Source organism: Luteimonas rhizosphaericola (assembly GCF_029888045.1).
Lineage (GTDB): Bacteria > Pseudomonadota > Gammaproteobacteria > Xanthomonadales > Xanthomonadaceae > Luteimonas > Luteimonas rhizosphaericola.
In genome coordinates this window covers 380748-438418 of sequence record NZ_JARXRN010000025.1, presented here as the reverse complement: position 1 = coordinate 438418, position 57671 = coordinate 380748, and the positions used below count along the sequence as shown (strand labels likewise).

The 57671-nt window shown below is 70.7% G+C and carries 42 protein-coding genes and 1 riboswitch (2 of these 43 cut by a window edge); of the genes, 18 read left to right on the top strand and 24 right to left on the bottom strand.

Going from position 1 to position 57671, the window contains the following annotated elements; genetic code table 11:
- Both QFW80_RS11235 and QFW80_RS11230 read right to left on the bottom strand, forming a co-directional pair.
- Nucleotides 1-916 carry the beginning of a multidrug efflux RND transporter permease subunit gene (locus QFW80_RS11235; protein WP_280602050.1) on the bottom strand. It extends 2270 nt beyond the left edge of the window, so only the first 916 of its 3186 coding nucleotides appear in the window; its start codon is at nucleotides 914-916; the stop codon falls past the left edge of the window.
- A gap of 6 nt (nucleotides 917-922) precedes the next feature.
- Nucleotides 923-2176: an efflux RND transporter periplasmic adaptor subunit gene (locus tag QFW80_RS11230; protein ID WP_280602049.1), complete on the bottom strand. Its 1254-nt coding sequence runs from the start codon at nucleotides 2174-2176 to the stop codon at nucleotides 923-925.
- Between the two features lie 220 nt (nucleotides 2177-2396).
- Here QFW80_RS11230 and QFW80_RS11225 point away from each other — a divergent pair, with 220 nt between their 5' ends.
- The 3 genes from QFW80_RS11225 to QFW80_RS11215 all read left to right on the top strand — a co-directional run bounded on the left by QFW80_RS11225 (nucleotide 2397) and on the right by QFW80_RS11215 (nucleotide 7671).
- Nucleotides 2397-3137: a TetR/AcrR family transcriptional regulator gene (locus tag QFW80_RS11225; protein ID WP_280602048.1), complete on the top strand. Its 741-nt coding sequence runs from the start codon at nucleotides 2397-2399 to the stop codon at nucleotides 3135-3137.
- Nucleotides 3138-3164: 27 nt separating this feature from the next.
- On the top strand, nucleotides 3165-4355 hold the full coding sequence (locus tag QFW80_RS11220; RefSeq protein WP_280602047.1) for an efflux RND transporter periplasmic adaptor subunit: 1191 nt from the start codon (nucleotides 3165-3167) through the stop codon (nucleotides 4353-4355).
- A 127-nt stretch (nucleotides 4356-4482) separates the two neighbouring features.
- Nucleotides 4483-7671, top strand: coding sequence for an efflux RND transporter permease subunit (locus QFW80_RS11215; protein WP_280602046.1), 3189 nt, complete (start codon nucleotides 4483-4485; stop codon nucleotides 7669-7671).
- A gap of 79 nt (nucleotides 7672-7750) precedes the next feature.
- Here QFW80_RS11215 and bioD read toward each other — a convergent pair whose 3' ends face one another.
- Nucleotides 7751-8443 carry a dethiobiotin synthase gene (gene bioD / locus QFW80_RS11210; RefSeq protein ID WP_280602045.1) on the bottom strand — a complete coding sequence of 231 codons (693 nt, stop codon included), beginning with the start codon at nucleotides 8441-8443 and terminating at the stop codon, nucleotides 7751-7753.
- Between the two features lie 248 nt (nucleotides 8444-8691).
- Here bioD and QFW80_RS11205 point away from each other — a divergent pair, with 248 nt between their 5' ends.
- The 3 genes from QFW80_RS11205 to QFW80_RS11195 all read left to right on the top strand — a co-directional run bounded on the left by QFW80_RS11205 (nucleotide 8692) and on the right by QFW80_RS11195 (nucleotide 12024).
- On the top strand, nucleotides 8692-9174 hold the full coding sequence (locus tag QFW80_RS11205; RefSeq protein WP_280602044.1) for a GAF domain-containing protein: 483 nt from the start codon (nucleotides 8692-8694) through the stop codon (nucleotides 9172-9174).
- The gene (locus QFW80_RS11200; RefSeq protein WP_280602043.1) at nucleotides 9171-9551 is read left to right on the top strand and encodes a TfoX/Sxy family protein; all 381 of its coding nucleotides are present in this window, start codon (nucleotides 9171-9173) and stop codon (nucleotides 9549-9551) included. The genes QFW80_RS11205 and QFW80_RS11200 overlap by 4 nt, the downstream gene beginning before the upstream one ends.
- 242 nt (nucleotides 9552-9793) lie before the next feature.
- Nucleotides 9794-10027, top strand: a riboswitch (cobalamin riboswitch).
- 125 nt (nucleotides 10028-10152) lie between these two features.
- Nucleotides 10153-12024 (top strand): TonB-dependent receptor domain-containing protein, encoded by a 1872-nt coding sequence (locus QFW80_RS11195; protein ID WP_280602042.1) that lies wholly within the window; start codon nucleotides 10153-10155, stop codon nucleotides 12022-12024.
- Between the two features lie 165 nt (nucleotides 12025-12189).
- Here QFW80_RS11195 and QFW80_RS11190 read toward each other — a convergent pair whose 3' ends face one another.
- The 4 genes from QFW80_RS11190 to polA all read right to left on the bottom strand — a co-directional run bounded on the left by QFW80_RS11190 (nucleotide 12190) and on the right by polA (nucleotide 18009).
- Complete coding sequence (locus QFW80_RS11190; RefSeq protein WP_280602041.1) at nucleotides 12190-12666, bottom strand: hypothetical protein; 477 nt, start codon at nucleotides 12664-12666, stop codon at nucleotides 12190-12192.
- 108 nt (nucleotides 12667-12774) lie between these two features.
- A complete protein-coding gene (gph, locus tag QFW80_RS11185; protein ID WP_280602040.1) occupies nucleotides 12775-13482 on the bottom strand; it encodes a phosphoglycolate phosphatase in 708 nt (235 codons plus the stop codon).
- 198 nt (nucleotides 13483-13680) lie between these two features.
- Nucleotides 13681-14763, bottom strand: a complete 1083-nt coding sequence (gene dinB / locus QFW80_RS11180; protein ID WP_280602039.1) for a DNA polymerase IV — start codon at nucleotides 14761-14763, stop codon at nucleotides 13681-13683.
- A gap of 468 nt (nucleotides 14764-15231) precedes the next feature.
- On the bottom strand, nucleotides 15232-18009 hold the full coding sequence (gene polA, locus QFW80_RS11175) for a DNA polymerase I (RefSeq protein WP_280602038.1): 2778 nt from the start codon (nucleotides 18007-18009) through the stop codon (nucleotides 15232-15234).
- 164 nt (nucleotides 18010-18173) lie between these two features.
- On the opposite strand from polA, the gene QFW80_RS11170 reads away from it, so the two are divergent.
- Together QFW80_RS11170 and QFW80_RS11165 are read left to right on the top strand one after the other, a co-directional pair.
- Nucleotides 18174-18467 carry a DUF2782 domain-containing protein gene (locus QFW80_RS11170; RefSeq protein WP_280602036.1) on the top strand — a complete coding sequence of 98 codons (294 nt, stop codon included), beginning with the start codon at nucleotides 18174-18176 and terminating at the stop codon, nucleotides 18465-18467.
- 37 nt (nucleotides 18468-18504) lie between these two features.
- The gene (locus tag QFW80_RS11165) at nucleotides 18505-19557 is read left to right on the top strand and encodes an oxidoreductase (protein WP_280602035.1); all 1053 of its coding nucleotides are present in this window, start codon (nucleotides 18505-18507) and stop codon (nucleotides 19555-19557) included.
- Between the two features lie 29 nt (nucleotides 19558-19586).
- Here the strand turns inward: QFW80_RS11165 and QFW80_RS11160 are convergent, their stop codons facing one another.
- Both QFW80_RS11160 and gnd read right to left on the bottom strand, forming a co-directional pair.
- Entirely contained in the window at nucleotides 19587-20036 is a 450-nt protein-coding gene (locus QFW80_RS11160) for a universal stress protein (protein ID WP_280602033.1), read from the bottom strand.
- A gap of 84 nt (nucleotides 20037-20120) precedes the next feature.
- Complete coding sequence (gnd, locus tag QFW80_RS11155; RefSeq protein ID WP_280602031.1) at nucleotides 20121-21038, bottom strand: phosphogluconate dehydrogenase (NAD(+)-dependent, decarboxylating); 918 nt, start codon at nucleotides 21036-21038, stop codon at nucleotides 20121-20123.
- 216 nt (nucleotides 21039-21254) lie between these two features.
- Between gnd and QFW80_RS11150 the strand changes: the two genes are divergently transcribed.
- Nucleotides 21255-21524 (top strand): hypothetical protein, encoded by a 270-nt coding sequence (locus QFW80_RS11150; protein ID WP_280602029.1) that lies wholly within the window; start codon nucleotides 21255-21257, stop codon nucleotides 21522-21524.
- Between the two features lie 213 nt (nucleotides 21525-21737).
- Here the strand turns inward: QFW80_RS11150 and uvrD are convergent, their stop codons facing one another.
- From uvrD to QFW80_RS11110, 8 genes are all read right to left on the bottom strand, one after another.
- Nucleotides 21738-23918 (bottom strand): DNA helicase II, encoded by a 2181-nt coding sequence (gene uvrD / locus QFW80_RS11145; protein WP_280602027.1) that lies wholly within the window; start codon nucleotides 23916-23918, stop codon nucleotides 21738-21740.
- Nucleotides 23919-23975: 57 nt separating this feature from the next.
- The gene (locus QFW80_RS11140) at nucleotides 23976-24674 is read right to left on the bottom strand and encodes a DUF6445 family protein (protein WP_280602025.1); all 699 of its coding nucleotides are present in this window, start codon (nucleotides 24672-24674) and stop codon (nucleotides 23976-23978) included.
- A 7-nt stretch (nucleotides 24675-24681) separates the two neighbouring features.
- Complete coding sequence (locus tag QFW80_RS11135; protein ID WP_280602224.1) at nucleotides 24682-26313, bottom strand: tryptophan halogenase family protein; 1632 nt, start codon at nucleotides 26311-26313, stop codon at nucleotides 24682-24684.
- Between the two features lie 60 nt (nucleotides 26314-26373).
- Nucleotides 26374-27960: a tryptophan halogenase family protein gene (locus tag QFW80_RS11130; protein WP_280602023.1), complete on the bottom strand. Its 1587-nt coding sequence runs from the start codon at nucleotides 27958-27960 to the stop codon at nucleotides 26374-26376.
- Between the two features lie 21 nt (nucleotides 27961-27981).
- Complete coding sequence (locus QFW80_RS11125; RefSeq protein WP_280602022.1) at nucleotides 27982-29004, bottom strand: cupin-like domain-containing protein; 1023 nt, start codon at nucleotides 29002-29004, stop codon at nucleotides 27982-27984.
- 4 nt (nucleotides 29005-29008) lie between these two features.
- Entirely contained in the window at nucleotides 29009-29761 is a 753-nt protein-coding gene (locus tag QFW80_RS11120) for a SapC family protein (RefSeq protein ID WP_280602020.1), read from the bottom strand.
- Between the two features lie 199 nt (nucleotides 29762-29960).
- On the bottom strand, nucleotides 29961-33143 hold the full coding sequence (locus QFW80_RS11115) for a TonB-dependent receptor (protein ID WP_280602019.1): 3183 nt from the start codon (nucleotides 33141-33143) through the stop codon (nucleotides 29961-29963).
- A gap of 752 nt (nucleotides 33144-33895) precedes the next feature.
- A complete protein-coding gene (locus QFW80_RS11110; protein ID WP_280602018.1) occupies nucleotides 33896-34549 on the bottom strand; it encodes a TIGR00645 family protein in 654 nt (217 codons plus the stop codon).
- Nucleotides 34550-34821: 272 nt separating this feature from the next.
- Between QFW80_RS11110 and QFW80_RS11105 the strand changes: the two genes are divergently transcribed.
- Nucleotides 34822-36369, top strand: coding sequence for an MFS transporter (locus QFW80_RS11105; RefSeq protein ID WP_280602016.1), 1548 nt, complete (start codon nucleotides 34822-34824; stop codon nucleotides 36367-36369).
- An 85-nt stretch (nucleotides 36370-36454) separates the two neighbouring features.
- Nucleotides 36455-37693: a cation:proton antiporter gene (locus QFW80_RS11100; RefSeq protein ID WP_280602014.1), complete on the top strand. Its 1239-nt coding sequence runs from the start codon at nucleotides 36455-36457 to the stop codon at nucleotides 37691-37693.
- Between the two features lie 30 nt (nucleotides 37694-37723).
- Here QFW80_RS11100 and QFW80_RS11095 read toward each other — a convergent pair whose 3' ends face one another.
- From QFW80_RS11095 to QFW80_RS11075, 5 genes are all read right to left on the bottom strand, one after another.
- The gene (locus tag QFW80_RS11095; protein ID WP_425603556.1) at nucleotides 37724-39244 is read right to left on the bottom strand and encodes a tryptophan halogenase family protein; all 1521 of its coding nucleotides are present in this window, start codon (nucleotides 39242-39244) and stop codon (nucleotides 37724-37726) included.
- On the bottom strand, nucleotides 39241-40251 hold the full coding sequence (locus QFW80_RS11090; RefSeq protein ID WP_425603567.1) for a cupin-like domain-containing protein: 1011 nt from the start codon (nucleotides 40249-40251) through the stop codon (nucleotides 39241-39243). The genes QFW80_RS11095 and QFW80_RS11090 overlap by 4 nt, the downstream gene beginning before the upstream one ends.
- A complete protein-coding gene (locus tag QFW80_RS11085; RefSeq protein ID WP_280602010.1) occupies nucleotides 40238-40951 on the bottom strand; it encodes a SapC family protein in 714 nt (237 codons plus the stop codon). The genes QFW80_RS11090 and QFW80_RS11085 overlap by 14 nt, the downstream gene beginning before the upstream one ends.
- Nucleotides 40952-41082: 131 nt before the next feature.
- Nucleotides 41083-44097 carry a TonB-dependent receptor gene (locus QFW80_RS11080; RefSeq protein ID WP_280602009.1) on the bottom strand — a complete coding sequence of 1005 codons (3015 nt, stop codon included), beginning with the start codon at nucleotides 44095-44097 and terminating at the stop codon, nucleotides 41083-41085.
- 464 nt (nucleotides 44098-44561) lie between these two features.
- Nucleotides 44562-45572: a LacI family DNA-binding transcriptional regulator gene (locus tag QFW80_RS11075; RefSeq protein ID WP_280602008.1), complete on the bottom strand. Its 1011-nt coding sequence runs from the start codon at nucleotides 45570-45572 to the stop codon at nucleotides 44562-44564.
- Nucleotides 45573-45850: 278 nt separating this feature from the next.
- Here QFW80_RS11075 and QFW80_RS11070 point away from each other — a divergent pair, with 278 nt between their 5' ends.
- The 3 genes from QFW80_RS11070 to QFW80_RS11060 all read left to right on the top strand — a co-directional run bounded on the left by QFW80_RS11070 (nucleotide 45851) and on the right by QFW80_RS11060 (nucleotide 51894).
- Nucleotides 45851-48442 (top strand): glycoside hydrolase family 3 protein, encoded by a 2592-nt coding sequence (locus tag QFW80_RS11070; RefSeq protein WP_280602006.1) that lies wholly within the window; start codon nucleotides 45851-45853, stop codon nucleotides 48440-48442.
- Between the two features lie 247 nt (nucleotides 48443-48689).
- Entirely contained in the window at nucleotides 48690-49403 is a 714-nt protein-coding gene (locus tag QFW80_RS11065) for a glutathione binding-like protein (protein ID WP_280602004.1), read from the top strand.
- A 187-nt stretch (nucleotides 49404-49590) separates the two neighbouring features.
- Nucleotides 49591-51894 carry a S9 family peptidase gene (locus QFW80_RS11060; RefSeq protein WP_280602003.1) on the top strand — a complete coding sequence of 768 codons (2304 nt, stop codon included), beginning with the start codon at nucleotides 49591-49593 and terminating at the stop codon, nucleotides 51892-51894.
- A gap of 93 nt (nucleotides 51895-51987) precedes the next feature.
- On the opposite strand, the gene QFW80_RS11055 is transcribed toward QFW80_RS11060, so the two are convergent.
- Nucleotides 51988-52731 (bottom strand): YdcF family protein, encoded by a 744-nt coding sequence (locus tag QFW80_RS11055; protein ID WP_280602002.1) that lies wholly within the window; start codon nucleotides 52729-52731, stop codon nucleotides 51988-51990.
- Between the two features lie 49 nt (nucleotides 52732-52780).
- Between QFW80_RS11055 and QFW80_RS11050 the strand changes: the two genes are divergently transcribed.
- The 4 genes from QFW80_RS11050 (at nucleotide 52781) to QFW80_RS11035 (ending at nucleotide 57233) form a co-directional block, all read left to right on the top strand.
- Nucleotides 52781-53986: a beta-ketoacyl-[acyl-carrier-protein] synthase family protein gene (locus QFW80_RS11050; protein WP_280602223.1), complete on the top strand. Its 1206-nt coding sequence runs from the start codon at nucleotides 52781-52783 to the stop codon at nucleotides 53984-53986.
- Complete coding sequence (locus QFW80_RS11045; RefSeq protein WP_280602001.1) at nucleotides 53983-54762, top strand: beta-ketoacyl synthase chain length factor; 780 nt, start codon at nucleotides 53983-53985, stop codon at nucleotides 54760-54762. Before QFW80_RS11050 ends, QFW80_RS11045 begins: the two co-directional genes overlap by 4 nt.
- On the top strand, nucleotides 54755-55537 hold the full coding sequence (locus QFW80_RS11040) for a glycosyltransferase family 2 protein (protein WP_280602000.1): 783 nt from the start codon (nucleotides 54755-54757) through the stop codon (nucleotides 55535-55537). The genes QFW80_RS11045 and QFW80_RS11040 overlap by 8 nt, the downstream gene beginning before the upstream one ends.
- 61 nt (nucleotides 55538-55598) lie before the next feature.
- Nucleotides 55599-57233, top strand: a complete 1635-nt coding sequence (locus tag QFW80_RS11035) for an NAD(P)/FAD-dependent oxidoreductase (RefSeq protein WP_280601999.1) — start codon at nucleotides 55599-55601, stop codon at nucleotides 57231-57233.
- Nucleotides 57234-57415: 182 nt separating this feature from the next.
- Here the strand turns inward: QFW80_RS11035 and QFW80_RS11030 are convergent, their stop codons facing one another.
- Nucleotides 57416-57671: the 3' portion of a hypothetical protein gene (locus QFW80_RS11030; RefSeq protein ID WP_280601998.1), read on the bottom strand. The gene runs 212 nt beyond the window's last position; the window shows 256 of its 468 coding nt (coding positions 213-468); its start codon lies off the right edge, out of view — the gene reads right to left on this strand; the stop codon is at nucleotides 57416-57418.

The following is a 57671-nucleotide window of genomic DNA, read 5'->3' as shown; positions in this document are numbered from 1 at the left end:
TCGCCTCGGCCACCGCCAGCGCGTTCGCGCCCGGCTGCAGCATCACCGCGACCGCGCCGGTGGGCTGGCCGTTGAACTTGGCGTCGAAACCGTAGCCCTGGGCGCCGACCTCCACCCGGGCCACGTCGCCCAGGCGCACCACCGCGCCGTCGCTGTCGGCGCGCAGGATGATGTTGCGGAATTCGTCGGGCGTGCTGAAGCGGCCCTCGGCCGCCACCGTGGCGGTGAAGCCCTGGCCCTGCGGCGCCGGATCGGCGCCGATCGAGCCGGCGGCGAACTGCGCGTTCTGCCCGCGCACCGCGGTGAGCACCTGGCTGGCCGACATGCCGTAGCCCTGCAGCTTGACCGGGTCGAGCCAGATGTTCATGGCGTACTCGGAGCCGAAGTGCTGGGTGTTGCCCACGCCCGGCACGCGCGCCAGCGGCTCGAGGATGCGTGAGGCGATCAGGTCGTTGAGCGCGTTGCGGTCCATCGCCGGGTCGCTCGAGCGCAGGCCCACGACCATCAGGAAGCCGCTGTTGGCCTTGGCCACCACCACGCCCTGCTGCACCACCTCGGTCGGCAGCCGCGGCGTGGCGAGCGACACCTTGTTCTGCACCTGCACCTGGGCGATGTCCGCGTCGGTGCCGGTCTCGAAGGTGAGGGTGATCGACACCCGGCCGGACGAGCTCGAGGTCGAGCTGAAGTACAGCAGGTTGTCGATGCCGGTGAGCTGCTGCTCGATCACCTGGGTGACGGCCTGCTCGGCGGTGCGCGCATCGGCGCCCGGGTAGCTCGCGCCCACGGTGACCTGAGGTGGCGCGACGTTGGGATAGGACTCCACGCCCATGTTGAGCAGCGCGATCACGCCGCTGAGCGAGATCAGGATCGCGATGACCCAGGCGAAGACCGGGTGGTGGATGAAGAACCGTGACATGGCCGGTCAGCCCCCGGTGGCGGGATCGGCGCCGGCGTCGTTCTCCGCCGGCGGCGCATCGGGTGCGTCGCCCGCGGGCGCGGTTCCGGGCGCGGGCGTCTCGCCGGCGCCGGTCGCGGGCGCCTGCGCGCTGCCGGATGCGGGCGCGGAGCCAGGCGCCGGCGCGGGCGTCCACGGCACCGCCTTCGCCGGCGCATCGGCCTTGACCTTCTGCAGGCCGGAGACGATGACCTGCTCGCCGCCCGCCAGGCCGCCGCTCACGATCCAGCGGCCGGCTTCGGCGCGCTCGAGCGTGACATCGCGGCGCGCGACGTTGCCGTCTTCGCCCACCACCATCAGGTACGCACTCTTGGCATCGCGCTGCACCGCGGCCTGCGGGATCGCGAACACGTCCTGCAGTTCGCCCAGCTGCGCGCGCAGGCTGACGTAGGTGCCGGGCAGCAGCTGGCCGTCGGGATTGGGGATGCGCGCGCGCATCGAGATCGCGCCGGTGGCGGGATCGACGATGTCGCCGGAGAAGTCCAGCGTGCCGGCGTGCGCGTACACGCTGCCGTCCGGCAGCACGACCTCCACGCTCGACTCCGCGCCCGGCGCCGACTGCGCCTCGCGGATGCGCGCCAGTTCGCCCACGCCGAGCGAGAAATTCGCGTACAGCGGGTCGATCTGGTCGACGGTGGTGAGCAGGGTTGCCTCGCCCTGCCCGACCAGCGCGCCCTCGGTCACGCGCTGGCGGCCGGCGCGGCCGCTGATCGGCGCACGTACGGTGGCGTAGCCGAGGTTGATGCGCGCCGAATCCACGGCCGCGCGACCGGCCTGCACCGCGGCCGCGGCGCTGCGTTCGGCCGCCAGCGCATTGTCGAGGTCGGCGGCGGAGACGTAGTTCTGCGGCGCCAGCTTGCGCGCGCGGTCGGCGTTGGCGCGGGCGTTGGCGTGGTTGGCCTGGGCCTGGGCGAGCGAGGCCTGCGCGGTGCCGAGCGCGGCCTGCAGCGGCGCGGGGTCGATCAGGAACAGCACCTCGCCCTCGCGCACGTCGCTGCCCTCGGTGTAGACGCGCTCCTGCAGCACGCCGGGCACGCGGGCACGCACGTCAGCGGTCCGGAACGCCGCCAGCCGGCCGCCCACGTCCAGGGTCAGCGGCAGATCCGCGCTCGCGGCCTCGATCACGCCGACTTCGGGCGGCGGCGGCGCCTGCGGAGTGTCGTCGCCGCCGCAGGCGGACAGCAGGAGTAGGGCGGAGAGGGCGATGGGCAAGCGACGCATTCGGGCAGTCCCTGTCGGGCCGGCGGGGGCCGGCAACGGCTGAATTTCTGTACCGGACAGTATAGAGTGTCGTCCGGCGGACGGCCCCCTGCCGTTAGTCAGGGGCGGCCAACACCCGTGGCCACGCCGTCGGGACGCGGCATGTACGCTGGATCATGGAATGAATCTGGTTCACAATGCGCACCCCGCCCGCCCCTCCCCCGGCCGTCGTGCCGTTCCCATGTCCACTGTCGATCGCAGACAACGCGAGTTCGCGCACCGCGAGGACCGCTTCCTCGACTGCGCGCAGGCGCTGATCCAGCGTGACGGCCTGCTCAATCTGCAGATGTCGAAGATCGCGGACGAGTGCGAGTACGCGATCGGCACCCTGTACAAGCACTTCGCCAGCAAGGAAGACCTGCTGGTGGCGCTGTCGACCCGCAACTGCCTGGGCCGGGTGGAACTGTTCGAGCGCGCCGCGCGCTGGCCCGGGCCGACCCGGGAACGCATCCTCGCCATCGCCCTGGCCGACCTGATCGTGCTGCACGAACAGCCCGAGCACTTCCGCCTGGCGCAGTTCGTGTGGACCGACGTGGTCTGGGGCGCGGCCTCGGAAGACAGCCGCCGGCGCGCGCTCGAGGCCTGCGAACCGCTGGCGCGCCTGGTCGACGGGATCGCCGCCCAGGCCCGGCGCGACGGCGACCTGCCGTACGACTTCGCCCTGCCGGACGAGCGCCTGACGATCGGCCCATGGATCCTGTGCCTGGGCATGCATACTCTCGCCCAGCAGCAGGGCCTGCTGGATCCGTCCGGCATCGGGGATCCCTACCGCCTGCTGTTCAAGCACCTGCACTACCTGCTCAACGGCTACGGCTGGCGCCCCCTGTTCGATCCCGGCGACGACGCCGCGCTCGACCGCATGACCGAGCGCCTGTGCCGCGACGTGTTCGACGCGCCCTGCCCGTATCCCGTCCGCCCCTGATCGTCGACTCCCCCGAAGGCTCCTCCCATGTCCACCGCCCCCAAGCCGCGCAAGCCCCGCTTCACGCTGCGCCTGATCCTGATGCTGGTCGCCGCCCTGCTGATCTTCGGCGGCGTGTTCGCCGTCAAGGCGATCATCGGCGCGCAGACCAACAAGTTCTTCGACAACATGCCGCAGCCGGCCTCGGCCGTGAGCGCGGCCGAGGCGCGCACCGAGCGCTGGTCCGACGATGCGCAGGCGGTGGGCACGCTGGTGGCGGTGAACGGCACCGACGTGACGACCGAGGCCGGCGGCGTGGTGCGCAGCATCGAGTTCGAAGCCGGGCAGCCGGTGCGCGCCGGCGAAGTGCTGGTGCGGCTGAACACCGACAACGAGGCGGCCACGCTGCAATCGCTCGAGACCTCGGCCCGGCTGGCCAAGGTACAGGCCGACCGCTGGCAGAAGCTCGGCCAGGACCAGCTGGTGTCGCTGGACGAGATGCAGCAGCGCGTCGCGGCCTCGGCCAGCGCACAGGCGCAGGCCGACGCCCAGCGCGCGCTGATCGCGCAGAAGACCATCCGCGCGCCGTTTTCCGGCGAGCTGGGCATCCGCAAGGTGAACCTCGGCCAGTTCGTCTCACCGGGAACGCCGATCGTCAGCCTGCAGCAGCTCGATCCGATCTACCTCGACTTCACCCTGCCCGAGCAGCAGATGGACGACCTCGAACCGGGCACGCCGGTCCGAGCGACGCTGGAGGGGCTGCCGGGGCAGGTGTTCGAAGGCACGGTCACGGCGATCGAGCCGGGGGTCGACCCGAACACGCGCAACTTCACCGCGCAGGCGACGCTGGACAATCCCGACGGCCTGCTGCGCCCGGGCGCGTTCGCGCGCGTGGACTTCGACCTCGGCGGCGAGCGCGAGGTGGTGGTGATCCCGCAGACCGCGGTCAGCTTCAACCCATACGGCAACGCGGTGTTCGTGATCACCAAGACCCCGCGCGCCGAGGGCGAGACCGACATGCAGGGCAAGCCGCTGACCGGCGACAAGCTGGTGGTGAACCAGCGTTTCGTCACCACCGGCGCCACCCGCGGCGACCTGATCGCGGTGACCGACGGGCTCAAGCCCGGCGAACAGGTCGCCACCAGCGGCCTGCTCAAGCTGCGCAACGGCGCCGAGGTGACGATCAACAACGAGGTGCAGCCGAGCGCGGATGCGCGGCCCGAGGCGGAGAACCGCTGAGACACGAGCGACCTCCCCACCCATCCGGTCCGGCGCAGCACGCCGGCCGTTCGGGACACCCGCACGGCAGTGCCGTGCAAGCGGGTGTCCCTCACCCCCTCCCGCGGGGGAGGACACGAGAAGCGCGATGAAATTCACCGACATCTTCATCAACAAGCCCGTGCTGGCGATGGTCGTCAGCCTGTTCATCCTGATCTTCGGCCTGCGCGCGTTCTCCGAACTCAACGTGCGCCAGTACCCGGAGCTGCGCAACGCGGTGATCAACGTCACCACGGTGTACTACGGCGCCGACGCGGACCTGATCCAGGGCTTCATCACCACGCCGCTGGAGCGCGAGATCGCCAGCGCCGAGGGCATCGACTACCTGTCCTCGACCAGCTCGGCGGGCGTGAGCACCATCCAGGCCTACATCCGCCTGGACCAGGACCCGAACGAGGCGCTCACCCAGATCGCGGCCAAGGTCAACAAGATGCGCGGGCAGCTGCCGCCGGAGTCCGAGGACCCGGTGATCGACCTGCAGCAGGGCCAGCAGATCGCGGCGATGTACGTGTCCTTCGCCAGCGAGACGCTCAACAACAACCAGATCACCGACTACCTCACGCGGGTGGTGCAGCCGAAGATCGTCACCGTGCCCGGCGTGCAGCGCGCGGACATCCTCGGCGCGGGCACCTTCGCGATGCGCGTGTGGCTCAAGCCCGAGCGCATGGCCGCGCTGCAGGTCACCGCCAGCGACGTCTCCAACGCGCTGTCGTCGAACAACGTGCTGGCGGCGGTGGGCTCGACCAAGGGTCAGATGGTCGCGATCGACATGACCGCGCGCACCGACCTGCGCAACGCCGACGAGTTCCGCGAGCTGGTGGTGCGCGAGGAAGGCGGCGCGATCGTGCGCCTGGGCGACGTCGCGGACGTGGCGCTGGGCTCGGAGAACTACGGCACCTCGGTGCGCATCAACGGCGAGGCGGCCACGTTCATGGGCATCTTCGTCGCGCCCGACGCCAACTCGCTGGACGTGATCCGCGACGTGCGCGAGCTGTGGGACGACGAGATCGTGCCGCAGCTGCCCGAGGGCATCATCGCCACCATCCCCTACGACAGCACCGAGGCGATCCAGGACGCGATCAACGAGGTGGTGACCACCATCATCGAGGCAGTGATCATCGTGATCGTGGTGATCTTCCTGTTCCTGGGCAGCCTGCGCAGCGTGCTGATCCCCGCGGTGACCGTGCCGCTGTCGCTGGTCGGCGTGCTGTTCCTGATGCTGCTGATGGGCTTCACCATCAACCTGCTCACGCTGCTGGCGATGGTGCTGGCGATCGGCATCGTGGTGGACGACGCGATCATCGTGCTGGAGAACATCCACCGCCACATCGAGGAGGGCATGTCGCCCTACGACGCGGCGATCAAGGGCGCGCGCGAGCTGGCGTGGCCGGTGGTGGCGATGACCACCACGCTGGTGGCGGTGTACCTGCCGATCGGCTTCCAGGGCGGTCTGACCGGCGTGCTGTTCACCGAGTTCGCCTTCACCCTGGCCGGCGCGGTGCTGCTGTCGGGCGTGATCGCGCTGACGCTCTCGCCGATGATGAGCGCCAAGATCCTCAAGCCGCACGCGGAGGGCAGCAAGGGCCGGCTCGAAGCCTGGCTCGACGCGCGCTTCGACAAGCTGCGCCACGGCTACCAGCGTCGCCTGCACGGGGCACTGGAGACCAAGTCGATCATCGCGCTGTTCGGCGCGATCGTGCTGGTCTCGTGCGTGTTCCTGTACATGACCGCGCCCAAGGAGCAGGCGCCGCTGGAGGACGAGGGCTTCATCTTCTCCATCGCCCAGGCCGACCCGACCGCGACCCTGGACTACGTTGAACGCTATACCGAGCAGGTGACCCAGATCGCCAAGGGCGTGCCCGAGGTGCAGGACTACTTCCTGTTCAACGGCGGCTTCGGCGGCAGCGGCGGCGGCGCCAGCCCGATGGCGATGGCAGGCTTCGTGCTCAAGCCCTGGAGCGAGCGCGACCGCTCGACCAAGCAGGTGCTCGACCAGGAACTGCAGCCGCAGATCAGCCAGGTCAGCGGCCTGAACACCTTCGCCCTGGTGCCGCCGTCGCTGCCCAGCGCGGGCGGCGACGGCGGCGGCGAGTTCATTATCGGCGGCGTGGGCGAACTCTCCCAGCTCAACGAGCTGGCCGACGGCATCCTGCAGCGGGCGATGGACAGCAAGCGCTTCATCTTCCTCGACAAGGACCTGAAGATCGACAAGCCTCGGATCGAGGTCGAGATCGACCGCGACAAGGCGGCCACGCTCGGCATCGACATGCGCACCCTGGCCGCCGACATGGCGTCGATGCTCTCGGGCGGCTACACCAACCGCTTCGCGATGCAGAACCGCTCGTACCTGGTGATCCCGCAGGTGCAGCGCAGCGACCGGCTCAACGCCAGCGACCTGGAGAACTACTACACCCGCACCCGCGACGGCGAGCTGATCCCGCTGTCGACCCTGGTCACGCTGAAGGAAAGCGCGCAGCCGCAGTCGCTCAAGCGCTTCCAGCAGCTCAACGCGGTGTCGATCACGTTCATGCCGCGCCCCGGGGTGAGCAAGGGCGAGGCGCTGGAGATCCTCGACCAGGCCGCGGCGGAAGTGCTGCCGCAGGGCTACAGCGTCGACTACGCAGGCGAGTCGCGCCAATTCAAGCAGGAGGGCTCGGCGATGCTGCTGACCCTGGCGCTGGCGCTGGTGATCATCTTCCTGGTGCTGTCGGCGCAGTTCGAGAGTTTCCGCGATGCGACGATCATGCTGCTTACGGTGCCGATGGCGATCTGCGGCGCGCTGCTGACGCTCAACGTGCTCGCGATCGTCAGCGGCATCCTGGGCTTCTCGGGGATCGAGGCGTTCCCCGGCATGAGCATCAACATCTACACCCAGGTCGGGCTGGTGACGCTGGTGGGCGTGATCTCCAAGCACGGCATCCTGATCGTGGAGTTCGCCAACAAGCTGCAGATCGAGCAGGGCCTGTCCAAGCGCGAGGCGATCGAGGAGGCCACCGCCATCCGCCTGCGCCCGGTGCTGATGACCACCGCGGCGCTGGTGTTCGCGATGATCCCGCTGCTGATCGCCAGCGGCCCGGGCGCGGCCTCGCGCTTCTCGATGGGCATGGTGATCGCGTCGGGCATGACCATCGGCACGATGTTCACCCTGTTCGTGCTGCCGGCGTTCTACCTGTACCTGGCGCGCGACCACGCGCACGATGCCGACCACGCGCGCGGTCCGTCATCCGCCCACGGCGACGACGCCCCGCTGCCGCCACCGGCTCCGCAGCACGGCTGACGCCACGGAGCGGGTCCGCCGGCACGGGTCAGCGCGCTATCCGACGCGTCGCAGTTAGTCCGTGGGCGACATCGCCCGCTCAGGACAGCAGCGACGACACATCGATCCGCGCGGCGGCCGTCGCGCCGCCGGACGCCACGCCTGGCGAGGGCAGATGCGGCAGCACGCCCAGGCAGGGCGCGGGCAGCGCCTCCCGCAGCAACCCCAGATAGTCGTCGAACCGGTCGAAGTCCGGCTCGATCGTGTTGCCGATCCAGCCTGCGAACCGGCAACCGTCCGCCTCGATCGCGCGCGCACTCAGCCGCGCATGACTCAGGCACCCCAGCCGCAGCCCGACCACCAGCACCACGTCGGCGCCGATCGCGCGCGCGAACGCGGACTGGTCCAGGCCGTCGCCCATCGGCGCCAGCCAGCCGCCGGCACCCTCAACCACCATCGCCTGCGCCGTGGCCGCGAGCCGCGCATACGCCGATCGCAGCACCGGCAGCGCCACCGACACCCCCGCATCGCGCGCGGCGAGCTGCGGCGCGGTGGCGTGCTCGAGCGCATAGGGATTGGCGTCGCCGTAGGTGGGGGGAGGATCGCTCGCCGCGATCAGCGCCAGCGCGTCCTCGTTGTGCCAGCCGCCGTCGCTCCAGTCGCAGCCGCTGGCCACCGGCTTCATTCCCACCGCACGCAGCCCGCGCCCGCGCAGCGCATGCAGCAGGGCCACCGAGGCGACGGTCTTGCCGACGCCGGTGTCGGTGCCGGTGACGAACCAGGCGCGCGTCATCGCGCTGCCGCGTCCACGACGACGGCGCGGCCGCCTCCACGCGCCGCGCGGGACGCCCGGCTGCGAGGCAGGCGTGCAGGATCGATCCGGCCCCCGGACCGCGCGCGGCACGCATCACGCGGCCGGAACGCCGCACGCTGCACCCGCGTCCCGGCCGCTCCACGCTGCCGGATGCGGCCCATGTCCCGATGCCACCGCCCCACCGCCGTCTCCTCAGGTCGCGCGCGGGCCACTGCTACACTGGCCCGATGTTCACCGCCTCCAGTCTAAGCGGCGACAGGCCGCAGCAATACGCCCAGCTCGCGGACCACGCGCGCGCCCTGCTCCACGGCGAGCGCGACCGGATCGCCAACGCCGCCAATCTGTCCGCGCTGGTTTACCACGCGCTGCCGCGGCTGAACTGGGTCGGCTTCTATTTCTTCGACGGCACCGAACTGGTGGTCGGCCCGTTCCAGGGCCTGCCGGCCTGCGTGCGGATTCCGCTCGACAGGGGCGTGTGCGGCGCCGCCGCGCGCACGCGCCAGACCCAGCGGGTGGACGACGTGCATACCTTCCCGGGACACATCGCCTGCGACGCGGCGTCGCGCTCGGAACTGGTCGTGCCGCTGGTGCAGCATGGCGCACTGGTGGGCGTGTTCGACCTCGACAGCCCGGATCCGGCCCGTTTTGACGTTATCGACCAGGAGGGGCTGGAAACCCTCGCCCGCATCTACGTCGAGTCGCTGCCATGAATGCACCGCTGAAAATGCGCAACATCGGTCCCAAGTCCGCCGCCTGGCTGCGCCAGGTGGGGCTGCGCACGGAGGCCGACCTGATCAGTGCAGGGCCGGTGGACGCGTTCATGCGGGTCAAGCGCGCCGGCTTCAAACCGAGCCTCAACATGCTGTACGCGCTGGAAGGCGCGCTGCAGGACTGCCACTGGCAGGAAGTGCCCGAGGCCCGGCGCGCCGAACTGGTGGCCGCGGTGGAGGCGGCCACGGCCGACCTGCCGCCGCCGCGTGGGCGTCCGGCCGCCGCGCCGGTGACGACCACCCACCACCAGGAAGAATCCGCCGCGCCGGCGTTCGGCTTCCTCGACGATCCCTCCGGCGGCGGCGAACGCGACTGATCCTGCGACGGCCCGGCCGACGGGCCGCGCCAGTCGGTGCGAACCAGGTCTCGGTGGACAACCCTCGGGCCTGCGTACCTGATCGACGCGCCGCGTGGGCCGGCTGCCATGGGCCTATGTGCGGTCCGATGCGCCGGCAGGGGCTGGGCCGATCCGCGCGCGCGCCGAGGTCCGCGGCGCGCGCCCACAGCGCCGACGACGCCTGCCCCACGGACATCCGCCCGCGTATGACCGCGTGGCTTACAATGCCCGCGCTTCGAGGTGGCCCGCGGGCATGCGCCCAAGGGCTGAAACGGGAAGCCGGTGACGCCGGCGTCGCAGCATGCGACGCGGCCAGTCCGGCACTGCCCCCGCAACGGTAAGCGCGTCAGGCCGCCGCATCCGCCACTGTGCCCAGGGCATGGGAAGGCGCGACGGCCAGGGCATCCAATGCCCAGCGCGCGAGTCCGGAGACCGGCCACGGAGTCCACTGGTTGCGGCGCGGAGGGCGTCGCGGCGGCGATGCCGGCGCGCGTCTCCGGTTCCGCGGCCTCCGCTCTCCCTGTCGCGACCCGACCGAAACCGGCGCGTGCGCGGGTGTGCGCGCCATGGAGAGCCCTGCATGCAACGTTCCCTGCCCGCGGCCATCGCCGCCGCCCTGTTCCTGTCCGCATCCACCCTGCCCGGGGCGGCGCGCGCCGATGCCGCCGCCACCGACCTCGACACCGTGCTGGTCACCGCCACCCGCAGCGAGCAGCGGCTCGCCGACAGCCTGGTGCCGGCCCAGGTCATCGAACGCGCCGACATCGAGCGCAGCCAGGCGCGCGACCTGATCGAACTGCTGCGCGGCCGCGCCGGCATCGACGTCGGCAACACCGGCGGCCGCGGCAAGCTCAGCAGCCTGTTCCTGCGCGGCACCGAATCCGACCACGTGCTGGTGCTGGTGGACGGGGTGAAGATGAACTCCGCCACCGCCGGGATGGCCGCGATCCAGGACCTGCCCTTGGCGCAGATCGAACGCATCGAGATCATCCGCGGGCCGCGCTCGAGCCTGTACGGCTCCGAGGCGATCGGCGGCGTGATCCAGGTGTTCACCCGCGGCGGCCGGGAGCCCGGCTTCTCGCCCTACGCCAGCGTCGGCGGCGGCAGCCACGCCGCGCGCGAGGCCAGTGCCGGCTTCGACCACCGCGGCGAACGCGGCTGGATCGGCGCCCACGGCGCCGTCGATCGCACCGACGGCATCAACGCCTGCCGCGGCTCCGGCGCGCTGTTCCAGGGCTGTTTCGCCGACGAACCCGACGACGACGGCTACCGCAACACCTCGATCAACCTGCGCGGCGGCTACCGCTTCGGCGAGGCGCTGGTGCTCGACGGGCAGTTCCTGCAGGCCGACGCCGAGAACGAGTTCGACGGCTCTTGGACCAACCGTTCGCGCACGCGCCAGCAGGTCACCGGCGCGCGGCTGCGGCACGTGCCAGAGGACGGCCGCCTGGCGTTGACCTTCGCCCTGGCGCGCAACGTCGACCGCTCCGACGACTTCCTCGACACCCTGCCGCGCAGCGATTTCCAGACCCGCCGCGACAGCGCCTCGGCGCAGGCCGACGTGCAGCTGGCCGAGGACCACTTGCTGAGCGCCGGGGTCGACCACAGCAACGACCGCGTCGACAGCGCCACCGCCTACGCGGTCGACGAGCGCGAGAACACCGGCGTGTTCCTCGCCTACGGCGGCCAGGCCGGCGCGCAGCGGTTCCAGGCCAGCGTGCGCCACGACGACAACCAGCAGTTCGGCAGCCACGTCACCGGCGCGCTGGGCTGGGGACTGGCGTTCGACTCCGGCATCCGGCTGACCGCCTCGCTCGGCACCGGCTTCAAGGCGCCGACCTTCAACGACCTGTACTACCCGGGCTCGGAGAGCCCCGGCCTGCGGCCGGAGGAGTCGACCAGCCTCAACCTCGGCGTCTCCCGCATCACCGAAAGTCACCACTGGTCGTTCGACGTGTACGAGAGCCGGGTGGACGACCTGATCGTGTTCGTCTACCCGCCGCCGGACTATCGCGGCGTGGGCAGCAACATCGACCAGGCGCGCATCCGCGGCGCCGAATTCGCGTTCGGCACCACGCTGGCCGGGATCGACCTGGGACTGGAACTGAGCCACACCGATCCGCGCGACCGTAGCGGCGGCGCCAACGACGGCAACCTGCTCGCGCGCCGCGCGCGCAGCACGGGGCGGCTGGACCTGGATCGCGGCTTCGGCCCGCTGCGCGCCGGGATCACCGTGCAGGCCGCCGGCAGCCGCTACGACGATCCGGCGAACGTGGTGCGCCTGGGCGGCTACGCCACCACCGACCTGCGCCTGGAAGTCGCGCTGCACCGCGACTGGACCCTGCTCGCGCGCGCCAGCAACGTGTTCGACCGCGAGTACGAAACGGTGGCCTGGTACTACCAGCCCGGCCGCGAGTACCACGTCGCGCTGCGCTGGCGCCCGGCGCGCTGAGGTCCTGGCGCCACATCGCACCGGCTGGCGCGGCGGATGCGGCGCCTTACGTCGCAGCGGCGTACACGGTCGATGCGTGCGGAAGCACGCCAGCCTGGCGCTGGATCGAATCGCCGGCGGTGCACCGTGCGCCGCCGGCCGCACGCGCGTCGCGCCGCGCGCCCGTCAGTGCAGCGCGCGCGCGGCGACGGCGGGCACCTGCAGCGCGGCGTGTCCGCGCACCGCCTGCAGGGTCGCCACCAGCTCGTGGTAGGTGCCGGCCAGGCGCGCGAACAGCTCGGCATAGGCGTCGCGTCCGGCATCGGCCACGCCCTGGTAGGCGCCGCGCCCCAGGTCCACGAAGTAGTCCACGCCCACCCGGCGCCGTCTCGCCAGCGCCGGGAACAGCCCGGCCACCAGCAGGCAGCGGTCGCCCACGTCCCGCAGCGCCTCGGTGCGCACACGGCCGACCTGCGCCTGCGCATCGAGCCATTCCAGCGCCTGGATGCGTGCCAGCAGGCGTTCATCGCGCTGGTGGCGCAGCAGCACGAAGACCAGGTAGCTCTCCTGCGATTCGTCGAGCGCCGCGCCGCGCGTGGCAAGCGCCTCCCGGATCACCGCCTGCCACAGCGCGGCCGCCGCCCCCTGTCGGATCCCGCTCATCCACGTCTCCCGGTTGACCCGATCCGAGACTAGCGCCGCGCCACGCGGTCGTGTTGGCAGCAGGTCACAGCGAGTGCTGCCGGGGCAGGGTGTCGGGTCCAGCGCCGGCTACGCGGCGCCAGTGGTCATCGCATGCGCGACCCCGCCGGGCGCCGGCAGCTGCAGCAGGCTGCGCAGGTCGCCGGTGACCGCCACCGCGCCCGCACCGTGCAGGTCGAACTCGCGGTGATAGCCGTAATCCACCAGCACCAGCGGCATGCCAGCGGCGCGCGCGGCGGCGGCATCGGTGTGCGAGTCGCCGACCATCACGCAGGCCTCCACCGGCGCGTCGAACGCGCGCGCCAGGTGCAGCAGCGGCAATGCCGAGGGCTTGCATTCGGGCAGGGTGTCGCCGCCGACGATGCCGTCGAACAGCGCGCGCCAGCCAAGCGCGTCGAGCAGCGGATCGATGAAGCGCTCGGGCTTGTTGGTGCACAGCGCGACCGCGACGCCGCGCGCACGCAACCCGCGCAGCGCGTCGTCGACGCCCGGATAGGCGCGCGCCTGGCGCGGCAGCGACGCCGCGTAGTGGCGCATCAGCAGGGCGAGCACGCGATCGAAGGCGTCGCCGTCCGGCAGGTCGGCACCGACGTGGCGCAGCGCGCGGTGCAGCAGGAAGCGCGCGCCCTCGCCGATCCAGGTGCGCACCAGCGCGTCGTCGGCGGACGGGTGGCCCAGCTCGCCAAGCGTCTGGTTCACCGCCCAGGCGATGCCGTGGGCGCTGTCGACCAGGGTGCCGTCCAGGTCGAACAGCATCGCGCGCGGGCCTGCAGTCATCGCCATGTCTCGTCGTCGGGGAGCTGCAGTCTAGCGGCGCCGGATGCCTGGATGCCCGGCGCATCCGCAGGCCCCGGCGTGGCACGGCGACGTAGGCGCGTGCCGGGCCGGCCCGGCGGCGGGCCGGCGCGCGCCTGCGTGCGCGGCGGCCTCCCGGGCCTCACCCATGCATTCGCCGCACGACGCATCGGGTCGCGCTCAGGGCACAGCGGGTTGGGTGGGGAACAGCCCCGGCTGCGGCACCGTCTCGTCGACGTCGCGGAAGTTGGACAGGCCCACGCCGACCAGGCGGTAACGCGTCTCCGGCGGCAGCGCCACCCGGTCGAGCAGGGCAAGCGCGATCGCGGTGAACGCCTCGCATCCGCCCGGCGGCACGTCGGGCGTCAGGCTGCGGGTGAGGATGCGGAACTGCGCGGTCTTGAGCTTCAGCACCACGGTGTGACCGATGCGCCCGGTCTTGCGGCCCGCCGCCTGCCAGGCCTTCTCGGCGATCCGCCGCACGTGTGGCACCAGGTCGGCCAGCGGCAGGTCGTGCTCGAAGGTGTCCTCGGCCGAGATCGACTGCACCGGCTGGTTGGGTTCGACCGGCCGCTCGTCGATCCCGCGCGCACGCCGGTACAGCGACGCGCCGAAGCTGCCGAAGCGCAGCTGCAGCTCCTCCTGCGCCAGCCCGCGCAACTCGCCCACGGTCCGCACGCCCAGTTCGGCCAGCTTGCCCTGCATCACCTTGCCCACTCCCGGGATGCGGCCGACCGGCAGCGGCAGCAGGAACGCATCCACCTGCGCGGGCTTGACCACGAACAGCCCATCGGGCTTGTTCCAGTCCGAGGCGATCTTGGCGATGAACTTGTTCGGCGCGACCCCGGCCGAGGCGGTGAGGCGGGTGCGCTCGCGGATCTGCGCGCGGATCGCCTGGGCGGTGGCGGTGGCGCTGGGCGAGTCGATCCGCGGCTCGGTGACGTCCAGATAGGCCTCGTCCAGCGACAGCGGCTGCACCAGGTCCGTATGGGCGTGGAAGATCTCGCGGATCTCGCGCGAGACCGCCTTGTAGCGCGCGAAATCCGGCGGCACGAACACCGCGTCCGGGCACAGCCGCTCGGCACGCAGCGCCGGCATCGCCGAGCGCACGCCGTAGCGCCGCGCCTCGTACGAGGCCGCGCACACCACCGAGCGAGCGCCGCGCCAGGCCACGACCACCGGCCGCCCGCGCAGCGTCGGATCGTCGCGCTGTTCCACCGACGCGTAGAACGCGTCCATGTCGATGTGGAGGATCTTGCGCACGGGAGGCGGATTCTAGGATGCCGCGCCGACGGCGTCGCGGACTGCGGCGGGTGCCTGCGGCCAAGCGGTGCAGGCCGCGTCGGAACGTCGCGCGATTCCGTGCGCCGGCGCCGTGCGGGCAATAAAAAGCCCCGCAGGCAGGGGGGGCCGGCGGGGCTCGGGGAACGGGACTCGGGGAGAAGTCTTGCGTTCCGGATCTCTGCTCCAGGGGATGGGAGGAGATCAGCGACAGACCTTGCATCTGTCGCGAGCTATATGACCACCCCGAACATTGAGAGTTCGTGAAGATATCGCTTGGAACCCGGAAGAATTCAGCCCGCGTTTACCTCATGCGGGCTGCCGACGTATTTCCGGGAAGTTACATGCAGTTACATACCCTGCCGAAGGTCATGGACGCATGGCCGTAACCACCCCGGCGCGCGATGTGAGCGCTCACAGACTCCGGCTTTCCGCACTGCCTCGCACGGCTCAATGCGCCTCGTCCCAGTTCGTCCCGACGCCCGAATCCACCACCAGTGGAACACGCAGTTCCGCTGCTGCCGACATGCGCGCCGGCACTTCGCGCAGCAGGGTGTCGACGAAGCCCGCCTCGACCTCGAACACCAGTTCGTCGTGCACCTGCAGGATCATCAGCGCCGCATCGGCGTAGCCGGCCAGCCAGGCGTCAATGTCGATCATCGCGCGCTTGATGATGTCCGCGGCGGTGCCCTGCATCGGCGCGTTGATCGCGGCGCGCTCGGCGCCGGCGCGCTGCGCCTGGTTGCCGCGCTGGATGTAGTCCAGGTAAAGACGGCGGCCGAAGACGGTTTCCACGTAGCCCTGGTCACGCGCCTGCTGGCGGGTGCGCTCCATGTAGTCGCGCACGCCCGGGTAGCGCGAGAAATAGGTGGCGATGTAGTCCTGTGCCTCGCCGCGGCCGATGCCGAGGTTGCGCGCCAGCCCGAACGCGCTCATGCCGTACATCAGGCCGAAGTTGATCGCCTTGGCGGCGCGGCGCTCGTTCGGGGTCACCTCGGCCAGGGTGCGGCCGAACACGTCGGCGGCGGTGGCGCGGTGGATGTCGGCGCCGGCGGCGAATGCGCCCAGCAGGCCGGCGTCCTCCGACAGGTGGGCCATGATCCTGAGTTCGATCTGCGAATAGTCGCAGGCGACCAGGCGCCGCCCCTCCGGCGCCACGAAGGCCTTGCGGATGCGGCGACCGTCCTCGGTGCGGATCGGGATGTTCTGCAGGTTCGGATCGCTCGAGGCCAGCCGCCCGGTGGCGGCACCGGCCTGGTGGTAGCTGGTGTGCACGCGGCCGGTGTGCGGATTGATCATCTCCGGCAGCTTCTCGGTGTAGGTGCTGCGCAGCTTGGCCAGGCCGCGGTACTCGAGGATCACGCGCGGCAGTTCGTGCTGGTCGGCGATCGCCTCCAGCGCCTCCTCGTTGGTGCTGGGCTGGCCCTTGGGCGTCTTCACCAGCGCCGGCAGCTTGAGCTCCTCGAACAGCAGCGCGCACAGCTGCTTGGGCGAGTCGAGGTTGAAGCTGCGGCCGGCCAGCTCGGTCGCCTTCTGCTGCGCGGCGAGCATGCGCCGGGACAGGTCCGCGGTCTGCCGGCGCAGTTCGTCCGCGTCGACCCGCACGCCGTTGGATTCGATCCGCTCCAGCACCGGCACCAGCGGCATCTCGATCGTGCGGTACACGCGCTCGAGCGCCGGCTCGGCCGCCAGCCGCGTCGAGAGCTCGCGATGCAGGCGCAGGGTGATGTCGGCGTCCTCGGCGGCGTAACGGGTGGCGTCCTCGATCGCCACCGACGCGAACGGGATCTGCTTCGCGCCCTTGCCGGCGACCGCTTCGTAGGGAATCGTCCCGTAGCCCAGCACCCGCTGCGCGAGCGAGTCCATGTCGTGGCGCTGGCTGGAGTTCAGCACGAAGCTCTCGAGCATGGTGTCGTCGGCGTAGCCGCGCAGGTCCACGCCGTGGCGGCGCAGCACGTGCAGGTCGTACTTGCCGTGCTGGCCGAGCTTGCGCCGGGCCGGGTCTTCCAGCAGCGGGCGCAGCGCGTCGAGCACCGCGGCGCGGTCGAGCTGCACGGGTGCGCCGGGGTAGTCGTGCCCGAGCGGCAGGTACGCCGCCTGGCCGAGTTCGACCGCGACGCTGATGCCCACCAGGTTGGCGCGCATCGGGTCGAGCGAATCGGTCTCGGTGTCGAGCGCGATTTCGTCCGCCGTCGCAAGACGCTGCAGCCATGCGTCCAGCTGCGCCGGGGTGAGGACGGCCTCGTATTCGCCGGGCGACGACAGCGCCGGATCCGGCGGCGGCCCGTCGGTGGCGGCCGGTGCGGTGATGCGGCCGCTGCCGCGGGCCCGGCCCGGCTCCTTCTCCACCGCATCCGCCGCGGCGCCACCGTCGAGCTCCTTGAGCGCCTGGTTGAAGCCGTAGCGCGCGTACAGCACGCGCAGGTCGTCGACATGTCGCGGGCGCAGGCGCAGCCCGTCGGGCGCGACCTCGAGTTCGACATCGGTGCGGATCGTCGCCAGCTGCCGGCTCAGCGGCAGCTGCGGCAGCGCTTCGCGCAGGTTCTCGCCGATCTTGCCCTTGATGGCGCCGGCATTGGCGATCACGCCGTCGAGGGTGTCGTATTCGGACAGCCACTTGGCAGCGGTCTTGGGGCCGCACTTGGGTACGCCCGGGATGTTGTCGATCGCATCGCCCATCAGCGCGAGCATGTCCACGATCTGGTCGGCGCGCACGCCGAACTTGGCCAGCACCGCCTCGTCGCCGTCGATGCGGCTGCCGGTCATGGTGTTGACCAGTTCCACCAGCCCGCGGCCGGGCACCTGCGCCCGCACGAGCTGGGCGAAATCCTTGTCGCTGGTGGAGATGGTGACGTCGATGCCCGCATCCGCGCCCTGCAGCGCGAGGGTGCCGATGACGTCGTCGGCCTCGACGCCCGGCACGCGCAGGATGGTGAAGCCCAGCGCCTCGACGATCCGGCACATCGGCTCCACCTGCGCGCGCAGTTCGTCGGGCATCGGCGGGCGATTGGCCTTGTAGGCCGGATACAGCGCCTCGCGGAAGGTCGGTCCGCTGGCGTCGACCACGAAGGCGGCGTAGTCCGGACCCTCCTTCAGCGTCGCGCGCAGCATGTTGACCACGCCGAACAGCGCGCCGGTGGGCTCGCCATCGGCATTGGTCAGCGGCGGCAGCGCGTGGAAGGCGCGGAACAGGTACGAGGAACCGTCGATTAGCACGAGTCTTGGCATGGCCCGATTCTACGCGCGCCCGGTCGCACCGGCCGGGAACGCGCCGGCGACGCCACTGCGCCAGATCCTGCGTCGAGCCGTCGATCCGTCCCGCGCGCCGCATCCCTCGCGTCGCCTTGATCCACGCGGCGCATAATGGCCTCCACCCCCGCCGGAGCTCCGCCATGCGCACCCGTGCCCGCCTGCTGCCGATCTTCCTGTCCGCACTCGTGCTCGGCGCCTGCGCCAGCTCCGGTCCCGCCACGGTCGAGATCCCGCCCGGCGCCGAGGAGGCCACCCGCACCGAGGCCAACGGCGACGTGATCACCGAATACCGCGTCAATGGCGAACTGCGCGTGGTGCAGGTAACGCCCTCGCGGGGTCCGAGCTATCACCTGTACGTACGCGATGGCCGCGTGCTGTCCACGCGCGAGGGCGACGACGCCCCGCAGACGTACTTCAAGCTGTTCGGCTGGTGAGTCCAGGCGGCCGCGCCGGCGCTGGCGGCGCGCGGGAATGAGCGAGGCGCTGAACGTCGCCCTGGTCGGCTACGGCTTCGTCGGCCGGGTCTTCCACGCGCCGCTGATCGCCACCACCCCGGGACTGCGCCTGCACACCGTGGTGTCGCGCGACGCGGCGAAAGTACACGCCGACCTGCCGGATGTGCGCGTGCTCGCGGAACCGGCGCATGCCTTCGCCGATGGCGCCATCGACCTGGTGGTCGTCGCCGCGCCCAATGCGGTGCATGCCTCGCTCGCGATCGCCGCACTGCAGGCCGGCCGCCACGTGCTGGTCGACAAGCCGTTCACCACCTCGCTGGACGAGGCGCGGCGCGTGCTCGAGGTCGCGCGCGCCACCGGGCGGCTGGCCAGCGTGTTCCAGAACCGGCGCTGGGATTCGGATTTCCTCGCCTTGCGGTCCCTCCTCGAGAGCGGCGCCCTGGGGGAACCGGCGGAACTGCACTCGCACTTCGACCGCTTCCGGCCGCAGGTCCCCGACCGCTGGCGCGAGCGCGCCGGGCCCGGCGCCGGGCTGTGGTTCGACCTCGGCCCGCACCTGGTGGACCAGGCGCTGCAGCTATTCGGCATGCCGCTGTCGATCCAGGCCGACATCGCGGCCCAGCGCGCGGACGCGGTGGTCGACGACTGGTTCCACGTGGTGCTGCACTACCCGCGCCTACGGGTGGTGCTGCACGCCGGCGCGCTGGTCGCCGCGAACACGCTGCGCCTCGCCGCGCACGGCACCGGCGGCAGCTACGTCAAGCACGGGCTCGATCCGCAGGAGGATGCGCTGCGCGCCGGCACGGTGCCGGGGGCCGGGGACTGGGGCCACGACCCATCGCCGGGGATCCTGACCACGATCGGGGACACGGGGCCTGTCGCGCGCGTGTTCGACGGTCCGCGGGGCGACTACCGCGCCTGCTACGCGGCGATGCGCGATGCGATCCTGGGTCGTGGCGAGCCGCCGGTCACGCCGGCGCAGGCGCTGGAGGTGCTGCAGGTGCTGGAGGCGGGCGTCGCGAGCGCGGCATCCGGCCGCCGCATTTCCTTGGAGGCCGCTTCGTCCTGATCCGCGTGCCCGCGGCGCCGTCCGTCTTTTCAGCGCACCACCAGGACCGGCACCTCGCTCCGGCTGACCACCGACTGCGCCTGGCTGCCGAGCAGCAGCCGGCGCAGGCCGCGGTGCCCGTGCGAGGCCATCACCAGCAGGTCGGCGCCACCCGCCTGCGCGGTCTCGAGAATGGCTTCGTCCGGCAGGCGGTCGGCCACGTGCAGGCCTTCGACCACGACGCCGGCGGCGTCGCCCCGGCGCCGGGCGTCGGCCAGGATCCGCTCGGCCTCCTGCGCGTGGCGTTGGCGCTGCTGCTCGCGCAGCTCGAACGCCAGCGCCAGGCCGGACGGATCGCCCGGCAGCGGGTCCTGCCAGGGTTCGGTGACGGTGACGACGGTCGCCCTGGCGCCCAGCGCGGCGGCCAGGGCCAGCCCCGCATCGAGGCCCTTGCCGGCGAGTTCGGAGCCGTCGGTGGCGATCAGCAGATGCCTGTACATGGCGCGCGCCTCGGTCTGGATGGGCGTCCATGACGCCACGCGCGCGCGTGCGCCGCCTTGATCCTGCTCAATCGTCCGCGCGTCTCAGCCCGGCGGGTGGTCGGGCTTCACGCCGTGGCCGCCGAAGGCGTCGCGCATCGCCGACAGCAGCCGGTCGGCATAGGCATTGCCCTCGCGCGAGCGCAGCCGCTCGATCAGCGACTGGGTGATCACCGGCGCCGCCACGTCCAGTTCGATCGCTTCGGCCACCGTCCAGCGCCCTTCACCCGAATCCGGCACGTAGGGCGCGATGCCCTCCAGCTGCGGGTTGCCGGCCAGCGACTGCGCGGTCAGGTCGAGCAGCCAGGAGCGCACCACGCTGCCGTGGCGCCACAGCTCGGCCAGCGCGGCGATGTCGGGCACCAGGTCCTCACGCTTCTGCAGGATCGCGAAGCCTTCGGCGTAGGCCTGCATCATTCCGTACTCGATGCCGTTGTGGATCATCTTGGCGAAGTGCCCGGCGCCGCTGGGGCCCACATGCCCCCAGCCGCGATCGGCCGCGGGCGCGAGCGCCGCGAACAGCGGCGACAGCCGCCCGGCGACCTCCGCGTCGCCACCGACCATCAGGCTGTAGCCCTCGGCCAGCCCCCAGACGCCGCCGCTGGTGCCGACGTCGAGATACGCGATGCCGTGCTCGCGCAGCGCCGCGGCGCGCCGCTGGCTGTCGCGGTAGAACGAGTTGCCGCCGTCGATGATGGTGTCGCCCGGCGCCAGCAGCGGCTGCAGCGCGGCAATGGTCGCGTCCACCGGCGCGCCGGCCGGCACCATGATCCAGGCCACGCGCGGCGGTTCCAGCGCGGAGACCAGCGCCTCGAGCGAGTCCGCCGCCTCCATCCCCGCCGCGACCAGGCGCCCGCGCGCTCCGGGCGCGGGATCGAAGCCCACCACCCGGTGTCCGCCCTGCTGCAGACGCTGCGCCATGTTCGCGCCCATCCGGCCCAGTCCGATCATGCCCAGCTGCATGCTGTCCTCCTGCTGTCGTGCATCCGCCGTGCATGGTGCCTGATGCGGGGCCGCCTTTCGCGCAGCTGCGCGGCTGGCCTGCGATCCAGAGCGTTCCACCGCGGCGAACGCAATGCCGGCGACGCCGACGGCGCTGGCCAGCCATCCGCGTCATACGGCCGCGCCGCGGCTGTCTTTTTCACGCAACCTGCAGGGGACCGCCGGCACCCTGTCTCGATGAACGCACTGCGAGGCCAGGCCATGACCGGCCGCGAACGACGCGGCCAGGCGCCGGACGATCCGGCCGCGCTGCGCCGCGGACTCACGCCGGCCCAGCTCCGGGCGCTCGAGACCCTGGAGCACTTCCGCTGGACGCTGAAGTTCGTGCGCAGGCCGATGTTCCAGGATCCGGTGCCGGTGGTCTTCGACCGCGACGGCCAGCGCTATGCGGTGCTGCGCGGCGACGGCACGCTGGACGAGTCGCCGGGCTTCAGGATCCGCGACTGAACCGTCCCCGGAGACGCGCGACCTCAGGTGCCCGATGGGCGCCGCGGTATCCAGCAGCCAGTGGGCCTGCGGCCCGGACCGGGTGGGGTTCTGTCGCCGGTCGCGGTCGGGATCGCGACACGCGCACGCCCCCTTGCGCAGCGGGACATGCGACGCCAGCTGGCGCTGGGGCAGGAAGCGGCCCGCACAGGAAGCGGCCCGCGGTCGTCGCCCTCAGGCCACCTGCAGGTTCGCGTACGCCAGCACCAGCCACTTCGAGCCGGCTTCCTCGAAGTTCACCTGCACCCGCGCGTGCGCGCCGCTGCCCTCGAGATCGGTGACGATGCCGCTGCCGAACTTGGCGTGGACCACGTTCTGCCCGAGCTTGAGCCCGGGCGACTGGTCCAGCGACGCATGCCCCCAGTCGCGCCGCGGCTGCGGGCTGAAGGCCGGGCGCGACACCTGCAGCCGCGGACGCACCTCGCTCAGCAGCGCCGACGGGATCTCGCGCAGGAAGCGCGACGGCACGCCGTACATGTCCTGGCCGTGCAGGCGCCGGGATTCGGCGTAGCTGAGCACCAGCTTCTGCCGCGCGCGGGTGATGCCGACGTACGCCAGCCGGCGCTCTTCCTCCAGCCGGCCGCTCTCCTCGATCGAGCGCGCGTTCGGGAACAGCCCTTCCTCCATACCCGCCAGGAACACGAGCGGGAACTCCAGCCCCTTGGCGCTGTGCAGCGTCATCAGCTGCACGCCGTCCTCGCCGGCCTGGGCCTGGCCCTCGCCCGCTTCGAGCGACGCGTAGGCGAGGAACGCCACCAGCTCGCTCAGCTGCGCGGCATCCTCTTCGTCGCCCTTCACGAATCGCGAGGCGACCGACACCAGTTCGTCGAGGTTGTCCACGCGCGAGTCCGCCGCGCCCTTGGACTCGTTGGTGTAGTGCTGGCGCAGGCCCGAGCGCAGCAAGACATGGTCGATCTTGTCCTTGAGCGGCAGCTCGGACACTTCCGTGGCCAGCGCGTCGAGCAGCTGGTGGAAGCCCGCCAGCGCGTTGCGCGCGCGTGCGGCGAGCGCGCCGCCCTGCTGCACGCGCAGCGAAGCCTCCCACAGCGACACCCCGTCGGTGCGCGCCCGCCGCCGCACCTCGTCCAGCGTGCGCTCGCCGATCCCGCGCGTGGGCGTGTTGACCGCGCGCTCGAAAGCCGCATCGTCCGCGCGGTTGGCCACCAGCCGCAGGTAGGCCAGGGTGTCCTTGATCTCGGCGCGCTCGAAGAAGCGCACGCCGCCGTACACGCGATACGGCACCTGCTCGGCCAGCAGCGCCTCTTCGAACGCGCGCGACTGCGCGTTGCTGCGGTAGAGCACCGCGCAGTCGCCGTGGCTGCCGCCGCCCTGCACCCACTGCGCGATCCGCTCGACCACGAAGCGCGCCTCGTCGATCTCGTTGTAGGCCGCGTACAGGTCGATCGGCTCGCCCTCGCCGCTGTCGGTCCACAGCTGCTTGCCCAGGCGCTCCGGGTTGTGCGCGATCACCGCGTTGGCCGCGCCGAGGATGTTGGCGCTGGAGCGGTAGTTCTGCTCCAGGCGGATGGTGTGCGCGCCGGGGAAATCGCGCAGGAACCGCTGCATGTTCTCGACCTTGGCGCCGCGCCAGCCGTAGATCGACTGGTCGTCGTCGCCGACCACGAACACCTGACCGGTGTCGCCGGCGAGCAGGCGCACGAAGCCGTACTGCACGCCGTTGGTGTCCTGGAACTCGTCCACCATCAGCTGGCCGAAGCGCTGGCGGTAGTGGGCCAGCAGCGCGGGCGTGTCGCGCAGCAGCTCGTGCGCGCGCAGCAGGATCTCGGCGAAATCGACCAGGCCGGCGCGATCGCAGCGTTCCTGGTAGAGCGCGTAGCTCTTCAGCATCGCCTGCGACCACTCGTCGCCGCCGGACTGGATGTGCTGCGGCCGGCGGCCCTCGTCCTTCTGGCCGTTGATCCACCACGCGATCTGGCGCGGCGGGAAGCGCGCCTCGTCCAGTTCCAGCTGCTGGACTACGCGCTTGACCAGGCGCAGCTGGTCGTCGCTGTCGAGGATCTGGAAGCCTTCGGGCAGCTTCGCGTCCTGCCAGTGCAGGCGCAGCAGGCGGTGCGCCAGTCCGTGGAAGGTGCCGATCCACAGGCCGCGCGAGCCGTTGCGCAGCAGCGCATCGGCGCGGTGGCGCATCTCGCCGGCGGCCTTGTTGGTGAAGGTGACGGCGAAGATGCCGTGCACCGGCACCCCGACCACCTCGTTCAGCCAGGCGATGCGGTGGGTGAGCACGCGGGTCTTGCCGCTGCCGGCGCCCGCCAGCACCAGGTAATGGCCGGGCGGCGCGGACACGGCTTCGCGCTGGGCCGGGTTCAGCCCGTCGATCAGGTGGGACACATCCATCGACGCATTTTACGCGACCCCGCGTCGCGCCCTCCGCGACGCGCGCAGCCACGCCGTTCAGGCGAGGATGTCGATGAAGCCGTTGATCGACAGCCGCCCGGCCAGCGCGTCGGCCGGCGGGATGCGGGCGTTGTCGATGTCGCCCGAATGCAGCGAGTTGCGCCGGTAGACGACCAGCCGGTTGAACACGCCCTCGACCGCGTCGATGCGTTCGAACAGCGGGGAATCGCCGCGGATGTAGCCGTCGGTGGCGGCCTCGCGACGGCTCTCCTGCTCCAGCATCGCGAAATAGCCCGCCTGGCGCGTTTCGTCCACCGACTCGAAGCCGGTGCCGCGATGGCGGTAGAACGCGGTCCCGCCCCAGTCGCCCCGGAACAGGTAGTGCATGGTCGCCAGGCCGTTGCCCTGCACCGAATCGACATGCGGCACGCGCTGCAGGAACGCGAGCCGTTCCGGTGGCAGGGTGACCAGCGAGTAGTGGCACATCGGGAAGGTGAAGCGGCCGTCGGCGGGCAGGCCGAAGTGCGGCGCCAGCAGCGGCCGCAGCAGCTGCTCCAGGAACATTTCGTACGACAGCGGCGCGCGGATGCGCAGCCCGGGGAACAGCGTGCCCTGCGGCGTGAAGTGGCCGCGCGCGGCCTTGCGCACCAGGCGGTCGGGATCGGCCGCCGCCTGGTCGATCACCAGCAACGGCGCGCCCTCCGCGCCGATGCGGCGGGCCTGCAGCCGCAGGCCGGGGTGCGGCTGGATCAACATCGCGCCGTCACGTCGCCAGTCCGCCGCCGACACCCGCGACCTTGCCGGTCACCCGGGCGTGGGCGCGCGCCCGCTCGTACATCAGCTCCCAGGCCGATGGCGGCGCCTTGCAGTAGCTGTCCAGGAACTGCTGGTGGCTGGGCATGGCGGCCACGGCGCGTTCGATCGGCTTGCGGATGCCGTCGAACAGGCGCTGCATGGCGTCGTCGGGCAGCGCACGGGTCAGCGGATGGTGCGCCTTCGGCACCACGCCCTGGCCGAGCATGCAGTGGGTCCAGGAATCGAGCCGGAACAGCTCGTCCTCGCCCTGCGAGGCATGCGCGCGATCGCGGAACATCCCGATGCGGTGGGCGAGGTCGTCCGGCAGGTCCATGTGCCGCACCTGCTGCCACATCGGCTCGTCGCGCTGGTTGAGGTGGTAGTGCAGGATGATGAAGTCGCGCACGTGCTCCATCTCGGCGCGGCTGATGTCGTTGTAGCGCTGCACCATCGACTCGTCGATGCCCTCGGCCGGGAACAGCTTGAGCAGCCGCGCGACCCCGCTGAGGGTGAGGTGGATGCTGGTCGACTCCAGCGGTTCGATGAAGCCGCTCGCCAAGCCCAGCGCGACCACGTTCTTGTTCCAGGCCTTGCGCCGGCGCCCGGTGCGGAACGGGATGATCCACGGGTCGCGCAGCGGTCTGGCGGGGTTCTCCGCCAGCAGCTTCGCGGTCGCCTCGTCGTCGGACATGTGCGCGTCGGAGAACACGATGCCGCAGCCGATCCGGTGCTGCAGGGCGATCTTCCAGTGCCAGCCCGCCTCGTGCGCGATGGCGCGGGTGTAGGGCACCGCCGGACCATCGGCCTCGGTCTGCAGGGCCACCGCCCGGTTGCTCGGCAGCCAGTGGTTCCAGTCCTCGTAGCCGGTGCCCAGCGCCTGCTCGCTCAGCACCGCGCGCCCGCCGGTGCAGTCGATGAACAGGTCGCCTTCCAGCACGGTGCCATCCTCGAGCACCAGCGCTTCGACGTAGCCGGTCTCCGGATGCTGGCGCACCTGGCGGATCTTGCCTTCCACGCGCACCAGCCCCTGCCGTTCGGCGCGCTCGCGCATGTAGGCCGCGTACAGCCCGGCGTCGAAATGGTAGGCGTAGTTGACCTCCAGCCGCTCGGGCGCCATCGCCTGGTTGCCCCAGCGCGTCGACCACTGCTGGGCCCCGCCGACCTGGTGGCCGGGCAGCGAAAAGCGGTCCACGCGCGAGGCCACGGTTTCCAGGCAGTAATCGCCCAGCTCCGACGTCATTCCGCGGCGCAGGCTGTCGAGCCAGAAATGGTGGAACTCGCACGCCCAGCTGCCCAGGCCGGTCAGGCCGAAGGGATGGAAGTACCGCTGCCCCGGGCGCAGCCAGTTCTCGAACGAGATCGAGAGCTTGAAGCTCGCGGCCACCGAGCTCATGAACTCGCGTTCGTCGATCCCCAGCAGGCGGTGGAAGGTGCGGATCGTGGGGATGGTCGACTCGCCCACGCCCACGGTGCCGATCTGTTCGGACTCGACCAGGGTCACCTCCAGCAGTTCGCGGAACTGGTGTGTCAGCGCGCACGCCGCCACCCAGCCCGCGGTGCCGCCGCCGGCGATCACCACCTTGCGGATCCCGCGCTTCACATCGTTCAACTCGTGCACTCCTCGATCGTCATTCCGCCGCGCCTGCGCGACGGTCCTCCATCATGCGCCGGCCGTCGCCGCCGGTGCGCCTGCCGCCCACACCGCGGCATCCGCCGGGCAGTACTGCCGCAGGAAGTCCGAATGCGACGGCATCGCCTCCACCGCGGCGCGGATCGGCTGGCGCACGGTGTCGAACAGGCGCCGGATCTCCGGCTCGGGCAAGGCCAGCCCCAGGGGGTGGAACTGTTGCGGTGCGATCCCCTGGCCCAGCATCACGTGCAGCCAGGAATCGGTGCGGAACAGGTCGCCCTCGTCCTGCCAGACGTAGGCGCGCTCGCGGAACAGCGCGATGCGCTCGGCCAGCGAGTCGGGGATCGCCATGTCCCGGCACTCGCGCCACAGCGGCTCGTCGCGCGCATTGGCGTGGTAGTGCAGGATGATGAAATCGCGCACGTCCTCCATCTCGTGGCGGCTGATGGCGTTGTAGCGCGCCACCATCTCCGGGGCGATGCCCTCCATCGGGAACATCTGCACCAGGCGCACCGCGGCCGAGACCACCATGTGGATGCTGGTCGACTCCAGCGGCTCGACGAAACCGCTCGACAGCCCCATCGCCACCACGTTGCGGTTCCATGCCAGGCGCCGCCGACCGGTGGTGAACGGCACGACCATCGGGTCCCGGATCGGCGTGCCGCTGGCTTCCCGCAACAGGCGCCGGCGCGCCTCGTCGTCGCTCATGTGCCGGCTGCAGTACACCCAGCCGTTGCCGACGCGGTGCTGCAGCGGGATCTGCCAGCGCCATCCGGCCTCGTGCGCGATCGCGCGGGTGTACGGCACCGCGGGCCCTTCCAGCCGCGTCTGCAGCGCCACGGCGCGGTCGCAGGGCAGCCAGTGGCTCCAGTCCTCGTAGCCGGTCTGCAGCGCCTGCTCGATCAGCAGCCCGCGGAAGCCGCTGCAGTCGATGAATAGGTCGCCCTCGACGAGCCGCCCGTCGTCCAGCCGCAGCGACTGGACGAAGCCCGACTCGGGCGCGAGCACCACCTCGGCGATGCGGCCTTCGATGCGGCGCAGCCCGTAGCCCTCCGCGAAGCGTCGCAGGAACCGCGCATAGAGCCCGGCATCCAGGTGGTACGCGTAGTTCAGTTCGGCCTGACCCTGCGCACCGGTCGCGCCGCCCTGGCGCGTGGTCCACTCGTTCGCGCCCACCTCGCGGCCGGAGATCAGGAATCTCCGCTCGCGCGAGGCCATCGCCTCGCGGCTGAATTCCGCCAGCGGAACCTTGATGCCCCGCTGCTGCGCCGCCAGCCAGAAGTGGTGGAACTCGCAGGCCCAGGTGCCCAGCCCGGTGTAGCCGAAGGGATGGAAGAACTGCCGCCCCGGCCGCAGCCAGTCCTCGAACGAGATCGAGAGCTTGAAGCTGGCCGAGGTGGCGCGCATGAACTCGCGCTCGTCGATCCGCAGCAGCTGGTGCAGCCGGCGGATCGGCGGGATGGTCGATTCGCCCACGCCGATCGTGCCGATCTGCTCGGATTCGACCAGGGTGATGTCCAGCAGGTCGCGGAACTGGTGCGACAGGACCGCCGCGGCCAGCCAGCCGGCGGTCCCGCCCCCGGCAATGACGACCTTGCGCACCCTCGATGTGCCCATGTGCCCTCCCCGGCACGCCGGTCAGCGGTTGAGCCTGGCGATCAGCCACGCGCGCAGCTGGCGCGCCGTGGTCTCGTCGATCGGCGCGAGCGCCTTGCGCGCCGGCTCCGGCAGGTGTTCGCCCGCCCGTTCCGCGGGACCGAACACGTAGTAGTCGAAGATCTCGCGCCAGGCCTGCTTTTCGCGCTCGGGCCGGTCGCGGATCGACCACAGCGCGTGGTAGAGCGCGTGCATCGGCGTGGGAATCCACGCCGGCATGCTGCTCCACCAGTAGTTGACCAGCACGTTGAACGGCTCCAGCCCCTGCACGTGATGCCACCACATGCTGGGGATGAAGATCGCATCGCCAGGCGCCAGCACCGCGCTGCGCGCGTGCTCGAGCGCCTCGCGGAAACGCGGATAACGCTCGAAGTCCGGCGCATCGAAATCGACCACGCTCACCGCCTGGCCGCCCGGGGTGGGATCCAGCGGACCGGGATACAGGTTGTGGACCTGCTCCGGCGGGAACAGGGTGAAGCGGCGCCGGCCGACGGCGCAGCAGGCGATGTTGTCGGGGGCGTCGTAGTGGCACGAGGCGGTGATGCGGTTGCCGATCCAGATCGCCGGCGGCGCGTCGATGCCGTGGGCGGCGAAATCCAGGTCGTTGCGCACGCGCAACCCCGGAAGCACGCTGTCGACCGGCACCGAGGCGATGTAGTGGGTCGGCGGGTGAGCGTCGTCCAGGTGCGCGGCGATCTCGTCCAGCACCGTCGCGAGCGTACCGCGCAACGCCTGGGTGTTGAGCGCGGTGAAATCGGCGGTGTAGAACGGGCGCCCGCCCGTCTCCGGCGGACCCCACGAGTAGGGCAACGGGCGGCCGTTGTCGTGCGCGCGCAGGTGCGCCATCGCGGCCTGCGTCGATTCGAGCCCGGCTTCGACCAGGCTCCAGCCGGCGGCGATGCCCTTCAGCAGGACCGGTTCGCCACCCTCGAGCAGGGCCTGCAGCGGCAGCGCGTCCGGACGGCAGCCGTCGAGTTCGCGGACCGGTGCGGGCACGGCGGCCATGGCCTCAGCCGGCCCGCTCCGCCTCGGCCTGGGCACGCAGCCGGCGCTGCTTCTCGGCGATCAGGCGGCGCACGTTGTACAGCGAGGACAGCATCAGGTACACGCCCTCGAGCAGACCCGACCGGTGCAGGCCGTGCAGCTGCCCGGCATCGAGCCCGGCGAGGCACTCGCGATCGATGCCGTGCAGGCCGGTCAGGCGCGCGCCATGGACGTCGTCGAACTTCAGGTCCAGCTCCACCGGCTGGATCAGGCCCAGCGCGTCGAGCGATGCGTACATCGCACGGCCCGCCTCGGTCCCGTCATGGATGCCCTTGAGCACGGTGGTCACGTGCTCCAGGTACGGGCTGTGGCCGCCCTTGGGAAGGAACACCGCCACGCCCTGCCCGTCGCGGGACACGCGCGGGTGGTCGAGGTCGACGTGGATCACCGGCTCGCGCGTCAGCGTGCCGTCCTGCATCTGCTCCTGGAAACCGATCAGGAACGGGCCGCGCGCGATCGCGCCGGGCAGATAGCCGGCATTCCATCGCTCGCCGTCCAGATACAGGTTCTCGTCGGCATCGAAGCCGAGCAGGGCGACGGCATGGAAGCCGCCGTCGGCCTCTTTGCGCAGGAAGATCGGGTACTCGCGCTGCAGCTCCGCGAACTCGGTCGGGAAGGCGGGGACCAGGCCCGCGGGGTCGTCGTTGCCCGCACCGAAGCGCGTGACCACGCGCAGGTCCTTGTGGGCCACGTTGTCGAGCAGTTCGTATCGCGCCATGTCGGTTCCGGCGGGGCGGGGCGACCGCTGGCAGCGCGCCCCGGAAAGAATTCGTACTCGCGCCATGCAGGCCGCGCCGCATGTCCATCATGCCCGTCCGGCGCGCGGAAATCGAGGCGCGGACAGGCCATGAAAAAGGGCCGCTGCGCGCGCAGCGGCCCCATCCTTCACACCATCTGGGCCTTGGAGAGGTTCGGCGTCAGAAGGTGTAGCGGATTGCTGCCATGTAGCGCGGGCTCTGGTCGATCAGACGAACCATCTGGAGTTCGCTACGCGCACGCCAGCGGACGTCCTCGCCCGTCAGATTGATCGCTTCCAGGCCTACCGCCCAGTTATCGCTCAGCTGCTTGGTCACGCTGAGGTCCCACTGCTGGTACTCCTCCACATAGTACGGGTTGGTGTTGGATCCGTTCTGGTTCGCGGCGAACAGATACTCGTCGCGCCAGTTCCAGGCCAGACGCGCGGTCCAACCGTACTTCTCGTACATGAACACCGCATTGGCAGTGTCGCTAAGGCCCTGCAGCGCGAACTGCTGGACGCCCGGAGCGGCGCCGTCGTCGATACCGACATCCCCGTCGACCTTGGTGTAGTTCGCCTGGATGCCGAAGCCGCTGTCGCCGAAGAAGTACTGGCTGCCGAGCTCGAAGCCATCGAGATTGGCCTTCTGCTGGTTGAGCGGACGGTTGACGTTGAACATGTACAGCGGATCGTCCGCCTCGCCGACGAATGCGCGTCCGGGTTGGCGCACCAGCTGTTCCATTGCATTCCACTGCGCGTCGGTTCCGTTGTAAGCGGCCAGGCCACCGGTCACGTCGGCATTGCGCAGCAGTGCGGCTGCCGTGAACAGGGCAATCGCATTGGCGCCGCAGGCATGGACGGCCGCACCGGGACCGACCTGCGCTTCGCACGCGGCGCTGTTCAAAAACTCCAGCGCCGCTTGCGCATCGGGCCCACCGGTCGGGTCGCGCAGGCCGTACAGGTTCTCCGTCACCTGGCTGTTGCCGACGAAGTTGTTCACGCGCTTGTCGAAGTATGTGAGCGACACGTAGCTGGCCGGGGCGAAATACCACTCCAGCGCCACGTCGAGGTTGTCGGACTCGAGCGGCAGCAGCGCAGGGTTCTGCGCGCTACCGGTGGCGCGGAATCCCAGCAGCACCGAGCCGTTCGGCGCGTTCGCGGTCGGCCCGGCGTAGAGGTTGCCGTACGGCGCCCGCGCGATGGTCTGGCTGAGCGACACGCGACCCTTCAGCGAACTGGTGAAGTCGAGGCTGAAGTCCAGGTTCGGCAGCCAGTAGTTGTACTCGGCTTCCTCCGAGAAGGGCTGCTGTTCGGCGGACGGGGTGATCGCGAAGTCGTTATCGCCGTTCCAGTTGATCGACTGCGGCACCTGCAGCGACGACACGGACGTGAGGTCGGTCTGTTCGTAGCGCGCACCCACGACGAGGTTGAACGGCATCGTGCCCAGCTCACCGTCGAACTCGTACTGGAGGTACGCGGCGCTGGTCTTTTCCTCGATCGTGTTGTCGTTGTTGTACTGGCCGTTGAAGTTCGAAGGGGTACCGTAGAAGCCGGTGGCCCACTGGGCCAGCTGGCTGGCATTGCCCCACCAGGCGTTCTGCGGCGCACCGTTGGTGCTGTAGTCGTCGAACAGCCCCGCGATGTTGATCGGACGGATCAGGTCCTGGAAGCCCGGCTCCTCGCCGACGTTGTTGACGCTCCAGTTTCCGAGCACCTGCTGGTTGTCGTTCGAGGTCAGGCGGCGCATCTGCACCTTGGACGAATCGACACCGAACGACAGCCGACCGTTGTCGAAGTCGAACGCGCCGTCGATCCGGCCCTGCTCGATCTTGCTGTCCTGGCGCGAGTACCAGATGCGCTGGATCTGGGTGCCCACCTGCTCCGGCGGGAACGCCGGGTTGACGACCCCATTGACGTCGTTGAAGGCGTCGTCCGAGTCCGGCGATTCCGGATACCAGGTCCGCGCCATGATCGGCAGGCCGGTGTTGAACCAGTACTCCTGCGCCCAGTTGCCGCCGCAGTACGGGCCGCCGGCGGACTGGCACGCGCTGGTGCCGGCGAACGAGAATGCGGTCGAGCTGGCGCCCGTGATCGAGTCGTTCGGCAGGCTCTTGTTCTCGGTGCGGTGGGCGTCGAACTCGAAGCTCAGGCGATCGGTCGCCTGCCAGTTGGCATTGAACCCGATCGAGTCCAGCTTGTACTTCTGCTCCTGGCGCTGCTGCTCGTAGCCGAAGTCCTTGGTGCCCACGATCTCGCGGATGTAGGTCGGCACCGCCACCGGGCCGCTGGTGTCGAACTCGATGCGCGAGAATGGACCCTGGTTGAGCCACTGGGTCATCTCGCCGCGGTCCTCGGCGATCTCGTTGGTCGAGTGGGTGTAGTCGAGGGTCAGGGTGAGCGCATCGGTCGGCGCGAACTGCAGCGTGCCCTGGGCATTGATGCGCGTGCGCTCGAAGTTGGAGAACGCATAGCGCAGGTCGGCCGGCACCGAATACAGCGAGCCCTCCGCCGGCGCGTTGATCACTTCCACCCGGTCGCCCCAGGCCGTCGGGGTCCCGGTCCAGCGCGACAGGCGCCACTCGTTCTCGGTCGCCTGGACTTCGCCGCCCTTGCGGTTCTGGAAGCTCGTGCTCAGGCTGGCGCCCCAGCGCTTGTCGTCGCTGGCGAAGCTGATGATCGACGAGATCTCGGGCGTGATGCTGTCGCCGATCACCTGCGCCTGATCGCTGCCGAGCTTCAGGCCCGCGTTCATCGTCAGGCCGGCGGGCAGGTTCAACGGGCGGTTGGTCAGGATGTCGACCGTGGCGCCGATGCCGCCGCTGGGGACGTCCGAGCGGCCGGTCTTGTAGACCGTGATGCCGCTGATCGCCTCGGACGCCAGCTGGGCGAAGTTGAAGCCGCGGGTGCCGGCGCCTGTGCCGCCCGTGACCGAGTCGCCGTTGCCGAATGCGTCGGCACCCGGGATCTGGCGGCCGTTGAGCGTGACCATGTTGTAGCCGGGGCCGAAGCCGCGCGCCGTGATCTGCGCGCCCTCGCCGTTGCGGCGTTCGATCGAGATGCCGGTGATGCGCTGCAGCGACTCGGCGAGGTTGGTGTCTGGGAACTTGCCGATGTCCTCGGCGCTGATCGCGTCGACGACACCGGCGGTGTCGCGCTTGATCCCCATCGAGTTCTCGAGGCTGTTGCGCAGGCCCGTGACGACGATGGTGTCGAGCGTGGAAGCATCCTGGCCGGTGGCCGGGGTCTGCTGCGCGGCGGGCTGCTGCGGGGCAGGGTCCTGCGCGAAAGCGGGATTGATGACGAGCATGCCACCGACGAAGGTGAACATCGCCTTCGACTTCAGGCCCTTCAACTTATGGTTCATGGAATATGTCCTCAGCACTGGATTGGAGCGAAGAAAAGCACGTCGCTGGCGCGTGGTGGCGGGACCGGCCCGCCACCCGCTTCAGTGCGGGACTTGAATCTGCACGTATTCATCCGACTGCCCTCCCCGTTATGCATGACTTTCAGTAGGAATCCTTCGATGACGCCCTCCTCCGGGCAACCGCGGCGCCGTCCGCCTTCCGCGTATCGATCAACACTCTCCACCGGGTTCTCTCCCCACGCGCGCCGCCCCGTCGCCCCGGTCGCTGTTGCGTCCTTCGGCGGCGGGCATGCGGTCGTCGTGTTTCACGGCCCCGGCCCTGCTTCCCTGCAGTTGTTATTTTTGTTAGCGCTAACATTAACGCGCTGATTTGATAACATGGCGTTACGCGGAGTGTCACTTTGCAGTGCAGCAAGACGGCGCGAAGCGCATGACAGCGCGATCGTTGCCGTGGAAACCGCAGCGTCTTCACGCAGCACTGCGCAGGAAAAAATGTGCGTTGCGCATGCAGTTCCGGCCTGTATTCGGGCGTCGCGCAGCCCTGCACCGCGCCGTGGAACGCCTTTCACATCATCGCGTGGTGTGCCGCGTGAGGGCCCCGCGGCGCCGAGCGGGCGACGAGGCGGGACGGCGGACGGACTCAGCCTGAGGCGCGCGGCCCGCATCCGTCATCCGACTTTGGCCCAAGCCGGCGCCGCCGGCGTCGGCACCCGGGCCGTGCGCCGGACTCGCCCGTCCCGGGCCTGCAGCTGTCAGTGCGCCGTCGCGTGCTCGCGCCGCGCGGTGCTGCCGGTCATCAGCTTGTCGGTGTAGGCGATGCCCATCGCCGAGAGGATGAAGGCCGCATGGATGATGGACTGCCACATCACGCCGGCGGCGGTCACCCGCGTGCACGCGGGCTCGGCGAGCGTGAGCCCGCCCGCGACCGCCTCCGCATGCGCCGACACCGCGGCGATGAACTCGGTCGTGCCGCACACCGGCAGGCCCACCTCGCCCGCGGCGATGAAGGTCTTCAGCAGGTGGATCGAGGAGATGCCGATGATCGCCATCGCCAGCTTGACCTTGAGTACGCTGGCGTTGACGTGGCTCAGCCACTCCGGCTGGTCGGGATGCCCCTGCAGCCCGAGGCGCGAGACGAAGGTCTCGTAGCCGCCGACGATCACCATCACCAGCAGGTTGGAGATCATCACCACGTCGATCAGGCCCAGCACCAGCAGCATGATGCCCTGCTCGGTCAGGGTGTTGGCGTCGGTCACTAGGTGCGTGAGTTCCTTGATGAACAGGAATACGTAGACGCACTGCGCGACGATGAGGCCGAGGTACAGCGGCAGCTGCAGCCAGCGCGAGCCGAAGATCACGTGGGCGAGCGGCGGCAGGCGCGGCGGGGTCGGAACGCTGGTGGCCATGGCGTCTGCGGGCAGATGGGGAGCGCGGAGGGTAGCGATGCGCGGGGAGGCTGCCAAGCGGCGATGGGCACCGACCGCGCGCATCCCGGCAGGGTCCGCGCGATGTCGATGCTGCAACGCACATGTTTCCACGCCACGACAAGGACTTGCGCGTGACCACGCGCGTATCGGACGCCCGGGTTTGACAACGTTGTCACGCCCCCTGTACAAGCACCGGTGCACCGGGGGCCGGCGCCGCGACGCGAGGAGAGGCGCATCGCTGGCAGCCGGCCATGCGGCGCCGGCGGCGGTCGGGAGGGGAGACACCCGACCGCCGCCCTTTGTTTTCCGACCCACCACTCGAAATGGCAGGCCCCATGACCACCCATCAGACCCGCTGGTCGCAATTCGGCGTCCTGGTCACCGTGTTCTTCTTCTGGGGCTTCGTCGCCGCCAGCAACGAGATCCTGATCCCCGTCTTCAAGAACGCCTTCGGGCTCACCCAGGCGCAGAGCCAGTACGTGGCGGTGGCGTTCTACGTCGCCTACACGGTGGGCTCGATCATCTATTTCCTCACTTCGCGCCTGATCGGCGCGGACGTGCTCAACCGGATCGGCTACAAGAACGGCATCGCGCTGGGACTGCTGATCTCGGCCATGGGCACCCTGCTGTTCTATCCGGCGGCCAATGCCGGCTCGTTCGGGCTGATGCTCTCGGGCCTGTTCATCGTCGGCCTGGGCTTCTCGCTGCAGCAGATCGCGGCCAACCCGCTGGCGATCATGATGGGCAATCCGGCGACCGGCGCGCAGCGCCTGACCCTGGCCGGCGGCGTCAACAACTTCGGCACCACGATCGGCCCGCTGCTGGTGAGCCTGGCGATCTTCGGCAGCGTCGCGGCCGGCGGCAACGTCGCCAACATCGAGGCGGTGAAGACGCCGTACCTGATCCTCGGCGCGGCGTTCGTGCTGGTCGCGGTGTTCCTGAAGTTCTCCTCGGTGCCCAACCACATCGACCTGGAGGAGATCGCGCGCGACGAGGCCGAAGATCCGGCGCGCCTCGCGCACAAGCCGTCGGCGTTTTCGTACCCGCAGCTGGTGCTGGGGATGATCGCGATCTTCGTGTACGTGGGCGTGGAAGTCTCGACCATCGCCAACCTGCCGGCGTACCTCAAGCTGCCGGTCGAGCAGGGCGGCCTGGGGCTGGACATCTCGATGATCGCGCCGTTCGTGTCGCTGTACTGGGCCAGCCTGATGATCGGCCGCTGGGCCGGCGCCGCGGGCGCGTTCGGCGCCCCGATCGGCGTGCGCCGGATGCTGACCCTGCTGCTGCCGTACCTGGCGTTCGGCGTGTTCCTCGCGGTGAACAGCTTCGCGGGCTATTCGGTCGGCCAGTTCCTGCTGTACGGCGCGGTGATCGTGGTGATGGTCGCGGCCACCTTCGCCAGCCGCGGCAACCCGGCGCGGATGCTGCTGTACTTCGCGCTGTGCGGCATCGCCGCGCTGCTGATCGGCATGAACACCACCGGCATGACCAGCGTGGTGGCCTTCATCAGCGTGGGCCTGTTCTGCAGCACGATGTGGCCGTGCATCTTCGCCCTGGCCATCACCGGCCTGGGCCGCAACACCGGACAGGGCAGCAGCCTGCTGGTGATGATGATCATGGGCGGCGGACTGGTGAGCTGGCTGCAGGGCTGGGTCGCCGACCACCACGGCATCCATACCAGCTTCATCGTCGGCGTCGTGTGCTTCGCCTACCTCGCGTTCTACGCCGCGCGCACGCCCGGCCTGCTGCGCCGGCAGGGCATCGACCTGGACAAGCTCACCGCGCAGGGCGGGCACTGAGCCCGGCGAGGCCCAACCCACGCCCCGGCTCCCGCCGGGGCGTCCGGCCGTGATGAAATAGGCGCCCGCGCTCCCCGGGCCCCGCATGCAGCACGCGATCACGACCACCGAGCTGTTCCTGATCGCGATGGCGGTCATCTTCGCTGTGCCTTACCTGGTCTGGCGCCTGCTGCGGACCGACTACTGGGCGCCGCTGGTGGTGGTGCAGATCATCGCCGGCATCCTGCTCGGCCCGGGGGTCCTGGGACGGGCGATGCCCGAACTGCACGCCACGGTCTTCAACCCCGACGTGATCACCGCGCTCAACGGCCTGGCGTGGTGGGCGGTGATGCTGTTCGTGATGATCGCGGGCATCGAGCTGGACGTGCGCCAGGCCTGGGCCAACCGACGCGAGACGGGGGTGACCGCGGGGCTGGCGCTGGGCGTGCCGCTGCTGGCCGGCGCCGCGGTGGCGCTGGGCATGCTCGGCTTCGTCGGCTGGATCGGCACCGGCGGCCGACCCTGGCAGTTCGTCGTCGGCGTGGGCATGGCGTGCGCGGTGACCGCGCTGCCGATCCTGATCCTGCTGATGGAGAAGCTGCAGCTGCTGCGGTCGCACCTGGGCCAGCGGATCCTGCGCTATGCCAGCCTCGACGACATCGCGATCTGGGGCGTGCTGGCGCTGGTGCTGATGGACTGGGAGCGGATCGGGCGGCAGGTCGCGTTCCTGCTCGCGTTCGCACTGGCATGCGTGGCGTTCCGGCGGCTGATGCGGGCGATCCCGGCGCGCGACCGCTGGTTCACGATGCTCATCTGGCTGGCGGTGTGCGGCCTGGGTGCCGACTGGGCCGGGCTGCACTACATGGTCGGCGCGTTCCTCGCCGGCGTGGTGATGGACGGGGAGTGGTTCGAGCGGGAGACGCTCGACCTGCTGCGCCACCACGTGCTGCTGGTGATGATGCCGGTGTTCTTCCTCAGCACCGGGCTGCGCACGTCGTGGGAAGTGGGCGGCGCGGCGGTGTTCGTGGCCGCGGGCGCGCTGCTGGTGGCCTCGGTGGCCGGCAAGCTCGCGGGGGTGCACCTGGCCGGCCGGCTGCTGCGCTGGCCGCCCGGCGAGGCCTCGATGATCGGCTGGCTGCTGCAGACCAAGGCCCTGATCATGATCATCTTCGCCAACATCCTGGTCGACAAGGCGATCATCACCAGCGCCACGTTCACCGCCCTGCTGCTGATGGCGGTGGCCAGCACGATGCTGACCATCCCCATGGTGGCGCCGAAACTGCGGTCGCTCGGCACGGTGGCCTCGGGCGCGGCCGATCCCGCGGGGCGTGTCCGCCAGCCCTGACCGTCTGCCGTGGGCGGCGTGGCGCCCGCCTCAGGGGCGCGCCGCGGGTGCGTAACTTCGCATGTACTCCATGTGCGGCGGCAGCTTGCCCGCGGTCGCGAGCACGTTCGCGCGGATGTCGTCGAGGAACCGCCTGAGCCCCTCTTCGCTCATGGCGTCCGCGGTGGGATGGTAGCGACGCGGCGTGACGCCCTGCCCCATCATCACCTGGATCCAGGAGTTGGCGCCGAACAGTTCGCCAGGCACGTGGAAGACGCTGCCGGTCTCGCGGAACAGGTCGATGCGATGCCGCAGCGTGTCGGGAATGTCCATCTGCGCGATCGCGCGCCAATACGGCGTGTCGCGCCGGCGGGTGAGGTGGTAGTGCATCACCACGAAATCGCGCACGTGGACCAGTTCCTCCGCCAGTTGCGCGTTGTACTGCGCCACCGCGGCGGGCGTGACCACCTGCGGAAACAGCTGCAGCAGATGCATGATGCCGCGCTGGATCAGGTGGATCGTGGTCGACTCCAGCGGCTCGATGAAGCTGCCCGCCAGTCCCAGCGCCACGCAGTTGCGGTGCCAGCACTTCATCCGCCGCCCCGGCCGGAAGCGGACCGGCCAGGGATCCTTGATGATCTCGCCCTCGAGGCTGGAGAGGAATTCGTGCCTGGCCTCGTCGTCGGCGATGTAGCGGCTGGAGTACACGATGCCGTTGCCGACCCGGTGCTGCAGCGGGATCCGCCACTGCCAGCCCGCGGTGCCCGCGATCGCGCGGGTGTACGGCACCGCGTCGCGCACGGCGGTGGTCTGCGTCGCCAGCGCGCTGTCGTTGAACAGCCAGTGCGACCAGTCCTCGTAGCCGACGTTGAGCGCCTTGCCGATCAGCAGCGCGCGGAAGCCGGTGCAGTCGACGAAGAAGTCGCCGTCGATCGTGCTGCCGTCCTCCAGGCTCAGGCTGGCGATGTCGCCGTCGTCGCCGACCGCGACCTCGACGATCTTCCCCTCCACCCGCTTCACGCCATTGGTCTCGCTGAAGCGGCGCAGGAAGCGGGCGTAGTGGCTCGCGTCCATGTGGTAGGCGTAGTTGATGCCGTTGCGGGGCAGGTGGCCGAACCTGTCCTGCAACGCGGCCTGCAGTTCGACGCAGTAGTCCTCGTAGCCGCTGGCCATTCCCTCGGCGCGTCCGCGCAGCCAGAAGTGCTGGAAGCCGGCCGACCAGTGGTCCTTGCCGTTGACGCCGAAGGAATGGATGTAGCGGTGGCCGCGCTCGAGCCAGTTCTCGAAGGAGATGCCGAGCTTGATCGTGCCCTGGACGGCGGACATGAACTCCTGTTCCGCGATGTCCAGCGCCCTGTGGAAGGTCACGAGCGTGGGGATCGTGGCCTCGCCCACGCCCACCGTGCCGATCTCCTCGGATTCGACCAGGGTGATGTCGACCACCCGGCCGAACATCTTCGAGATGCCGGCGGCGGCCATCCACCCCGCCGTGCCGCCGCCGGCGATGACCACGCGGCGGACCGGCTTGCGCGCGCGGTCGTCATCGGAAGTGTCCAAGGCTGTCGTCCTCATCGGTTGATCCGTTGCAGCAGTCGCGCGCGCAGGTCGCGCACGCGTGCCTCGTCGAACGGCGCGAGCACTCCGCGCGCATGCGGGGGGATATGGTCCGCGGTGGCCTCGCCCGGCTCGAACACGTAGTGGCGGAACACCTCCTGCCAGATGGCGCGTTGCGCCGGGGGCAGGTCGCGGATGGTCATGAGCGCGTACATGAGCGTGTTCATCGGCGTGTCCATCCACGCCGGCGCGTCGCGCCACCAGTAGTTCACCAGGACGTTGAAGGCCTCGAGCCCTTCCATGTGGTGCCACCACATCGAGGGGATCAGCACCGCGTCGCCCGGCGCGAGTTCGGCGGCCTGTGCGTGCCGCATGGCTTCGGCGAAGCGCGGGAAGCGTTTCAGGTCGGGGGCGGCGAAGTCCACCAGGCTCACGGCCTGCCCGGCCGGCGTGGCATCGATCGGACCGATGTACAGGTTCGCCAGCTGGTCCGGGGGGAACAGGGTCACCCGCCGTCGGCCCACAGCCACGCAGGCGAGGTTCTGCGGCAGGTCCTGGTGCGCGGCGATGCGGCTGCGGTTGCCGAACCAGATGCTGGCCAGCGGCTCGCGGGGCGCGAGGTCCAGGTCGTTTTCGGCGCGGAACCCGGGCAGGAAGGTGTCGATCGTGGTCGAGGCGACGTAGATCGACGGCGCGGACGCATCGCCGAGGTACTTGCGCAGGGTCTCCAGCGCGACCGCCAGTGGCACCTGCTCGCGGCGGAAGTTGAAGCCGGTGAAATCCGCGTTGTAGAACACGCGCCCGCCTTCGCCGGGCGCCGCGACGGTGGCCGTGACCGGCATGCCGCCATGGTCGAAGCGCTTGAGATAGTCGATCGCGGTTTCCGCGGAGCGCGCCGCCTCCACGAGCGGCCAGTGCGAGACCAGGCCGCGCAGCACCACCGGCTCCCGCGCGGCCAGCACCGTCTCCGGGAGCGACCGCGGATCGATCGCCGAACCCTCGGCGATGGGGTCAGGCGACGGCAGCACGACGCCGGTTCAGCCGGTCGATGAGGTCGCGGAAGCGCGAGGCCGACGCCAGCACCATGTAGGCGGGCAGCAGGTGGCCGTCGCGGGCGAGGCGCTCCAGCGCCGCACCGTCCAGCGCCGCGAGCCGCTCCTCGTTGATCGTATGGAAGCCGGCGAGCCGGTTGAGGCTGCCGTCATCGAGCTGCACGTCGAGGAAGAACGGCTCCAGCAGGTCGAGGCGTTCCAGTGCGTCCACGAAGGCCGGCGTCTCGGCCATCCCGTCGTGCAGGGCCAGCAGCACCGACCTCGCGACTTCCAGATGGGGGCTGGCGGCGCCCTGCGCATCGAACAGCGGGGTGTCGTTGTCGCCGGCGCTGCGCACGCGCGGATGATCCATGTCCATGTGCACCAGCCGGTCTCCGTCGGCGATGCCGATCAGGAACGGATGCCGCTGCATCGACAGCGGGACGTAGCCCGCGTCCCAGCGATCGCCGTCGAGGAACAGGTTGCAGCCCTGTTCCAGCCCGAACAGCGCCAGCGGCAGGACGCCGCCGGCCGGCTCGCGGCGGAAGACGATCGGATAGTGCGCCTGCACGCTGCGGAACTCGCCGGGGAACGTGAGCGCGCCCATGACGGCATCGCCCAGCCGGGCGCCGTGGCCCGCGCACACGCGCAGGTCACGGTGCTCCACGTTGTTGAGCAGGACATGCTGTGCCATCGGTCCTCACGACTCGGGCGCGGCGGTGCGTGCCGCATCGTGCCCCATCGGTCGCCGCCAAGGAAGCGGGCCGACGGAGATCCGCCGGCCCGCTGTTCGCCGCACGCCGTGGGGCGCGCCGGCCGTCCGCGTCAGAACTTGTAGCGCACGCCGAACATGTAGCGCGGCCCGGTCTGGGTGGCGAACCGGACCATGTTCTCGTGGCGTGCGTGGGTACGCATCGTCTCGTCGGTCAGGTTGATGCCTTCCAGGCTCAGGGTCAGGTTCTCGCTGACCTGCCAGCTGACGTTCGCATCCAGCTGGCCGTACGCCTCGACGTGGTTGGGGTCGGTACGCGGCCCGGATCCGGCGTAGAACTCGTCGCGCCAGTTGTAGGCCAGTCGCACCTGCCAGTCGTTGCGGTCGTAGAACGCCACCAGGTTGGCCGAGTCGCTCAGGCCGACCAGCGGATACTGCTGGCCCAGGCTCTGGTCGTCGAACGTCAGCCCGGAATCGACCATGGTGTAGTTCGCCGCCACGCCGAAGCCGGTCTGCCCGAACATGTGCTGGACGTTGATTTCCCAGCCATCGACCTCGTCCGAGCGCTGGTTGGCCGGCACGCTGATGTTGAACCCGGCAACCGGATCACCGGGCTGGCCGGTGATGCCACCGGTTGGGTTGCCCTCGCTGTCGAAGCCTGTCTGCACGACGCCGGGCTGGCCGGCGAAGTTCTCGAAGATGTAGGTGCGGATGCACACGCCATCGGTTGCCGAGCACCCGGCGGCGAGCGCCGCGTTCCAGTACGCGCCGCCGACCGGCGTATTCAGCTGGAACGGCTCTTCGCGCACGATCGTCGTGCTGATGAAGTTCTCGATGTCCTTGCGGAAGTAGCCGACGGAGAAGTAGTTGCCTTCGCCGTAGTACCACTCGAACGAGAGGTCGAAGTTGTCGGACTTCAGCGGCTCGAGCGACGGATCGCCGCGGCGGCCCTCGCCGCCGGAGGCGCGAACCACCGGCTGCAGTACCTGTCCGGCGCTGATGTCGCCCCAGCCCGGGCGGCCGATGGTCTGGCTGTAGCTGCCGCGCAGCACCATCTCCTCGGTGATGTCGAGCTTGAGGTCGAGGTTGGGCAGGACGAAATCGTAGCTGCCGGTATCGCGCGTGAACTCGCGTTCCGGCGCGTAGTCCACCGCAAGCTCGTTCGCCGCGATCCAGGTGATCGTCTGGCCGACGCGCTGCAGGCCTTCCGACTCCACGTCGGTCTTCTCGTAGCGCACGCCGAGCGCGACGTGCAGCGGCATGACGTCGCCGAAGGTGGAGGTCCACTGCACGTACGCGCTCTCGGACTTCTCGCGGGTGCGGATGTCGTCGGTGAACTCGGTCGGCATCTCGTAGCAGCTCGGGCAGCCGGTGATCCCGATCGCCGCCTGGCGCAGGCGCTCGAAGTCGAACACCAGGAAGTCGTCGGTCCACATCGGGTTGTCGTGGTTGCCGAACGCCTCGAAGTAGCGCGCCATGCTGTCGTTGTACCAGATGTCGTCGTCGTAGTCGGCCGGGGTGCCGACGCCGCCCCAGGTGTCGCGCTGCATCACCGCGGACGCCGAGCGGTTGTTGACCTCCATGGTGGAGATGCCGAAGTCCAGCCCCGAGTAGTCGCCGAACTCGAACCGGCCCTTGGCCTGCAGCTGCTCGACCTCGGACTTGTTGTAGCTGTTCTGGAACACCGAGCCGGTGACCAGCGCCTGCGACGGATCGACCTGGCTCACGCCCGCCGGCAGCAGCACGTTGACGATCGGGATCTCGCCGCTGTAGTCCACGGTGGTGTTGCCGCGGATGTACGCGGCCACGCCGAGCACGCCGGCCGACCCGTAGGGGCCACTGGGGCGCGAGGTGGCGCTGGAATCGTGGTAGTCGAACTCCAGGCTGAGCGCGTCGTTGACTTCCCACTCGACGTTGAAGCCGAGCATGTCGCTGGTGGTCTCGCTGCCGATCCTGGCGCCGCCCATCGACAGGTCGGAGCCGACCATGTCCTCGGAGTACATGATGGGTGCAGCGATCGGGCCGTCGGTCCAGCTGCTGTCGCCGGCGCCCTGGTTGAACCACACCGACAGCTCGCTGCGCTGCACCTGCACCTGCTGTTCGATGTAGTTGTAGTCGACCGTCGCGGTCACGTTGTCGGTCGGCGCCCACTGCAGGGTCACCTGGCCGTTGGTGCGCTGGCGCTGGATGCCGTTGACGCTGTAGCCGGTGTTCTGCGGACGGGCGTAGATGTCGCCCGGGCCCGGCCGGTTCTCGATGCGGTCGGAGTAGCCCTGGCCTTCCTGCGGCAGGCACTGCCAGCAGCCCGGGTCCGCGTTGTCGCCGGCGAAGGTCAGCCAGCCATCGGCGACCGAGGCCTGGTTGAAGCCGGAGTCGCGCTCCTGGTAGCTGCCGCTGAGCATCACGCCGAAGCGGCCATCGGCGTAGGACTGGCTGAAGATGCCCGACAGCTCGCCGGTGAAGTCGCTGCCCTTCAGCGTGCGCGGCAGGCGCTGGTTGGATTCGTCGTAGACCGACTTCAGGCCGAGGCTGACGACCGGATCGGCCTCCAGCGGACGCGCGGTGCGCACGTCGATGGTCGCGCCGATGCCGCCGGTGGGGTTGTCCGCGCGGCCGGTCTTGTAGACGTTGACCGCGGAGATCGATTCGCTGGCGAGGTTCGAGAAGTCGAACGAGCGCGCCGACGACGCGCCGGCGCCGCCGGGCCCGAGGTTCGAGGCCGGCATCTGGCGCCCGTTGAGCAGCACCAGGTTGTAGTCGGGCCCCAGGCCGCGCACGGTGATCTTCTGCCCCTCGCCGCTCGAGGTGCGGTCGATCGACACGCCGCTGATGCGCTGCAGCGACTCGGCGAGATTGGTGTCGGGGAACTTGCCGATGTCCTCGGCGACGATGCCGTCGACGACGCCCTGGGCGTCGCGCTTGATGTTCATCGACGACTCGAGGCTGGCACGGATGCCGGTGACGACGATGGTGTCGAGTTCCGCGGGATCGTCGTTCGTCGCCTGCTCGGCGGAGGTCGACGGGACGGGGTCCTGTGCGGCGGTTTGTGCCGCGAGCGGCGGGGCCAGCGCGATCAGCAGCGCAGACGTCAACAGGCGCCGCTTGGGCGCTGCGTGCGTGTATTTCATGAACCTTCCCTCTCCCAAGGTCGTCACGAAAGCGAGTTGTGGTGCCGCGACCATCACGGTCGGTGCGCCGGCATTAGGAATCCAACCTGACAGCGTTGTCAACCGCCGTTCGGCGTGTTACCGCTAACTTTCGAACGCGCTGCGTTTCGTTGATTGCGGCGGGTCATGCATCGGTCAATGCGTGACGCGTGCGTGTCGTGCGGAATGCAGATGGCGCGACGATCCTTGCGCGTATTCGGCGCACTCGCATGACGCGGCAGGCGAGCGCAGCGCGGGGAGTGTCGCGGCACTACCGTGCACCGCGCGCGCGGCGACCGGAACGGGACGGGGCCGCGTCGCGCGGCGGAGATCGCGTGCCCTCCGCCGCGCGCCGGCTTTCCACACAGCGCACTGCGCATGCAGCACGCGGCAGACGGGGATCGAACCCGATGCCGGGCGGCGCCACGCGCGCCGGTGTCGTGGACTCAGGTCCGGCGCGGACCGGTCGAACGCCGCAGCTCGAGCGTGTACGGGACCGTGACCAGCCCGCCCTCCCCCTGGTCGCGGATCGCCTTGAGCAGTTCCAGGCCGGCGAGGCGGCCCATCTCGCGCGTGGGCTGGCGCACGGTGGTGAGCGCGGGATAGATGTGGCGCGCGATCGGCGTGTCGTCGAATCCGCAGACCGACACGTCGCGCGGCACCGACAGCCCGCGCTCGCAGATCGCGCCGATCGCGCCGGCGGCCATGTCGTCGTTGGCGGCGAAGATCGCGGTGGGCGGATCGGGCAGGTCGAGCAGCCGGTTGGTCGCGTCGAAGCCCGAGTCGTAGGAGAACTCGCCCTGGATCACCAGCGACTCGTCCGCGGCGATGCCGGCCTGCGCGAGCCCGTCGCGATAGCCCGCCAGCCGCCACGCGCTCGCGCCGTGCGCGGCGTGGCCCTTGATGTGCGCGATGCGGCGGTGCCCCAGCGAAACCAGGTGCGCCACCATCTCGGCGACCGCGCTGCGCTCGTCCACCACCACGCCGATGCGCCGGTTCGATTCGGTCGGCGAGATGCTCGACCAGGGGATCTCCAGCTCGTCCAGCCGCGCCAGCAGCGCGGCGTCGTCGGTGATCGGCGGCGTCAGCACCACGCCGTCCAGGCGCGACTGCAGCACCAGCGACTCCACCTTCGACACGATGTCCTTGGCGTCGTACACCAGCGGCGCGAGCATCAGGTTGTAGTGCTGCGCCTGGCACGCGTCGAGCACGCCGAGCTCGACCTCCATCAGGTAGTTGCTCGACGGGTTGTCGTAGAGCATCGCCACCAGGTAAGACCGGCGCCCGGCGAGCACGCGCGCCGACGGGTGCGGCCGGTACTGCAGGCGCTCGACCACCGCGCGCACCCGCTCGCGGGTGGCTTCGGAGACGTTCGGCTCCTCGTTGAGCACGCGCGAGACGGTCTTCATCGACACGCCCGCTTCAGCCGCCACATCCTCGATCCGTACGCGCGCCATCGGTCTGCCGGTCCTTCCCGCGAAGGCTGCGGATTCTGCCAGAGCCGCGGGCGCGGCACCGGTGTGGTCTCTCCGGCGCGTGCCCGGCTTGCGTCCCCGATCGCGTTGCGGTGCCATTGCGCTGCTCCGGTCCGTGGGACGCGACCAACGCTTGTGCTGTGCAACAAGCTTCGCCGCGACAGACCGGGTATGGTGCACATTCTGACAACGCTGTCATGCCGCGACGCGCCATGCGTTCCGGCTGGCGGGCCGGCCTACGACCCAACGGAACCGAACCCATGAGCACTCCCCGCGCCTTCCTGTCCGCATCGCGCCTGAGCGCCGCCCTGGCCGCCGCCCTGGTGCTGGCGGCATGCGGCGATCGCGAGGCCGCCCCGGCACCCGCGGCCACGCCGGCCGATGCGCCCGCGGCCACGGCCGACGCCGGCACCGTCGATCCCGCCAACTGGCCGCAGCCCGAGTGGCCGTTCGCGGAGGACGCCGCGCTGGAGCAGAAGGTCGAGGCACTGCTGGCCTCGATGACGGTCGAGGAGAAGGTCGGGCAGATCATCCAGGGCGACATCGGCAGCGTCACGCCCGAGGACGTGCGCAAGTACCGGCTCGGCTCGATCCTCGCCGGCGGCGGTTCCGATCCCGGCGGCCAGTACAACGCCAAGGCCGAGGCGTGGCTCGCACTCGCCGACGAGTTCTGGGAAGCGTCGATGGACACCTCCGGCGGTGGCAAGGCGATCCCGGTGATCTGGGGCATCGACGCCATGCACGGCCAGAGCAACATCGTCGGCGCCACGCTGTTCCCGCACAACATCGGCCTGGGCGCGATGCGCAATCCGGAGCTGCTGCGCGAGATCGCGCGCATCACCGCGATCGAGACCCGCGCCACCGGCATGGAATGGACCTTCGCGCCGACCGTCGCCGTGCCGCAGGACGACCGCTGGGGCCGCGCCTACGAGGGCTATTCCGAGGATCCGGAACTGGTGGCCAGCTACGCCGGCGTGTTCGTCGAAGGCCTGCAGGGCAAGCCCGGCACGCCCGAGTTCCTCGACGACCATCACGTCATGAGTTCGGTCAAGCACTACCTCGGCGACGGCGGCACCGCCAACGGCAAGGACCAGGGCGACACCACGGTCAGCGAAGCCGAGTTGCGCGACATCCACGCCGCCGGCTACATCCCCTCGATCGCCGCCGGCGCGCAGGCGGTGATGGCCTCGTTCAACAGCTTCCACGGCGAGAAGATGCACGGCCACAAGCCGCTGCTCACGGACGTGCTGAAGGAGCGGATGAGCTTCGGCGGCTTCATCGTCGGCGACTGGAACGGCCACGGCCAGGTGCGCGGCTGCACCAACACCGACTGCGCGCAGACCTTCGTCGCCGGCCTCGACATGGCGATGGCGCCCGACAGCTGGAAGGGCATGTACGACTCGACCCTCGCGCACGTGAAGGCCGGCACGCTGCCGATGGAACGCCTCGACGACGCGGTGCGCCGCATCCTGCGGGTGAAGTTCCGCGCCAACCTGTTCGAGAAGCCCAGGCCCTCCGAGCGCGCGCTCGGCGGCAAGTTCGAACTGCTGGGTTCGCCCGAGCACCGCGAGGTGGCCCGGCGCGCGGTGCGCGAGTCGCTGGTGCTGCTGAAGAACCAGGGCGGCATCCTGCCGCTGTCGCCGAACTCGAACGTGCTGGTGGCCGGCGACGGCGCCGACAACATGAGCAAGCAGGCCGGCGGCTGGACGCTCACCTGGCAGGGCAGCGACACGAAGCGCGAGGACTTCCCGAACGCCGACACGATCTGGGACGGACTGAAGGAACAGGTCGAAGCGGCCGGCGGCCGCGCCACGCTGTCGGTCGACGGCAGCTACAGCGCCAAGCCGGACGTGGCCGTGGTGGTGTTCGGCGAGGAACCCTACGCCGAGTTCCAGGGCGACCTGGCGAACCTGATGTTCAAGGGCGGCAAGTCGGGCGACCTGGAACTGATGCGCAAGCTCAAGGCGGACGGCATTCCGGTGGTGGCGGTGTTCCTCAGCGGCCGCCCGCTGTGGCTCAACCGCGAGATCAATGCCGCCGATGCGTTCGTCGCGGCCTGGCTGCCCGGTTCCGAAGGCGGCGGCGTGGCCGACGTGTTGCTGCAGGGCGCCGACGGCAAGCCGCAGCACGACTTCAAGGGCAAGCTCAGCTTCTCCTGGCCCAAGCGCGCCGACCAGTACGCGAACAACCACGGCCAGGAGGGCTACGACCCGCTGTTCGCCTTCGGCCACGGCCTGACCTACGCCGACAACGGCGACCTGGCCGCGTTGCCGGAGGATCCGGGCATCGACGCGGACGCGGCGTCGGGCAACGTGTGGTTCGAGCGCGGGGTACCGACCACCGGCCTGACCCTGCGCCTGGTCGGTGCCGACGGCACGGCGATGGACGTGGTGCATCCGGCGGCGAAGACCGCCGACGGCTCGCTGGAAATGACCGCGGTCAACACCGACGTGCAGGAGGGCGCGCGCCTGTTCGCCTGGACCGGTGCCGGCACGGTGCAGCTGCTGTCCAACGCGCCGCTGGACCTCACCCGCGAGACCAACGGCGACGTGCCGGTGGTGCTGTCGCTGCGCGTCGACGCGATGCCGTCCGACGGCAAGGCGGCGCTGCTGGCCGGCTGCGGCGAAGGCTGCAGCGGCACGGTGGAACTCGGCGACGCGCTGGCCGCGCTGCCGGTCGGGCAGTGGACGCGCCTGGCGGTGCCGCTGAAGTGCCTGCGCGCGCAGGGTGCGGATACGGGCCGGCTGGACGTCCCGGTGCAGCTGCGTGCCGGTGCCGGCGCGAAGATCGCGCTGGCGCGGGTGGCGGCGAGCACCGAGTTCGACCAGCAGGTGGAGTGCGCCACCAACTGAGGCCTTCCTCCGCCGGGGCGCGCCGATCGGGCGATCGGTCGCCCCGGACTTTTCGGGGAAGCAGGCCGCGATGGCGGCGTGCGCATTGACGCCATTCCGCCGACGGTGATCCGTCTGCGCGTGCGCGCGAAGCGCGCGCACGCGGCCGTCGATCTTCCGCGACGCATGCAACGCAGCGGACCGTCCCCCGTGACGCCGCCGTGCATCCCGCGGCCTAGACTGGCGCCCCACGTCGCTGGAGGCCGCCATGATCGACCTGTACTACTGGCCCACGCCCAACGGGCACAAGGTCACGCTGCTGCTCGAGGAACTCGCCGAGGCCGGCGCGCGCCTGGACTACACCGTCAAGCCGGTGAACATCGGCACCGGCGACCAGTTCGCGCCCGGGTACCTGGCGATCTCGCCCAACAACAAGATGCCGGCGATCGTCGACCATGCGCCCGACGGCGGCGGCGCGCCGCTGAGCGTGTTCGAGTCCGGCGCGATCCTGCTCTATCTGGCGGAGAAGACCGGCCGCTTCCTGCCCACCGGCCTGCGCGAGCGCACCGCGGCGCTGGAGTGGCTGTTCTGGCAGATGGGCGGGCTGGGGCCGATGACCGGGCAGTACGGCCACTTCCACGTCTACGCGCCGGAACCGATCGACTACGCGAAGACGCGCTACGCCAACGAGGCCAACCGCCTGCTCGGCGTGCTCGACCGGCGCCTGGCCGGGCGCGCCTTCGTCGCCGGCGACGATTACACGATCGCCGACATGGCGATCTATCCCTGGATCGGCGTGTACGACAAGGCCCCGATCGACATGGCGCCCTATCCGGACGTCCGCCGCTGGCATGCGCACATCGCTGCGCGCCCGGCCACCGTCCGCGCCTACGCGCTGGCGGCGCAGGTGAACCCGGATGCCGGCAAGCCGATGGGCGAGGCGGAGAAGAAGCTGCTGTTCGGGATCGAACCGAAGCGATAAGGGTGCCGGTATCCCGGATAGGCGAAGCGCATCCGGGATCGCATCGTGCCCGGCGCCTCACATCCGACGTCGCACGTTGACGACGCGAGGGCCACCCGGATGCGCTGTGCTTATCCGGGCTACGGCGAACGCTACATGGATCGGACGCGGCTTCTACAATGGCCGCCAAGCCCGACGGATGTTGTCCATGCGCCTGACCGCCCTGCTCGCCATGACCCTGATCGCCGCCACCGCCGCTCACGCCGCCCCCGGGACCGCCCCCGGGAAACTGACGCTGGAGGCCATCACCGGCGACGCGCCGCTGTCCGGCCCGACCCTGATGAAGCCGCAGGTCGCGCCCGACGGCTCGCGCGTGAGCTTCCTGCGCGGCAAGGACAGCGACCGCAACCGGCTCGACCTGTGGGAATACGACGTCGCCAGCGGCCAGACCCGGATGCTGGTCGATTCGCGCGTGGTGCTGCCCGGGGAGGAGACGCTCAGCGACGAGGAGAAGGCGCGGCGCGAGCGCCAGCGCATCGCCGGGCTCTCGGGCATCGTCGACTACCAGTGGGCGCCGGATGCGCGCTCGCTGCTGTTCCCGCTGGGTGGCGAGCTGTACCTGTACGACCTGGCGAAGTCCGGCGGCGACGCGGTGCGCAAGCTCACCGGCGGCGGCGGTTTCGCCACCGATCCCAAGCTTTCGCCGCGCGGCGGCTTCGTCAGCTTCGTGCGTGAGCGCGAGCTGTGGGTGATCGACCTGGCCAGCGGCGAGGAGATCCGCCTGACCCACGACGCCAGCGACACGGTCGCCAACGGCGTGGCCGAATTCGTCGCCGACGAGGAGATGGACCGCCACACCGGCTACTGGTGGGCGCCGGACGATTCGGCGATCGCGTTCGCGCGCATCGACGAGTCGCCGGTGCCGCTGGTCAAGCGCTACGAGATGTACGCCGACCGCACCGAGGTGGTCGAGCAGCGCTACCCCGCCGCGGGCGAAGCCAACGTGCGCGTGCGCCTGGGCGTGGTCGCGCCGCGCGCCGGCGCGAAGCCGCAGTGGATCGACCTGGGGCCCGACGAGGACATCTACCTCGCCCGCGTGGACTGGCGCGATCCGGCGCGGCTGACCTTCCAGCGCCAGTCTCGCGACCAGCAGCGGCTCGACCTGGTCGAGGCCACGCTGGCCACCGGCGCGCAGCGCACGCTGGTCACCGAGACCTCCGACACCTGGGTGCCCCTGCACAACAGCCTGCGCTTCCTCGACGACGGACGCTTCGTGTGGCAGTCCGAACGCGACGGCTTCGAACACCTGTACCTGGCCAGCGAGGACGGCGCGCGGCTGACCCAGCTCACCCGCGGCGACTGGCCGGTGGACGCGCTGCTCGCGGTCGACCAGGCCGCCGGGCAGCTGTACTTCAGCGCCGGCATGGTCACGCGCCGGCCCGGGGTGCGCACCGATGCCGAACTGCCCGCGCCGGTGGCCGCGCCGACGCAGCGCCACATCCATGCCGTGTCGCTCGACGGCGGGCGCATCCAGACGCTCTCGCGCGAAAGCGGCATGCACAACGCCAGCTTCGCCCGCAACGCCAGCATCTACGTCGACAACTGGTCGAGCACGACCGTGCCGCCACAGATCGAACTGTTCAAGGCCGACGGCGCCCGCATCGCCACCCTGGTGCCGAACGACCTCGACGCGCCGGATCATCCCTATGCCCCGTACCGCGACGCCCACCTGCCGACCGAGTTCGGCACCCTCACCGCCGCCGACGGCGAGACGCCGCTGCACTACAGCCTGATCCGGCCCGCCGGCTTCGATCCGGCCCGGCGCCACCCGGCGGTGGTGTTCGTCTATGGCGGGCCCGCGGCGCAGACCGTGACCGACGCCTGGCCGGGACGCAGCGACGCGTTCTTCAACCAGTACCTGGCGCAGCAGGGCTACGTGGTGTTCTCGCTCGACAACCGCGGCACGCCGCGCCGCGGCCGCGATTTCGGCGGCGCGCTCTACGGCGTGCAGGGCACGGTGGAAGTGGACGACCAGCGCAAGGGCGTGGAATGGCTGCGCGCGCAGCCCTGGGTGGACGGCGCGCGCATCGGCGTGCACGGCTGGTCCAACGGCGGCTACATGACGCTGATGCTGCTGGGCCGCGCGCCCGACGACTACGCCTGCGGCGTGGCCGGCGCGCCGGTGACCGACTGGGCGCTGTACGACACCCACTACACCGAACGCTACATGGGCCTGCCCGACGCCAATCCGCACGGCTACCGCGACGCGCGGGTGCTCGCGCACGCGGCGGGCATCCGCCCCGGCGCGCTGCTGCTGATCCACGGCATGGCCGACGACAACGTGCTGTTCACCAATTCCACCGCGCTGATGAGCGACCTGCAGCAGCGCGGCACGGCGTTCGAACTGATGACCTATCCCGGCGCCAAGCACGGCCTGCGCGGCAGCGACGCCCTGCACCGCTACCGCCTGGCCGAATCCTTCCTCGGGCGCTGCCTCGCGCCGATGCGCTGAGCGCGCGTCGCGCATCCGGCACGGCGTCGGCGACGCCTGCCTCGACAGCCTGCCGGGGGCGGATGCGGCCCGTGCCCGTCCCGCGCCGCGCGCTCAGCCGAGCCGCGCCAGCATCGCGCGGTCGCCGACCAGCCGGGCCCAGCGCGAGCCCAGGTCGACCCAGCACACGCAGGCCGATTCGCGGGCGATCCGCCACAGCGTGAGCGGGGTCCAGCGCAGCGCCGGTTCGGCGGCGCACAGTTCGTGCTCGTAGCCCAGCCAGCGGGCGAACAGCGCGCAGCGCGCGAGGTGGTAGCGGCTGCTCAGCAGCACAACCGGGCCGGTCCCGGTGCGATCGCCCAGCAGCGCGCGCGCGTTGCGCAGGTTCTGCAGGGTGTCGCGCGAACCGGACTCCAGCAGCCAGGTCGCGTCGGCCGCGACCCCCGCGGCCAGCAGCCTGCGCTGCGCGAGTTCGGCTTCGCTCTCGCCTTCGCCGAAGCCGCCGCCGAGCAGCACCAGCGGCCGCGCCGGGGATTGCCGCCAGACGTCGGCCGCGCGCTGCAGCCGCCCCTGGAAATCGCCGTCGATCCGTCCACCGGGCGCATGCTTGCCGAACACCAGCAGGCAGCCCGCGCCGGCGGGGCGACTCGGCGCGCGCCGCGCGGTCCGCAGCACGTGCGCGAAGTAGCCGACGTAGACCAGGCCGAAGCTGAACACGCAGGCCGACCCCGCCACGACCAGCGCGGTCCAGGCATGGCGGTCGGCCAGCAGCCGCGCACGGTGGGCAAGGCGACTGCCGCGCGGCGGGGCCTGCAGCGGGAGGGGGGCGTGGGTCGGGTCCACGCCGATATAATCCACGGTTTCCCGTCCGGTGGCATCCGTGGTCGAACCGCAAGCGCCCCAAGCCATGCCCGCGCTGGCGATCCGCGCCTTCACCGCCACCACCGCCCTCGGCCGCGGCCGCGATGCCCAGGCGGCGGGCCTGCGCGAGCGGCGCGGCGGGCTGCACCGCAACGACTTCGGCGCGCAACCACTGCCGACCTGGATCGGTCGCGTCGACGGCCTCGAGCAGGCCGCGTTGCCCGAACGCTTCGCGCAGTGGGAATGCCGCAACAACCGGCTGGCCTGGCTGGCGCTGTCGCAGGACGACCTGCTCGGCCGGCTGCAGGCGCTGGTGGAACGCCATGGCGCCGATCGCGTCGCGCTGGTGGTCGGCACCTCCACCTCCAGCATCGGCGCCAGCGAGGAGGCCTACGCGCGCGCCGCGCCCGGCGCCGACGGGACGCCGGCGATGCCGGACGACCTGCGCCGCCCGATCGTCCACACCCCGCATTCGCTCGGCGATTTCCTGCAGCACGCCACCGGCCTGCGCGGGCCCTGCGTGACCGTCGCCACGGCCTGCTCCTCCAGCGCCAAGGTCTTCGCCCAGGCCGCGCGCCTGATCCAGGCCGGCGTGGTGGACGCCGCGCTGGTGGGCGGCGTCGACACCCTGTGCGGCAGCGTCCTGTTCGGCTTCAACGCGCTGGGGCTGGTGTCGCAGCAGCCGTGCCGTCCGTTCGACGCCACGCGCGACGGCCTGTCGCTGGGCGAGGCCGGTGGCTTCGCGCTGCTCGAGCGCATGGCACCGGGCGAGGATGCGCCGCTGCAGCTGCGCGGCTACGGCGAGTCCAGCGACGCGCACCACATGTCGGCGCCGCATCCCGAAGGCCTCGGCGCCACGCTGGCCATGCGCGACGCGCTCGCGCGCGCGGGTGTCGAATCGGGCGAGGTGGGCTACCTCAACCTGCACGGAACCTCGACCCCGGCCAACGACGCGATCGAGGCCGCAGCCGTGGCGACGCTGTTTCCGCCGACCCTGCACGCCAGTTCCACCAAGGGCTGGACCGGACACACGCTCGGGGCGGCCGGGATCGTGGAATCGGTGATCGCCCTGCTCGCGCTGGAGGACGGGCTGCTGCCGGGCATCCTCAACAGCGCCGCGCCGGATCCGGCCTGCGGGCCGCAGATCCGTTTCGACAACGCGCAGCGCGCGATCACGCTGGCGATGAACAATTCCTTCGGCTTCGGCGGCAACAACTGCTCGCTGGTGTTCGGCCGCGGAGCCGCGGCATGAGCGCGCTGGGCGCCACCATCGCCGGCATCGGCTACTGGAGCGAGGGCCTGCCCGACTGGTCCGCCGCACGCGCGTTCGCGACCGGCGGCGCCCTGCCGGCCGACGCACCCGCGCGTCCCGCGCCGCAGCTGCTGGCGCCGAACGAACGCCGGCGCGCGCCGCCCTCGGTGCTGGTCGCGCTCGAGGTCGCGCTGTCCGCGTGCCGCGACGCCGGCCACGATCCCGCCTCGCTGCCGTCGGTGTTCGCATCGACCCACGGCGACCTCGGCATCACCGACTACATGTGCGCCACCCTGGCCGGCACGCCCACCGATGTCTCGCCGACGAAGTTCCACAACTCCGTGCACAACGCCGCCGCCGGCTACTGGACCATCGGCAGCGGCTGCATGCGCACCGCGACCGCGATCAGCGCGCATCGCGCGACGTTCGCCCAGGGCCTGCTGGAAGCGCTGTCGCAGCTGGCCACCGATGCCGACGCGGTGCTGCTGGTGGGCTACGACACCGCCTCGACCGGGCTGCTGGGGACGATCACCCGCAGCGAGGGCCTGCTCGGCGCCGCCCTGGTCCTGACCCGCGACGGCACCGGGCCGCGCGTGGTCGCGACGCTCGAGGACGGCGACGCGGCGCAGGGCACCGGCGCACTGGCGTCCCGCGTCGGCGCGAACGCGATGGCGCCGATGCTGCCGCTGCTGGACGCACTCGCCGCCGGCGCCACGCAGGTGGACCTGCACGCCGGACCCGGCCGCCGGCTGCGCCTGGACCTGGCGCATGGCTGAGCAGCCGGCGCTGCACCGCGACAATGTCGCGGTGGTGATTCCAGCGCTCAACGAGGCGCTGCGCATCCGCGGCGTGGTCGAAGAGGCGCTGGCGCACGGCGGGCTGGTGATCGTGGTCGACGACGGCTCGGACGACGACACCGCCGCGATCGTCTCGGCGCTGCCGGCCGTGCTGCTGCGCCACCCCCGGCGCATGGGCAAGGGCCAGGCCCTGCGCACCGGCTTCGCCGAGGCGCTGCGCCGCGGCATGGCGGCGGTGGTGACCATGGACGGCGACGGCCAGCACCGCGCCTCGGACATCCCGCGCCTGGTGGCGGCGGCCAACGCGCACCCCGGCAACATCGTCAACGGCGCGCGCCTGCAGAAGCGCGAGACCCAGCCCTGGTACCGGCACCTGGGCAACGATTTCGGCGACTGGGGCATCGCCTGGGCCTGCGGCTTCCGCCTGGTCGACAGCCAGAGCGGGCAGCGGCTGTACCCGGCCCCGGTGCTGGCGCTGGAGGACGTCCCGGGCGAAGGCTTCGTGTTCGAGGCGCAGCTGCTGATCTCGGCCGCGCGCCGGCTCGGCTTCGGGGTGGTCTCGGTGCCGGTGGAAACGCGCTACGCGGTCGCCGGCTCGTCCGAGCAGTTCCGCAAGAGCCACTTCAAGCTGTTCCGCGACCTGTACCGCATCACCTCGCACGTGGTCGGCCAGGTCTGGAGCCATGGCCGGGTGGCGAGCGCCTACCGCAGCGCGCGGGCGCGCCCGCCGGTGGTGCACGACCCCGGGTCGTGAACACGGGCGACCCCGGCGTGCGGTAGGCTCGCAGTCCCCGCCCGCGCCCTCCGGACCCGCCATGCTCCAGCCTATCGACCGTGCCGACGTCGCCATCCTGGGCGGCGGCCTCGCCGGCCTCACCCTGGCCCTGCAGCTGCGACAGCAGCAGCCGGACCTGTCGGTGGCGGTGATCGAACGCCGCGCGCACCCGGTGCGCGAGGCGGCGCACAAGGTCGGCGAGTCCACGGTCGAGATCGGCGCCTACTACTTCGCCGACGTGCTCGGCCTGCGCGAGCACCTGGACACCGAACAGATCCGCAAGTTCGGCTTCCGCTTCTTCTTCTCCGAGGGCAGCCACGCCATCGACGACTGCACCGAGCTGGGCGTGAGCCAGCTGCTGCCGACGCCGTCGTGGCAGATCGACCGCGGCCGCTTCGAGAACCACCTCGGCACGCTGGCGCGCGAGCGCGGCGTGCGCTTCGAGGACGGCGCCGTGGTGCGCGGAATCGAACTGGCGGACGATGCCGCCGACCACGTGGTGCGCTACGGGACCGGCGAGGACGAACGCACGCTGGCCTGCCGCTGGGTGGTGGACGCCAGCGGCCGCGCCGGCCTGCTCAAGCGCAAGCTGGACCTGGCGCGCGGCAACGACCACGTCGCCAACGCGGTGTGGTGGCGCGTGGACGAGATCGTCGATCCCAACGGCTGGTCGGGCGATGCGCAGTGGCTGCAGCGCTGCGACCCGCCCGACCGCTGGCGCTCGACCAACCACATGTGCGGGCCGGGCTACTGGTTCTGGCTGATCCCGCTGGCCTCCGGCGCGCATTCGCTGGGCATCGTCTGCGATGCGCAGATGCATCCGCTCGAGACGATGAACACCCACGCCAAGGCGATGGAGTGGCTGCGCGCGCACCAGCCGCAGGTGGCCGCGAGCCTGGACCGCGCCGAGCACACGCTGCAGGACTTCATGTTCCTGCGCGATTTCTCCTACGGCGCCAGGCAGGTGTTCTCGCGCCAGCGCTGGGCCACCACCGGAGAGGCGGGCGTGTTCCTCGACCCCTTCTACTCGCCGGGCAGCGACTTCATCGCCATCAGCAACACCTACATCTGCGACCTGATCGCGCGCGACGCCGCCGGCACCGGCTTCGAACCCTACGTGTCGCTGTACGAGCAGCTGTATTTCTCGTTCTACGAGAACACCCTCACGCTCTACCAGGACCAGTACCCGCTGTTCGGCGACGAACGGGTGATGCCGCTCAAGGTGATCTGGGACTACACCTACTACTGGGCGCTGCTGGCGCCGCTGTTCTTCGCCGGGCGCATGACCGACCTGGCGACGCTCGGCCGGCTGCGGCCGGCGTTCGAGGACGCGCGCGCGCTGAACCTCGCGGTGCAGCCGCTGCTGCGCGAATGGGGCCGGCGCAACGCGGGCCGCCCGCCGCCGCAGGCACGCCTGCTCGACCAGTTCCGGATCGACTGGTTCCGCGAGATGAACCGCGCGCTCAGCGACACCCTGGATGCGCCGGCCTTCGTCGCCCGGATCGAGGCCAACGTGGCGCGCATGCGGTGGCTGGCCGGCGAACTGCTGCAGCGCGCGCGCGGCGACCACGCCGACATCGACGATGGCGGGCTGGAAGCACTGCTGGAGGCGCCCGGCGGTGAGCCGGCCGGGGCGTCGCTGGCCGCGGAGTGGTACGCGCGCGTCGCCGCCTGAGCAAGGCAGCCGGCGCGGTCGCAGGCATCGCACGCGGCCCTCTGCCGGGTCGTGCCGGATCGTCGAGCCCGGTTGGAGCCGGTCGAAGCGACTACCGCGGCTTCGCTGTCATCGGCCCGCGCACGCAGCGCGCTCGATGGCGCCCATGGGCAGTGCGGCAGGCGATGCCGTGCGCCGGGGGGTCAAGGCGTCGACGGCGGCGTCGCCGGCTCGGCGGGCGGCGGATTCGGCACCCAGATCGCGATGCCGTTGGCGTACTTCTGCCGCGGCGAGATGTTCACGCCCACGCCGACGCCACCGTAACTGCTGCCGCCGACGCGGCCACCGCCGCCGCCCACGCTGAGACCGCCGCCGCCCTGGCCGTCGGCCGTGCCCTGGAACAGGATGCCGTTCGCGCCCAGGCGCGCGGCTTCCTCGCGCAGCTTGCGCAGTACCGAG

Excerpts from the sequence above, each read along its gene's own strand:
- QFW80_RS11230 (WP_280602049.1), bottom strand. The coding sequence starts at position 2,176 with ATGCGTCGCTTGCCCATCGCCCTCTCCGCCCTACTCCTGCTGTCCGCC.
- QFW80_RS11225 (WP_280602048.1), top strand. The coding sequence starts at position 2,397 with ATGTCCACTGTCGATCGCAGACAACGCGAGTTCGCGCACCGCGAGGAC.
- QFW80_RS11220 (WP_280602047.1), top strand. The coding sequence starts at position 3,165 with ATGTCCACCGCCCCCAAGCCGCGCAAGCCCCGCTTCACGCTGCGCCTG.
- QFW80_RS11215 (WP_280602046.1), top strand. The coding sequence starts at position 4,483 with ATGAAATTCACCGACATCTTCATCAACAAGCCCGTGCTGGCGATGGTC.
- bioD (WP_280602045.1), bottom strand. The coding sequence starts at position 8,443 with ATGACGCGCGCCTGGTTCGTCACCGGCACCGACACCGGCGTCGGCAAG.
- QFW80_RS11205 (WP_280602044.1), top strand. The coding sequence starts at position 8,692 with ATGTTCACCGCCTCCAGTCTAAGCGGCGACAGGCCGCAGCAATACGCC.
- QFW80_RS11200 (WP_280602043.1), top strand. The coding sequence starts at position 9,171 with ATGAATGCACCGCTGAAAATGCGCAACATCGGTCCCAAGTCCGCCGCC.
- QFW80_RS11195 (WP_280602042.1), top strand. The coding sequence starts at position 10,153 with ATGCAACGTTCCCTGCCCGCGGCCATCGCCGCCGCCCTGTTCCTGTCC.
- QFW80_RS11190 (WP_280602041.1), bottom strand. The coding sequence starts at position 12,666 with ATGAGCGGGATCCGACAGGGGGCGGCGGCCGCGCTGTGGCAGGCGGTG.
- gph (WP_280602040.1), bottom strand. The coding sequence starts at position 13,482 with ATGACTGCAGGCCCGCGCGCGATGCTGTTCGACCTGGACGGCACCCTG.
- polA (WP_280602038.1), bottom strand. The coding sequence starts at position 18,009 with ATGCCAAGACTCGTGCTAATCGACGGTTCCTCGTACCTGTTCCGCGCC.
- QFW80_RS11170 (WP_280602036.1), top strand. The coding sequence starts at position 18,174 with ATGCGCACCCGTGCCCGCCTGCTGCCGATCTTCCTGTCCGCACTCGTG.
- QFW80_RS11165 (WP_280602035.1), top strand. The coding sequence starts at position 18,505 with ATGAGCGAGGCGCTGAACGTCGCCCTGGTCGGCTACGGCTTCGTCGGC.
- QFW80_RS11160 (WP_280602033.1), bottom strand. The coding sequence starts at position 20,036 with ATGTACAGGCATCTGCTGATCGCCACCGACGGCTCCGAACTCGCCGGC.
- gnd (WP_280602031.1), bottom strand. The coding sequence starts at position 21,038 with ATGCAGCTGGGCATGATCGGACTGGGCCGGATGGGCGCGAACATGGCG.
- QFW80_RS11150 (WP_280602029.1), top strand. The coding sequence starts at position 21,255 with ATGAACGCACTGCGAGGCCAGGCCATGACCGGCCGCGAACGACGCGGC.
- uvrD (WP_280602027.1), bottom strand. The coding sequence starts at position 23,918 with ATGGATGTGTCCCACCTGATCGACGGGCTGAACCCGGCCCAGCGCGAA.
- QFW80_RS11140 (WP_280602025.1), bottom strand. The coding sequence starts at position 24,674 with ATGTTGATCCAGCCGCACCCCGGCCTGCGGCTGCAGGCCCGCCGCATC.
- QFW80_RS11130 (WP_280602023.1), bottom strand. The coding sequence starts at position 27,960 with ATGGGCACATCGAGGGTGCGCAAGGTCGTCATTGCCGGGGGCGGGACC.
- QFW80_RS11125 (WP_280602022.1), bottom strand. The coding sequence starts at position 29,004 with ATGGCCGCCGTGCCCGCACCGGTCCGCGAACTCGACGGCTGCCGTCCG.
- QFW80_RS11120 (WP_280602020.1), bottom strand. The coding sequence starts at position 29,761 with ATGGCGCGATACGAACTGCTCGACAACGTGGCCCACAAGGACCTGCGC.
- QFW80_RS11115 (WP_280602019.1), bottom strand. The coding sequence starts at position 33,143 with ATGAACCATAAGTTGAAGGGCCTGAAGTCGAAGGCGATGTTCACCTTC.
- QFW80_RS11110 (WP_280602018.1), bottom strand. The coding sequence starts at position 34,549 with ATGGCCACCAGCGTTCCGACCCCGCCGCGCCTGCCGCCGCTCGCCCAC.
- QFW80_RS11105 (WP_280602016.1), top strand. The coding sequence starts at position 34,822 with ATGCGGCGCCGGCGGCGGTCGGGAGGGGAGACACCCGACCGCCGCCCT.
- QFW80_RS11100 (WP_280602014.1), top strand. The coding sequence starts at position 36,455 with ATGCAGCACGCGATCACGACCACCGAGCTGTTCCTGATCGCGATGGCG.
- QFW80_RS11095 (WP_425603556.1), bottom strand. The coding sequence starts at position 39,244 with ATGAGGACGACAGCCTTGGACACTTCCGATGACGACCGCGCGCGCAAG.
- QFW80_RS11085 (WP_280602010.1), bottom strand. The coding sequence starts at position 40,951 with ATGGCACAGCATGTCCTGCTCAACAACGTGGAGCACCGTGACCTGCGC.
- QFW80_RS11080 (WP_280602009.1), bottom strand. The coding sequence starts at position 44,097 with ATGAAATACACGCACGCAGCGCCCAAGCGGCGCCTGTTGACGTCTGCG.
- QFW80_RS11075 (WP_280602008.1), bottom strand. The coding sequence starts at position 45,572 with ATGGCGCGCGTACGGATCGAGGATGTGGCGGCTGAAGCGGGCGTGTCG.
- QFW80_RS11070 (WP_280602006.1), top strand. The coding sequence starts at position 45,851 with ATGAGCACTCCCCGCGCCTTCCTGTCCGCATCGCGCCTGAGCGCCGCC.
- QFW80_RS11065 (WP_280602004.1), top strand. The coding sequence starts at position 48,690 with ATGATCGACCTGTACTACTGGCCCACGCCCAACGGGCACAAGGTCACG.
- QFW80_RS11060 (WP_280602003.1), top strand. The coding sequence starts at position 49,591 with ATGCGCCTGACCGCCCTGCTCGCCATGACCCTGATCGCCGCCACCGCC.
- QFW80_RS11050 (WP_280602223.1), top strand. The coding sequence starts at position 52,781 with ATGCCCGCGCTGGCGATCCGCGCCTTCACCGCCACCACCGCCCTCGGC.
- QFW80_RS11045 (WP_280602001.1), top strand. The coding sequence starts at position 53,983 with ATGAGCGCGCTGGGCGCCACCATCGCCGGCATCGGCTACTGGAGCGAG.
- QFW80_RS11040 (WP_280602000.1), top strand. The coding sequence starts at position 54,755 with ATGGCTGAGCAGCCGGCGCTGCACCGCGACAATGTCGCGGTGGTGATT.
- QFW80_RS11035 (WP_280601999.1), top strand. The coding sequence starts at position 55,599 with ATGCTCCAGCCTATCGACCGTGCCGACGTCGCCATCCTGGGCGGCGGC.